Consider the following 56,307-nt stretch of genomic DNA (forward strand, 5'->3'; position numbering starts at 1 on the left):
AACCCTGATGCAACTGGCTGTCGCCGCCACCCTGTTGAGCGCCTTGCCCGCCTGGGCCTGTACCCCGGAAGAAGCCACGCAAAAACGCGAACAACTGGCCAAGGAGGTCAGCACCCTCACCCAGCAGAACCCGACCAAGGCCAAGGAAATCAACGACGAACTGCAGCAGATGGACCTGGACACCGAAAGCGCGAAGTTTCCGGACAAGTGCCAGTTGATCGAGGCGCGGCTCAAGGAGTTGAAGGAAGCGGCGGCCAAGGCGAAAAACTGAGGGCATAAAAAAACCGGACATTGTCCGGTTTTTTAGTGCGCTGGCGTATTACTCGGCAGCCGGCGCTTCTGGCTTGCGGCGCTTGAGCGGCGCCATGCCGTCCTTGCTGACCAACGACAGGTTGTCGGTCTTCGGCCGGTTGGCGATCTTGCGCTTGGTCGGCGACTTGGCGCCGGTTTTCTTCTTGTCGCCCTTGGCGTCGACCTTTTTCTTCTTCACGCCCACGGCCTTGCCCGAAGCCTTGACCTTCTTCGGCCCGGTGTAGGTGCCTTTGACTTCCTTGATGGTGCGGCGCTCGAACGACTGCTTGAGGTAGCGCTCGATGCTCGACATCAGGTTCCAGTCGCCATGGCAGATCAGCGAGATGGCCAGGCCATCGTTGCCGGCACGCCCGGTACGGCCGATACGGTGCACATACTCGTCGCCGCTGCGTGGCATATCGAAGTTGATCACCATGTCCAGGCCTTCGACGTCCAGGCCGCGCGCGGCGACGTCGGTGGCCACCAGGATCTTCACGCCGCCCTGCTTGAGGCGGTCGATGGCGAGCTTGCGGTCCTTCTGGTCCTTCTCACCGTGCAACACAAACGCCTTGTACTCCTGAGCCACCAGGCGCCCGTAGATACGGTCAGCCATGGCCCGGGTGTTGGTGAACACGATGGCCTTCTGATAGGTCTCGTTGGCCAGCAGCCAGTTAAGGATCTGCTCTTTGTGCACATTGTGGTCAGCGGTGACGATCTGCTGACGGGTAGTCGAGTTCAGGTCGCTGACGTTATTGACCTGCAGGTGCTCGGGGTTGTTCAGGACCTTGGCGACCATCTCGCGCAGGGTCGAACCGCCAGTGGTGGCGGAGAACAGCATGGTCTGCTGGCGGTTGACGCATTCTTCGACCAGGCGCTGCACATCGTCGGCAAAGCCCATGTCGAGCATGCGGTCGGCTTCGTCGAGCACCAGCACTTCGACTTCCTTGAGGTCCAGGTTGCCGGCGTTCAATTGCTCGATCATCCGCCCTGGGGTGCCGATCAGGATATCCGGGACCTTGCGCAGCATGGCGGCCTGCACCTTGAAGTCTTCGCCACCGGTGATCAGGCCGGACTTGATGAAAGTGAACTGCGAGAAGCGCTCCACTTCCTTCAAGGTCTGCTGGGCCAGTTCGCGGGTAGGCAGCAGGATCAGGGTCTTGATGCTGACGCGGACCTTGGCCGGGCCGATCAGGCGATTGAGGATCGGCAGGACGAAAGCGGCGGTCTTGCCACTCCCGGTTTGAGCCGTCACCCGCAGGTCACGCCCTTGGAGCGCGAGCGGGATGGCCGCTGCTTGCACAGGCGTAGGCTCGACAAATTTAAGCTCGGCCACGGCTTTGAGCAGGCGTTCGTGCAGGGCGAATTGGGAAAACACGGGTGCTACCTCGAAGAAATACAAAAAATCAGCTGCATAGGGTAACGGTTTCGGGCGCTCAGGCCGAGTTTCTTTACGCGAAGTGGGCCAATCAGGTGGTTTTTTGTCAGGTGATTTGTCTGCCTGCACAACTTTGCAGCACTTAAATGCTCTAATCGCCCCGTCATGTCTTACAGAAGAATCGCGTTAAACCATGGATATCAAACAGCTCTGGCTCAACGTCCAAGACCTCTGGGGTGCCTTGGACCAACACCCGCTGCTGCATTCAAGCCTGGCTTTGCTGGTGCTGTTGGTGGTGGCCCTGCTGGTCGGACGGGTGGCACGCTACCTGATCCTGCATGCCGTCAAGTTGCTCGGCCGCCAACCTGCCCTGCATTGGCTCAATGACCTGCGCCACAACAAAGTCTTCCACCGCCTGGCACAGATGACGCCGTCGCTGGTGATCCAGTTCGGCCTGCACCTGGTGCCGGAATTGAGCAAGACCAGCGCGCTGTTCATCGGCAACGTGGCGCTGGCGTTCACCATCCTGTTCCAGGTATTGGCCATGAGCGCCCTGCTCAACGCCCTGCTGGATATCTACGCCCGCACCGAACATGCCCGCACGCGCTCGATCAAGGGCTATGTGCAACTGGCGAAAATGGTGTTGTTCGTGTTTGGCGCGATCATCATCGTCGCAACCTTGATCGACCGCTCGCCGCTGTTGCTGCTGTCGGGGTTGGGTGCGATGTCGGCGGTGATCCTGTTGGTGTACAAGGACACCTTGTTGTCGTTTGTCGCCAGCGTGCAATTGACCAGCAACGACATGCTGCGAGTCGGCGACTGGATCGAAATGCCCCAGGTCGGCGCCGATGGCGACGTGGTGGACATCACCTTGCATACGGTCAAGGTGCAGAACTTCGACAAGACCATCGTCTCGATCCCCACCTGGCGCTTGATGTCCGAGTCTTTCAAGAACTGGCGCGGCATGCAGGCCTCGGGCGGGCGGCGGATCAAGCGCAGCCTGTTTATCGACGCGGCCGGCGTGCGTTTCCTGCGTGACGATGAAGAAGTGCGGATGACCCAGGTCCACCTGCTGACCGACTACATCAGCCGCAAACAGGCAGAATTGAAAGCCTGGAACGAAGCCCAGGGCCACAGCGCGCAACTGTCGGCCAACCGCCGGCGCATGACCAACCTGGGCACCTTCCGTGCCTATGCCCTGGCTTATCTGAAGAGCCATCCGGATATCCAGCCGAACATGACCTGCATGGTGCGCCAGATGCAGACCACCTCCCAGGGCGTGCCGCTGGAAATCTACTGCTTCACCCGCACCACGGCGTGGGCGGATTACGAGCGGATCCAGGGGGATATTTTCGACTACCTGCTGGCGGTGCTGCCGGAGTTTGGCTTGAGCCTGTACCAGCAACCGAGTGGCAACGACCTGCGGGCCGGAGTACTGCCGGCGGTGTTGGGTGCCAGCCATTTGCCGGCGCCGGAGAAGGCTACGCTCTAACCAGGCGCGAAGCAGCGCCCCTGTGGGAGCGGGCTTGCCCGCGATAGTGGTGGGTCAGTCAACACATCTGTTACTGATCGTCCGCTATCGCGGGCAAGCCCGCTCCCACCTTGGGAACGATCATTGCCGGCAGAGTGGCGCCGGGCGAATCCCCAACCGGCTGATCCACACTGCCGCCACAATCACCGCCCCGCCCAGGAACAACCGCCCCAGCGGCTCATGCTGATTCCAGATCAGCAGATTCAGCAGCAACCCCACCGGCACATGCAGGTTGTTCATCACCGCCAGGGTGCCGCCATTGACCAGGCACGCGCCCTTGTTCCACCAGTACAAACCCAAGGCGGTGCTGACCAGGCCAAGAAACAGCAGCACACCCCATTGCAACGGCGCTTCGGGCAGGAAGTTGGCCTTGCCGAACAGCAGGAACGCCGGCAATACCACCGCCAACGCTCCCAAATAGAAGTAGCCAAAGCGCCGGTAGTGCGGCAGGTCGCTCGGGTGCCGCGCCACCAGGCGCCGATACAGCACTTGCCCAGCGGCGTAGGTGAAGTTGGCCAGTTGCAGCAGCAAAAAGCCCATGAAGAAGTCCGGGTTGATCTGGTCAAAACGGATCACCGCCGCCCCCGCTACCGCCACCAGCGCGGCGATCAGCGCCCAGGGGTTGAAGCGCCGGTTCAGCGCGTCTTCGATCAGGGTCACATGCAACGGCGTGAGGATGGTGAACAGCAGCACCTCCGGCACCGTCAACACGCGAAAGCTCAAATACAGGCACACGTAGGTCACGCCGAACTGCAACGCGCCGATCAGCAGCATGCCGCGCATGAACGCAGGCTCCACCGAGCGCCAGCGGGTCAGGGGGATAAACACCAACCCAGCCAGCAGCACACGCACCAGCACGGCGAAGTAGCTGTCGACATGACCGGCCAGGTATTCGCCGATCAAGCTGAAGGAAAACGCCTGGATCAGGGTGACAATCAGTAAGTAGCCCATGTGCGCCTCATATTTGAATGGGCGCGACATTAGCGTCTTTCACGGCGGGGCGAAACTCGGGGCAAAAAAAACCCGACCTCGCTAAAGCGCCAGTCGGGCAGGAGCACTCAGGAGCAACGAGCGCAAAGGGAGGTTCGATACGCGTACTTGAAGGGTTGCGTGGAGCTATAAAAACATCGCGCGATTATCTGGCGATTAACGCTTCAGGCAACTTGTGCCAGCAGGGCCTTGGCATGGTTCACGCCCTTTTCCTGGAAATCGCCACCCAGGTTCACCCCTTCGGCATGAATGAAGGTCACGTCATGGATGCCGATAAACCCCATGACCTGGCGCAGATACGGTTCCTGGTGATCGCTGCTCGCGCCGGTGTGGATGCCACCACGGGCGGTCAGCACAAAGGCGCGCTTGCCGGTCAACAGGCCCTGGGGGCCGGTGGCGGTGTACTTGAAGGTCACGCCGGCACGCAGCACATGGTCAAGCCAGGCCTTGAGGGTGCTGGGGATGGCGAAGTTGTACATCGGCGCGGCCATCACCAGCACATCGGCGGCCAGCAACTCGTCGGTCAGGTGGTTGGAACGATCCAGGGAAGCCTGCTCGTCGCTACTGCGCTGCTCGACCGGCTTCATCCAGCCACCCAGCAGGTTCGCGTCCAGGTGCGGCACCGGGTTGACAGCCAGGTCGCGCACGGTGATCTGATCGGCCGGGTGGGCCGCCTGCCATTGGCTGATGAACTGTTGGGTCAACTGGCGGGAGATAGAGTCCTGCTGGCGGGCGCTGCTTTCGATGATCAGAACGTTGGACATGGCTTTGTAAGCTCCATCGGTAATTGCTGTAAGTCGATGGAGTGAAGGTTAAACAGAGCCCGTTCGATAAAAAAGCGCAAAAAACTGCTATAACCCATCTATAAAGTTGTTTATAAGCGGAGCATCGTCAGTGCTCCGCAGCACCTTACTTGGGTTCGCAGGTCAGCTTGATCCGCATCTTGATAATCGCGCGGCTGAACTTGACCGTGGTGTTGGTGCTTTTGCCGGCGGGGACCGTGACCTTGCGCACCCGCGCTGGCTCCGGGCCATTGGTAAACGCGACCGTACACGCAGCGTCATTGCTGCCAAAGTTACTGAGCTGGATGGAGCTGATATCGCCGTCCACATCGGAGGCGTTGTAATCGATGCTGACCCCCTTGATCGACTTTGACACGTCGATCGGATAGGCAAACGCGCTCAACGGCAACAATGCCAGCACTACACAACAGAATTTTCTCATTCGGCAGTCTCCAATAAGGACCGCCAGCTTAGGACAAGAGGAGCTCATCTTGAAAGCGCCCCGCGTGACCCTTGATCAATGGCGCACGTTGCAAGCCGTGGTCGACCATGGCGGCTTCGCCCAGGCGGCCGAAGTGCTGCACCGCTCGCAATCCTCGGTGAGCTACACCGTGGCCCGCATGCAAGACCAACTGGGCGTGCCCCTGTTGCGCATCGATGGGCGCAAGGCCGTACTCACCGACGCCGGCGAAGTACTGTTGCGCCGCTCCCGGCAACTGGTGAAAAACGCCAGCCAACTGGAAGACCTGGCCCACCATATGGAACAAGGCTGGGAAGCCGAAGTACGCCTGGTAGTCGATGCCGCCTACCCCAACGCCCGCCTGGTACGCGCCCTCACCGCCTTTATGCCGCAAAGCCGTGGCTGCCGTGTGCGCCTGCGCGAAGAAGTGCTGTCGGGTGTCGAGGAACTGCTGATCGAAGGCGTGGCCGACCTGGCGATCAGCGGCTTCAGCATCCCCGGCTACCTGGGCACGGAAATGAGCGACGTGGAATTTGTCGCCGTGGCCCACCCCGAACATCCGTTGCACCGGCTCAACCGCGAATTGAGCTTCCAGGACCTGGAAAGCCAGATGCAAGTGGTGATCCGCGACTCCGGTCGCCAGCAACCGCGGGACGTCGGCTGGCTCGGCGCCGAACAGCGCTGGACCGTGGGCAGCCTGGCCACCGCCGCCACCTTCGTCGGCAGCGGCCTGGGGTTTGCCTGGCTGCCCCGGCACATGATCGAGCGCGAACTCAAGGAGGGTGTGCTCAAGCAACTGCCCCTGGAGCAAGGCGCCAGCCGCCACCCGACGTTCTACCTGTACTCGAACAAGGACAAGCCCCTGGGCCCGGCCACGCAGATTCTCGTCGAACTGCTGCGCACCTTCGACACCGCACCGCTGGACGCACCCTTTGCCGCTCCCCGGCAAGCCTGACACGGAGTTCACCGATGGCCTATTTCGAACATGAAGGCTGCACCCTGCATTACGAGGAATACGGCCACGGCGAGCCACTGATCCTGATCCACGGCCTGGGCTCCAGTTGCCAGGATTGGGAACTGCAAATCCCGGTATTGTCCCGGCATTACCGCCTGGTGGTGCTGGATGTGCGCGGTCACGGGCGCTCCGACAAGCCCCGGGAGCGCTACAGCATCGCCGGTTTTACCGCCGACCTGGTGGCGCTGATCGAACACCTGCAACTGCCCGCCGCCCATGTGGTGGGCCTGTCGATGGGCGGGATGATCGCCTTCCAACTGGCGGTCGACCAACCGCAGTTGCTCAAAAGCCTGTGCATCGTCAACAGCACGCCCGAGGTCAAGGTGCGCAGCGCCGATGATTATTGGCAATGGGCCAAGCGCTGGAGCCTGGCGCGCGTGCTGAGCTTGAATACCATCGGCAAGGCGCTTGGCGACCGGTTGTTCCCCAAGCCCTCACAGGCCGACCTGCGGCGCAAGATGACCGAACGCTGGGCAAAAAACGACAAACGTGCTTACCTCGCCAGCTTCGATGCGATTGTGGGCTGGGGGGTGCAGGAACGACTTTCGCGGATTACCTGTCCAACCCTGGTCATCAGCGCCGACCACGACTACACCCCGGTGGCGCAAAAACAAATCTATGTAAAACTGCTGCCTGATGCGCGGTTGGTAGTGATTGCGGACTCACGTCACGCGACACCGCTGGACCAACCCGAGACCTTCAATACAACCCTGCTCGATTTTCTCAAGACCGTCCAAACCACTTCCCAGGATCACTGACCCATGCTGAAAAAAATCGCCGTTTTTGCCGGTTCTGTTCTGTTTGCTGCCAACCTGATGGCGGCGGACGCCAAGGCACCGCATGTCTTGCTGGACACCAGCTTTGGCAAAATCGAAATCGAACTGGACCCGGTCAAGGCGCCGATCTCCAGCAAGAACTTCCTGGAATACGTGAAGAGTGGTTTTTATACCAACACCATTTTTCACCGTGTGATTCCAGGCTTCATGGTCCAGGGCGGTGGCTTCACCTCGCAAATGGTCCAGAAAGACACCAAGGACCCTATCCGCAACGAAGCCAGCAACGGCCTGCATAACGTGCGTGGCAGCTTGTCGATGGCCCGGACCTCCAACCCCAACTCGGCCACCAGCCAGTTCTTCATCAACGTTGCCGACAATGCCTTCCTCGACCCAGGTCGCGATGCCGGTTACGCAGTCTTCGCCAAAGTCGTCAGTGGCATGGACGTGGTGGACCAGATCGTCAACTCGCAGACCACCACCAAGCAAGGCATGCAAAACGTGCCCATCGATCCTGTGCTTATCAAGTCGGCCAAAATCATCGACTGATCGACAGGAGTTCCGCGCGCCGCCCACAAGGCCGCGCGCGTATTCAACAAGGAGAGCCCGCCCGGCGGGCGTCAGACCTAATGCTCTATCGTCGTTTTGAACAACTGATCGATATCTTCCGCGACGCTCCCAGCGCGGCACCTCCCGATAAAGTCCTGCCCTTCTACCTCTATTACCTGCGCCAGGTCTGGCCGTGCTTTGCCGCGCTGCTGGTGGTGGGCCTGATCGGCGCGCTGATCGAGGTGGCGCTGTTCAGCTACCTGAGCCGCATCATTGACCTGGCCCAGGGCACGCCGCCGGCCAATTTCTTCCAGATCCACGCCACCGAGTTGATCTGGATGGCCGTGGTCGCCCTGCTGCTGCGCCCGATCTTCGGCGCCCTGCACGACCTGCTGGTGCACCAGACCATCAGCCCCGGCATGACCAGCCTGATCCGCTGGCAGAACCACAGCTATGTGCTCAAGCAGAGCCTGAACTTCTTCCAGAACGATTTTGCCGGGCGCATTGCCCAGCGCATCATGCAGACCGGCAATTCGCTGCGTGATTCGGCCGTGGCCGCCGTCGATGCCATCTGGCACGTGGCGATCTATGCCATCAGTTCCCTGGTGCTGTTCGCCGAGGCCGACTGGCGCCTGATGATCCCGCTGGTCACCTGGATCATTGCCTACAGCCTGGCGCTGCGCTACTTCGTGCCACGGGTCAAGGAACGCTCGGTGATTTCCTCCGAGGCGCGCTCCAAATTGATGGGGCGCATCGTCGATGGCTACACCAATATCACCACCTTGAAGCTGTTCGCCCACACCCAGTCCGAGCAGGAGTACGCCAAGGAAGCGATCATCGAGCAGACCGAAAAAACCCAGCTGGCCAGCCGCGTGGTCACCAGCATGGACGTGGTCATCACGACCATGAACGGCCTGCTGATCGTCACCACCACCGGCCTGGCCCTGTGGCTGTGGACGCAATCGCTGATCTCGGTCGGCGCCATCGCCCTGGCGACCGGCCTGGTGATCCGCATCGTCAACATGTCGGGCTGGATCATGTGGGTGGTCAATGGCATTTTCGAGAACATCGGCATGGTCCAGGACGGCCTGAAAACCATCGCCCAGCCCCTGGCGGTAATCGACCGCGAGAACGCCCCGCGCCTGCGCGTGCCCCACGGCGAAGTGCGCTTCGAACAGGTGGATTTCCACTACGGCAAGAGCAGCGGCATCATCAGTGGCCTGAACCTGGTGATCAAGCCAGGGGAAAAGATCGGCCTGATCGGCCCGTCCGGTGCCGGCAAGTCGACCCTGGTCAACCTGCTGCTGCGCCTCTACGACCTGCAAGGCGGACGCATCCTGATCGACGGCCAGGACATCGCCGAAGTGGCCCAGGAAAGCCTGCGCGAACGCATCGGCATGATCACCCAGGACACCTCGCTGCTGCACCGCTCGATCCGCGACAACTTGCTGTACGGCAAACCCGATGCCACTGACCAAGAGCTCTGGGAAGCGATTCGCAAGGCGCGTGCCGATGAATTTATCCCGCTGCTGTCGGACGCCGAGGGCCGCATTGGCCTGGATGCCCATGTGGGTGAGCGCGGGGTGAAACTCTCCGGCGGGCAACGCCAGCGCATCGCAATCGCCCGGGTCCTGCTCAAGGATGCACCGATCCTGATCATGGACGAAGCCACTTCGGCCCTGGACTCGGAAGTGGAAGCGGCCATCCAGGAAAGCCTGGAAACCCTGATGCAAGGCAAGACGGTAATCGCCATCGCTCACCGCCTGTCCACGATTGCTCGAATGGACAGGTTGGTGGTCCTGGAAAAAGGCCAGATCGCCGAAAGTGGCAGCCATGCGCAATTGCTGGCACATGGCGGCCTGTACTCGCGATTGTGGCAGCACCAGACCGGAGGATTCGTGGGTATCGACTGATTCTGGACTACTAACCGCGCGATCAATTCCGAACAATTCTGACAGTTTTTTCGAACTCGCTGGCCGTGTATCACAATCCTGCTGTACTGCAATCAGGGCCCAGGGAGGGCCCTGACATCAGACTGCAGGGAAGCCTCACCGACCAGTTGATTTAGAAGGACGCGTTCATGTCTCTGTTCAAACGTTCCGTTACAGAAGGGTTAGGTACGTTTTGGCTGGTGTTGGGTGGTTGCGGGAGTGCGGTTCTGGCCGCAGCGTTCCCCGATGTCGGAATCGGCCTGCTGGGTGTCTCGCTGGCATTCGGGCTTACCGTACTGACCATGGCATTTGCCATTGGCCATATCAGCGGCTGCCACCTCAACCCGGCAGTCACCGTGGGCCTGGTGGTCGGCGGCAGGTTTTCGGCCAGGGAAATGCCAGCGTATATCGTCGCGCAAGTCATTGGCGGCGTAGTGGCAGCGGGCCTGCTGTACTTCATTGCCAGCGGCAAGCCGGGTTTTGAACTGGCTTCGGGCCTGGCATCCAATGGCTACGGTGAACACTCGCCGGGCGGGTATTCGATGGCGGCTGGGTTTGTCACCGAACTGGTGATGACCGCGATGTTCGTGCTGATCATCCTCGGCGCCACTGACCGTCGCGCACCGGCTGGCCTGGCACCCATCGCCATTGGCCTGGGGCTGACACTGATCCACCTGATCTCCATCCCGGTCACCAACACCTCGGTCAACCCGGCCCGCAGCACCGGCCCTGCGCTGATTGTCGGCGGTTGGGCGATCCAGCAGCTGTGGCTGTTCTGGCTGGCGCCGATCCTTGGCGCAGTGATCGGTGGCATCACCTACCGTTGGTTGGGCAAAGAAGAAACCGCCTGATCCAACCGCAATAACCCTTGTAGGCGCTGGCTTGCCAGCGATAACGGACTACCTGCCAGCACATCATGGGCAGACACACCGTCATCGCCGGCAAGCTGGCTCCTACATGGGTGCTATCAGCCTTGGTGAGCTTGCATGTACTGACGCAGCAGTTGGTTGATACGAGTCTGATAGCCCGCACCTTGCCCCTTGAACCACTCAAGGACGTCAGCATCGAGCCGAATAGTGACGGCCTGTTTCACAGGCACGCGCAACTCTGCACGACGGAAGAAGTCTTCACCCAACTCGGGAATATCGCTGGTATCAACCTCCTGATCGCTCATCTTGGCCAGTCGCTCCCAGTCAGTTTTCGATGTTTTCGACATAGTATTTGGCCTCCTGCTTGGTTGCTTTTCGGGCTGAGATGATGCGGATCACATCACCTCGACGCTCGGTATATACAACTACACCAATCAAAATCTTGATCCATCCGATACCGACCCAACGTTCTTCACCGTAATCCGCCCGCTCATCAAGCAAGGCTAGCATCGGGTGTTGGAAGATATCCGGCACATCGTTGAAATCAATACCGTGTTTAAGAATATTGGCTTGGTTCTTGGACTCATCCCACTCGAAATTCATGGCCCACCCTGTATTTACTTTTGTAAATACAAAGTAGTTCACCCAACAATATCTCAACAGGGCTTGCCAACCAAGGGTTACAAAACAAACCTGTATTCAGGCCTGTCGATACGGCAACGCCGACCGCGCCTCCTCGGCATACGCCAGAATCCCCACCCGCTCGCGCTCCAGGAAATCCGCCACGGCGCTTTTCAAGCCTGGATGGCGCAAGTAGTGCCAGGAGTGGGTAATCACCGGCTCAAATCCACGGATCAACTTGTGCTCGCCCTGGGCCCCGGCGTCGAAACGTTGCAGGCCATTGGCAATCGCGTGGTCCATGCCTTGATAGAAGCAGGTCTCGAAATGCAGCCGGTCGAATTCGCCCAGGCAGCCCCAATAGCGGCCATATAGGCTGTCGCCGCCGACCAGGCTGAACGCCATGGCCACCGGGCGCGGCCCTTGCTTGGCCAGCACCACCCGTATTGCCTGCGGCATGCGTTCGGCCAGCAGGCTGAAAAACGCTCGCGTCAGGTACGGTGACTGCCGGCGCACCGCATAGGTGTTGGCGTAGCAGGCGTAGACAAAATCCCACTGGGCCTCGCTCAGCTCATGGCCGTGCAGCCACTCGAACTCGATGCCCTGCCCCGCCACTTGTTCGCGCTCCTTGCGCATCTGCTTGCGCTTGCGCGAGCTCAAGGCGTCGAGGAAGTCCTGGAAGTCGCGATAACCACGGTTCTGCCAATGAAACTGGCAACCCAGGCGCGCAAGCCAACCAGGTTGCTGGCCCAGCGCGGCATCGGCCATGGCATCGGTGAAGTTGATGTGGGCACTGGAAAGCCCTTCGATCTCCAGGTAGCCAGGCAGGCTCTGGAGCAGCTCCAGGCCATCCGTGCCACTGGCCGTCAACAGGCGCGGCCCGCTGACCGGGCTGAAAGGCACCGCTGTCAGCAGCTTGGGGTAATAGTCGATGCCCGCGCGCGCGCAGGCGTCAGCCCAGCCATGGTCGAATACGTATTCGCCATAGGAGTGCCATTTGCGATAGCTGGGCAGCGCCGCCACCAACCGCTCGCCCTCGTAATGCAGCAAGTGCTCCGGCTGCCAGCCAGAATGCCGGCCAAGGCTGGCACTGTCTTCCAGCGCACTGAGGAAAGCATGGCGCAGAAACGGCTGATCCTCGGGAACCAATGCGTTCCATTCATCAGGCGATACTTCGGACAGGCTATTCAAACGTTTCAACGGCATGCCATTCCCCGACGGTAAACGCTCGCTCACGATATTCAGGCCATTCTGACAGAACCTGCCACCCGCGCGGTCAGCAAAAAAAAACCCCGCCAGTTGGCGGGGTGAAAAAGAGGATCGCGCTTTAACGGATGAAGAAAGAGCGCGTTGGAGCGGTATTGCAGTTGCTTAGAACACGTACTGCACACGACCGACGATGGAGTCACCGCTGTCATCGCCATTGGCGTTGGTGATTTTGTCGGTGCTGACCTTGCTGTAGTTCACGGACAGCTTGACCGCTTCGTTGGCGTACCAGTTCACACCCAGGGTGTTCACGTTGGCCTTGGCGTCGCCGGTTTCGCGGGTAGCGCTGCTGACGACGATGTTCTTGTCGTCAACCTTGATGCTGTCGTAGCGGTAGAACACTTCCCAGGCGCCGTACTGCTTGTTCTCAGGCTTGATGGCGTCGAACTTGCCGCCGTCGAGCTTGTAGGCACGGGATTCGCCGGTTAGGGTGTAGGCCAGTTGGCCGTAGAAACCGCTGGTTTTCACGTCCTGGTAGGCATTGCTGTCAGCCTTCATCTTGCGGCTCAGGGCTTCAGCCTGTACCGAGAATGGGCCAGTGGCGAAGGCAAACTCACCACCAAACACGGTGTCGGTGTCATAGGCGCCGACTGCGGTCAGGTTGCTGGCGTTCAGGCCCACACCGCCGCCGAAGGTAGCGCGGTTGCCGTTGGAGCCAGCATCGTTGCCACCGGTCGTCGCCACGCCACGGGCGCCAAGACGCGGACGGATCCGCGAGTCGAAGGCCGCGTCGTTGAGGTCACGTGCCGCCACGTTCAAGCCGAAGTGCAGGACGTCGCCGCCTTTGTTCATCGGCGCCAACACGATACGGCCGTTGAATTGCTTCACGCCCTTACCGTCTTCGTCGTTGATGTCTTTGGAAGCCAGGCTGGCGGAGCCGTAGAACATCTCAGCCGCAGTGCCGCTGACCTGGATGCCCATGCCGTTTTCGTGGGTGTTGACCCAGTCTGCAACCTCGTAGGCCGAGTTACGCTCCATGGCGGTGATCCACTTGGAGCTGGTAGCTTTTTCCAGGCCGAAATCCGGGTCAAAACGACCAACGCGGATAGTCACCGGCTTGAAGCCCACATAGGACATGGACGCTTCGTCGAAGTAACCGTCGTCGGAGTTACCCGAGTTGTGGGAGAAGTCGTAGTTGAGCTGGTATTTGAAATCCTTGTAGACGGTGCCACCCAGCTCCAGGAAGGCGCGACGGAAGTAAGCGGCGTCGCCCGAATCACCGTTCTTGGTGTAGAAGCCGTCAAATGTGCCGTAATCGGCTTGCAAGCGACCACCCAGCTTGAAGCTGAAGTTCTGGTCGGTAGTAGCAACCTCAAGGCCGCCCTTGGTTTTGACAACGATATCGGCGCCGTCAGTAGTGACAGTACCAGCGAAAGCCTGGGCGGTAACGGCCAGGGCCAGGGCGCTGGCCGCGAAACCGGCGAAGTGCTTACGGATCATCGAAGAATTCCCCTAATTGGTGGTCTTTTGCGTTGGAAAACACACGGGTTCTGCCCCGCTGGTGTTGGGAGGGGATCTTGGCGAGGGGATATTTCAGCCAAGTTGCTGCAAGATAAATATTTTATTACAGGGGAACTTTCTTACAACCACTTGGAATAAGCGCAACGCTACGGCCGGCGTGGGCTTGAGCGAAAAAAGTACGAGAAATGCCAAGTGAAAAAAAGGTGAAAAAAAATGACAAACCTGCAAGGTTTTTCAGCGCATAGCTTTTCGCCGACACAAAAAAGCCCGCGACGGGGACGTCGCAGGCCTTGGCAACCGCAGACAGCGTTGGGTCAGGAGTTGCGCTTGAGCTCCGAGGCCAGGCGCTCGGCCAACCCTTGCGCATCGGCCACTTCGGGTTCGGGCAGGATGCGCAACGTGGCTTGCATCAGGCGCATCTGGCGAATGAAGCGCCGGCAATTGGCGCAGAACATCAGGTGATGGCGCATACGCAGGCGATCACCAAAGGTCAGTTGCCCATCGAGAAAATCGCTGGAACGCGCCACTTGTTCTTTGCAGGTCAACATTCGCCGGTCTCCTCGAAATGCTCCACCGTAGCGAAGACTTTAAGCCGCGCCCGGTGCAGCAGCACTCGCACATTGGAGAGCGAGATCTCCAGAAGATTACAAATCTCTTCCAGTTCCAGCCCCTGGCGCTCGCGCAGCAGCAGCACACTGCTTTGCAGCTCGGACAGACTTAGCAACGTGTGCTCCAGACATTCACGCAGCTCGTTTTCGGTGAGCAGCGCCTCGGGGGTGTCCTGGTGCCAGGCAAATGGCGCGATCAGCCAATGCTCATCGCCGGCGGCAAAACGCTCATCGCCGATGGTGCCGTGGGGCGACGGCAGGTCGTCCAGCAGCACTTCCCGTCGATTCTGCTTGTAGCGCCCCTTGGCCGAGTTGGCGGTGATGGTCAGCAGCCAGGTCTTGAGGCTGGAACGCCCTTCAAACCGGGCGAGGCTGCGCACCACCGAAAGCCATGCGTCCTGGACCACTTCGTCGGCATGGCGCTGGCCTACGATGGCGTAGGCCACCGCACGCATCGCGCTCTGGTAGGTGGTGACCAATTCCTTGTAGGCCCGCTGCTCGCCCTTGAGCAGGCGTTCAAGCAGGTGCGCGTCGTCGGCTGCTGCCATTCAAAACCTCATTGTGCAAGACGTGGCCGCAATCGCCTGGTTCCTAGCGCTTGCGCAGGATCACGCTGCCAATCGAATACCCGGCGCCAAACGAGCTGAGTACCGCCAGCGCGCCCTTGGGCAGGTCGTCCTGATAGGTGTGGAACGCGATCACCGAACCCGCCGAACTGGTGTTGGCGTAGGTATCGAGGATCACCGGTGCTTCTTCGATCTCGGCTTCACGGCCCAGCAGCTTCTTGACGATCAGGTGGTTCATGCTCAGGTTGGCCTGGTGCAACCAGAAACGCTTCACATCGGTGACGCTCAACTGGTTTTCCGAAAGGTGCTGGCCGATCAACTCGGCAACCATCGGGCAGACATCACGGAAGACTTTGCGGCCTTCCTGCACGAAAAGTTTATCTGGCGCACCAACGCCCTCTTCCGCCGCGCGGTTGAGAAAGCCAAAGTTGTTGCGGATGTTATTGGAGAACTTGGTCAGCAACTTGGTGCTGACAACGTCGAACTGGTGTTCGGAAGTGGCCAGGTCGGCACGCTCCAGAATCACCGCGGTCGCCGCATCGCCGAAGATGAAGTGGCTGTCACGGTCGCGGAAGTTCAGGTGGCCGGTGCAGATCTCCGGGTTGACCATCAGGATCGCCCGGGCCTGGCCCAGCTGAATGCTGTTGCAAGCGTTCTGGATACCGAAAGTCGCCGAAGAACACGCCACGTTCATGTCAAAACCAAAACCCTGGATGCCCAGGGCTTCCTGGACTTCGATGGCAATGGCCGGATAGGCGCGTTGCAGGTTGGAGCAGGCGACGATCACCCCATCGATATCGGCGGCAGTCTTGCCGGCACGCTGCAGGGCTTGCTCGGCGGCGCCCACGGCCATCTGGCAGAGAATCGACCACTCGTCGTTGGAGCGCTCGGGCAAACGCGGGGTCATGCGCTGGGGGTCAAGAATGCCTGCCTTGTCCATGACAAAGCGGCTCTTGATACCTGAGGCCTTTTCGATAAAGGCGGCGCTGGATTCGGTCAACGCCTGAACGTCGCCCTGCTCGATGGCCACGGCGTTGTCGGCATTGAACTGTTGAACGTAAGCATTGAAAGACTGCACCAGCTCTTCGTTGGAGATGCTGTTGGCCGGGGTGTACAGGCCTGTGCCGCTGATGACGACGTTATGCACGGTCGTTCCTCTAAATCTGTTCAGGCAGAAGGGATTGGTACCTTCGTACCAAACCGTAAATCGCTCTAGTCCGCCGCGCGGACATCAAACGGGGAAACGCTTTGTCCCGGCGCGTCGAGGCTGATACAGCCAATCTAGACGATCCTGGCATTTATAGCGGCGAAGTTTGCCATAAACCGGGGGGTTTGGCGCCTGTCGCGCGCGCACCCGCCCCCGGTACGCCAGGTCAAGGCTCGACCTGGCTCCACTGTTTGCTCAAGCGCTTGTCGGAAATCGGCGCCTTGGTGCCCAACTGCTGGGCAAACAACGACACCCGGTATTCCTCCAGCCACCAGCGGTAAAGCTCCAGTTGCGGGTCGCGCTTGCCTTCCTGGGTGTGCTTGTTCAGGCGCGTCTGGTACTGGCTCCACAGGCCGCTCAACTCACCGCTCCAGACCCGGTCCTTCTGCACCTGGCTGGGCAGTTTTTCCAGGCGTAGCTCGATGGCCTTGAGATAGCGCGGCAGTTCCTTGAACCACTGCGCCGGGGTTTCGCGCACAAACCCTGGATACACCAGGTTGCTCAGTTGCTGCTTGATATCGTTGAGTGCCACGGCCTGGGCCAGGTCGATCTTGCCTTTGAAGCGCTTTTGCAGACCATGCCACAGTTTCAGCACTTCCAGGGTCAGGCGCGCGAGGCGTTCGGCATGTTCGGTCCAACTGCCGCGCTTGCGCTCGGCCAGGGCGGCCAGGCCCGCGCCATCCCTGGGCAGGCTGGCCTCGCCTTCCAGCACGCAGCTGTCGAGGCTGGCCAGCAGAATGTCCTCCACCAGGGCCTCGATACGTCCCAACTCGCGGTACATCAGCCCCAGCTCTGTCAGGCCCGGCAATTTGCCGCGCAGGAATTTTGCCGGTTCGGCCAATTGCTGCATCAACAGGCGCTGCAAGGCGCGGCGATGCTGGAACTCGGCTTCGGCAGCCGTAGAGAAACGTCCTTCCTTGACCGTGCCGTTTTCTTCTACCAGCGCCGGATACACCGTCATCGACAGGCCAGCAATCTTCTGCTGGGTAGTCTCGGCAACCGCAGCGAAGACCTTGGCCTCCACCGGCTGCTGGCTTTTGGCAGTCTGCGGCACTGCCAGGGCAGCCTGGCTGGCTTCGACAAACCGCGCAGTCAACGCTGCCAGGTCGCGGCCTTCGCCGAGGAACTTACCCTGGGCATCGACCACTTCCAGGTTCATCTTCAGGTGGTTTTCCACCTGCTGCGCCGCTTCGCTCCAGGCTTCATCGCTGACCCGTACACCGGTCATGCGCAACAGTTCGCGCCCCAGCGCCTGGGGCAGCGAGCCCTGGGCAAATTCGATACGTTGCAGCGCGGCCTTGACGAAGTCCGGCACCGGCACGAAGTTCTTGCGCAGGGCCTTGGGCAGGTTGCGCACCAGGGCAATGCACTTGGCTTCGATCAGCCCGGGCACCAGCCATTCCAGACGCTCGGCGGGCAAGGCCGGCAACAGCGGCGCCGGCACGCGCAAGGTCACGCCGTCGCGCGGGTGGTTGGGTTCAAAGTGGTAACTCAAGGCCAGGGCCAGGTCGCCCAGGTGCAAGGTGTCGGGGTAATGGGCGGCGGTGACCTCGCTGGCCTCGCGGGCCAGCACGTCTTCTTCGCGCATGATCAGCAGTTGCGGGTCTTTCTGGCTGGTGATCTTGTACCAACTGTCGAAGGTCGCCGTCTGATGAATCTCCGCCGGCAGGCGCGCGTCGTAGAAGGCGTAAAGGGTTTCCTCGTCGGCCAGGATATCGCGGCGCCGGGCCTTGGCTTCCAGCTCGTCCAATTGCTCCAGCAACTGCTGGTTTGCGGCCAGGCACTTGGCCCGGGATTGGATCTCGCCACGCACCAGGCCTTCGCGGATAAACAGCTCGCGGGACACCACCGGGTCCACCGGCCCGTAATGCACGGGCCTACGCCCCACCACAATCAAACCGAACAACGTGATCTGCTCAAAGGCCACGACCTGGCCGCGCTTCTTCTCCCAACGGGGTTCGAAGTGGTTTTTCTTGATCAGGTGCCCGGCCAACGGTTCGATCCAATCGGCATCGATCTTGGCCACCATGCGCGCATACAGCTTGGTGGTTTCCACCAGTTCGGCGGTCATCAACCATTGCGGACGCTTCTTGCCGATCCCCGAGGAGGGATGAATCCAGAAGCGCCGCTGACGGGCCCCCAGGTAATCGCCGTCTTCGGTTTTCTGGCCGATCTGGCTCAACAGGCCGGACAGCACCGCCTTGTGCAGTTTCGGGAAGTCCGCCGGTTCCTTGTTGACCGTCAACTGCATATCGCGGCAGATCAGGCTCAACTGGCGATGGGAATCGCGCCACTCGCGCAGGCGCAGGTAGTTGAGGAAGTTCTTGCGACACCAGTTGCGCAGCGGGCTGGCGGTCAGTTCCTGGCGCTGCTCTTCAAAGCCGCGCCACAAATTGACCAGCCCGGCGAAGTCCGAATCGGGATCCTTCCATTGCGCGTGGGCCTGGTCGGCCGCTTGCTGGCGCTCCGGCGGGCGCTCGCGCGGGTCCTGGATCGACATGGCGCTGGCGACGATCAGCACTTCCTGCAAACTGCCAAGCTTGGCCGCTTCCAGCAACATGCGACCCATGCGCGGGTCCACCGGCAGGCGCGCCAGTTGCCGGCCCAGGGGTGTCAGTTGGCTATTGCGGTCTACTGCCGAGAGTTCCTGCAGCAGGTTGAAACCATCGCTGATGGCCTTGCCATCCGGCGGCTCGATAAACGGGAAGTCGGTGATTTCGCCCAGGCGCAGGTGCAGCATCTGCAGGATCACGGCCGCAAGGTTGGTACGCAGGATCTCCGGGTCGGTAAATTCCGGGCGCCCGATAAAATCTTCTTCGCTGAACAGGCGCACGCAAATGCCCGGTTCGACCCGGCCGCAACGGCCTTTACGCTGGTTGGCGCTGGCCTGGGAAATCGCCTCGATCGGCAGGCGCTGGACCTTGGCGCGGTAGCTGTAGCGGCTGATGCGTGCGGTGCCGCTGTCGATCACGTAGCGGATGCCAGGCACGGTCAGCGAGGTTTCCGCAACGTTGGTCGCCAGCACCACGCGCCGCCCCGGATGGGACTGAAAAATGCGCTGCTGTTCGGCCGGTGACAGGCGCGCGTACAACGGCAGGATTTCGGTGTGCTTGAGCTGGGCCTTGCGCAGCATATCGGCGGCATCGCGGATCTCGCGCTCACCGGGCAGGAACACCAGCACATCACCAGGGCTCTTGCGCTCGCTGCGCTCAAAGGCGGCGATTTCATCGAGGGTGGCGAGGATCGCCTGGTCCACGGTCAAGTCGTCTTCGACGCGGTTGCCCTCTTCGTCCTGTTCCAGGGTCAGCGGGCGGTACCAGGTTTCCACCGGGAACGTACGCCCCGAGACCTCGACAATCGGCGCATCGTCGAAGTGCTTGGAAAAGCGCTCCAGGTCGATGGTGGCCGAGGTGATGATGACTTTGAGGTCGGGACGGCGCGGCAGCAGGGTCTTCAGGTAGCCGAGCAGGAAATCGATGTTCAGGCTGCGCTCGTGGGCTTCGTCGACGATGATCGTGTCGTAGCGTTCGAGGTAGCGATCGTTCTGGGTCTCGGCGAGCAGGATGCCGTCGGTCATCAACTTGATCAGGGTGTTGGAATCGCTCTGGTCCTCGAACCGCACCTGATAACCCACCAGCGCCCCCAGCGGCGTGGCCAACTCGTCCGCGACCCGGCTCGCCACACTGCGCGCGGCGATACGCCGGGGCTGGGTATGACCGATCAAGCCGTACTGGCCGCGACCGATTTCCAGGCAGATCTTCGGCAACTGCGTAGTTTTACCCGAGCCGGTCTCGCCCGCGATGATCAGCACCTGGTGCTTTTGCAGCGCGGCCTTGATCTCGTCGCGCTTGGCGGCGATGGGCAGGCTGTCGTCATAGCGAACCTGCGGCACGCTGGCCGCGCGCGCCGTGACCTGGGCACACGATGCCTGCATGCGCGCCACCCACTGCGCCAGCTTCTCCTCATCGGGTTTCTTGCGCAGCTCAAGCAACTGCCGACGCAAGCGGTGGCGGTCGGCGAGCATGGCGTGATCGAGGTTTTTCAGGAGTTGGTCGATAGCGGGCGCTTGGTCAGTCATCAGGTACTTTGAAGGTCGTCTATTTATGCACGGCCGGCAATTGTGGCAGAAAAGCGCACACAACGTTAAAGGCCGCGTAAATCACCTGAAGGGGCTGGCCCGGTCGGCATCGCTGTTGGCTGGCCCACCGCTATCGCAGCCTCGCCGGGGCTCGACAGCTCCCACAGGGTCTGGCGGTATTGATGCCCTTATTCGTTATCCAGGCCCTTGCGCCGATACGGGAACACATCAATCACCTTCCCCGCCCGAATCGCCTCTTGCAGGCCTTTCCAGTAGTCGGCGTTGTACAACTCGCCGTGCAGTTCATCGAACAGGCGCCGCTGCCCGGCGTCGGCAAACAGGAACGGCGGGAATTCCTCGGGGAACACGTCCAGCGGGCCGATGGAATACCAGGGCTCGGAGGCCATTTCGTCTTCCGGGGTGCGCGGTGCCGGGATGTGGCGAAAGTTGGCTTCGGTAAGAAAGCAGATCTCGTCATAGTCGTAGAACACCACGCGACCATGACGGGTGACGCCAAAGTTTTTCAGCAGCATGTCGCCGGGAAAGATATTCGCCGCCGCCAGTTGCTTGATGGCCAGGCCGTAGTCTTCGAGGGCTTCGCGTACCTGGGCCTCGTTGGCGTTTTCCAGGTAGAGGTTGAGCGGGGTCATGCGGCGTTCGGTCCAGCAGTGGCGAATCAGTACCGTGTCGCCTTCGACTTCGACCGTGCCGGCAGCCACTTCCAGCAGTTCGGCCAGGCATTGCGGCTCGAATTTGCTCAAGGGAAAACGGAAATCGGCGAACTCCTGGGTATCGGCCATGCGCCCGACCCGGTCGACACTCTTCACCAGGCGGTACTTCTCGATCACCGTGGCACGGTTGACGTTTTTCGACGGCGAAAAACGGTCCTTGATGATTTTGAACACCGTGTTGAAGCCCGGCAGGGTAAACACGCTCATGACCATCCCACGCACGCCCGGGGCCATGATGAACTGATCGTCAGTGCTGGCCAGGTGGTTGATCAGCGCCCGGTAGAACTCCGACTTGCCGTGTTTGTAGAAGCCGATGGAGGTGTACAGCTCGGCGATGTGCTTGCCCGGCAGGATGCGCTTGAGAAAGCCGATGAACTCTGCCGGCACCGGCACATCCACCATGAAATAGGAGCGGGTGAACGAGAAGATGATCGACACATCGGCTTCATCGGTGATCAGCGCGTCGATGCGGATGCCCTGCCCTTCGCGGTGCAGCAGCGGGATGACCAGCGGCCATTGTTCATCGCGGGTGTAGAGGCGGCCCACCAGGTACGCGCCCTTGTTGCGGTAAAGCACCGAGGAAAACAGCTCGACGTTGAGGTCCGGGTCCTTGCATACCCAGTCCGGCAGGTTCTCGCGCAGTTGTGCTTCGAGACGCTGCAGGTCGCCGGCCAGGTCGGCGTAGGGTTCGCTGAAGCGGTAGTCGCTGAAAATTTGCTCGAGCATCCCGGCCAACTGGCCCTGGGGCTTGTAGGTGCGGGTTTGCGCGGCACGGGCGCGGCGCAGGCTCGGGCGGGTGGTGTGGATGAACATGCAGCCGTCGCTGATCAGGTCGTGGCTGAACAGCCCGCAAAAGATCGAGTTGTACCAGGTCTCGGACAGTTCATCGTCAAACCGCAGGTCGATCAGGCTGATATAGGCGCTCTTGACCAGGGGCCAGGACTGGATATCCAGCAGCGCGCCCGCATCGAAAGTGGCCCGCAGGCGCGTGGTGACTTCGCCGACCTTCTCTTCATAGAGGTTGATCCGCGCCGCCGAGGCGGCTTGCGCCTCTTGCCACTGGGCCTTTTCAAAACGCTCGCGGGCGCCGTCGGTGATCTGGCGAAAGTGCTCGCGGTAATCGTCGAAGCCATCGAGGATCATCTTGGCGATGGACTGCGCGGTGTCGATGGCAGGCGTTTGCTGCGGCATGTCGTAGACCTCTGCGGGCATTCGGAAGACCTGAGATTAGCCAGAGTCCTCATGCAGGAGAAGTACATTTTTTACCGGGCGCTGGCTCCTCACGGGGGGCGCCTCAAACAATTGTTTACGATTTTTTAGTTCGACCACAGGGTCAATAAAACACCCATAAAGTCACCTCGCGCTGATTAATCGATTCATCTGAAGGCCACAAAACACGGGCGCTGGCACCACGAACAGGAAGAACCCCAGGCCGGGTGGGGTTTGGCGACCTTATACGGACATGGATCCAACGTAAGGGAAACCCCGATTACCTCAATGATGGCACTTTGCTATATAGCCCAGCGTTTTCCCTGATAACAAGGTCCTAAGACCGGCTCGGGAACCGATTTAAATCGCCCAAGGAGCATTGATATGTCATTGAGGAACATGGGAATCGGCCTGCGTGCCAGTCTGAGTTTTGCGGTATTGGCCGGCCTGCTGGTACTGGTCGGGTTGTTTGGCCTGGGGCAGATGGCCAAGCTGCGCGAAAGCGCCGCCATCATTGAAACGGCCTGGATGCCGAGTATCGAGAACATCCACAACAGCGCCGCCAACGTCGCGGCTATCCGCCTGGAGGCGTTGCGCTTGCTGACCACCGATGAATCGGCGGTGCGCGAGCGCAGCAAAGAGGTGATCACCAAGGAGCGCGGCTATTTGCAGGAACGCCTGGACAATCACCAGGCCCTGCTGAGCAATGACCAGGAGCGCCAGCTACTGGAGCAGCTCAAGGCCACCGCGTCGGCCTATATGACCATCGTCGACCAATTGATCCAACTGGTGGACCAGGATAACCAGATGCAGGCCCTGACCCTGCTCACCGATACGTTGACGCCCCAGGGCGTGATCCTCAACCGGAGCCTGGGCGCCTTGATCGACTTCAACCAGCAAGGCGCCCAGGATGCGGCGCAATCGGCGGCGCAGATGTACCAGAGCGCACAGTGGATCGTCGGCCTCATCATCGCGGTCGCCCTGATCGCGACGTTGCTGCTGGCCTGGCTGTTGACCCGCAGTATCACCACGCCCCTGGCGCAGGCATTGCACGCGGCACGCACGATTGCCGCCGGCGACCTGAGCCAGCCGATCCACGTGCACGGCAAGGACGAACCGGCACAGTTGCTGGGCGCCCTGGCCACCATGCAGGAACAGTTGCAGGCGACTATTCGCGGCATCAGCGAGTCCGCCCAGCAACTGGCCTCGGCAGCCGAAGAGATGAGTTCGGTGATGGAGCAAAGCACTCGCGGCCTGCAAGCACAGAACGATGAAATCGAACAGGCCGCCACCGCCGTCACACAGATGAGCGCAGCGGTGGATGAAGTGGCGGGGAATGCGGTCTCCAGCGCCGAGGCATCCCAGGCGTCCGATGAGGACAGCAAGCACGGCCATTTCCAGATCAGCGAAACCATCAGCTCGATCCAGAGCCTGGTCAACGAGGTGCTCGACGCCTCGGGCAAGGCCGAGGGCCTGGCGCTACAGGCGCAAGACATCAGCAAGGTGCTGGAAGTGATACGCGGGATTGCCGGGCAGACCAACCTGCTGGCGCTCAATGCGGCCATTGAAGCCGCCCGCGCCGGCGAGGCCGGGCGGGGGTTTGCGGTGGTGGCCGACGAGGTTCGCTCGCTGGCGCAGCGGACCCAGGATTCCACCGAGGAAATCGAGCAGATGATCACCGGTATCCAGCAAGGCACCCAGGCCACGGTCGGCGCCCTCACCAGCAGCGCCGAGCACGCCAGCCAGACCCTGCAACGGGCCAACAGCGCCGGCAATGCCCTGGAAAAAATCACCGCCGCCATCTCGCAGATCAGCCAACGCAACCTGGTGATCGCCAGTGCCGCCGAGCAACAGGCATCGGTGGCCCGGGAGGTGGATCGCAGCCTGGTGAATATCCGCGACCTGTCGACGCAAACCGCCGCCGGTGCGACCCAGACCTCGGCCGCCAGCCAGGAGCTGTCGCGCCTGGCGGTGGACCTCAACGGCCTGGTGACGCGCTTTATTGTGTAGTTGATACGTAAAAGATTGTGTCAGGCAGGCCCCTGGGCAACACTCTCGCCCTTGTTGAAAAGGAGCTGTCCGTGAGACCTGTCGACACCCTCTACCTGCTGCTACTGGCCGCCATCTGGGGCGCGAGCTTTCTGTTCATGCGGATTATCGCGCCGCAGATCGGCACCTTGCCTACGGCGTTTTTCCGCGTTTCGATTGCCGCCGCCGGCCTGCTGGTGATCCTCGCGATGCTACGGGTGCGCTGGGATTTCCAGGGCAAGTTCAAGATCGTGTTGTTGCTGGGGGTAATCAACTCGGGGATTCCCGCGACCATGTATTCGGTGGCGGCCCAGGTCTTGCCAGCGGGTTACTCGGCGATTTTCAACGCCACCACGCCGTTGATGGGGGTGTTGATTGGCGGGCTGTTTTTCCATGAGCGGCTGACACCCTCGAAAATTGCCGGGGTGTGCCTGGGCCTGTTCGGCGTGGGCATCCTCACGCGCGCCGGGCCGGTGGCGTTTGACCTGGAATTGCTGATGGGCGCCCTCGCCTGCCTGCTGGCAACAACCTGCTACGGCTTCGCCGGTTTCCTGGCACGCCGTTGGCTGGATCAACAGGGTGGCCTGGACAGCCGACTTTCGGCACTGGGCAGCATGCTCGGCGCCACATTGTTTCTATTGCCGTGGTTTGGCTGGAGCGCCATCAGCCACCCGCCCGCCAGTTGGGGCGACTGGAATGTGTGGCTGTCCCTACTGGGCCTGGGGCTGCTATGCACGGCATTCGCCTACATCCTGTACTTCCGTTTGCTGACCTCCATCGGGCCGGTGAAGTCGATGACCGTCACCTTCATGATTCCGCCATTCGGCGTGTTGTGGGGCGCATTGCTGCTGGACGAGCCGTTGTCCATGGCCCATCTGTATGGCGGGTTGTTGATCGCGGGGGCGCTGTGGCTGGTGCTACGGCGAGGGAAATTGATCAAAGCTGTGTAGGAGCCGGCTTTTCGGCTCCTACACAGGGATATCAAGCTTTACGGAAGACGAATACCAACCCGATGATGATCAACCCCATCCCCAGCACGCTCAGCACTGCCAGCCGATTACCGAAGATCAAGTAGTCCATCACCGCAGTGACTGCCGGCACCAGGTAGAACAGGCTGGTGACATTCACCAGGTTGCCCCGGGCAATCAGGCGGTACAGCAGCAGCGTCGCCAACAGTGACACCACCAGCCCCATCCACAGCACCGGCAGGTAAAAGCCACTGTTGTGCTCGAAAGCAAAGGGCTGGAACGGCACGAACACCGCGCACAACAACAAACCCGCCAGGTACTGCACCGGCAAGGTACCCAATGGGTTATCGGTGATGCGCTTTTGCATGATCGAGCCCAGGGTCATGCTCGCCAGCGCCAGCAAACCAAACAGCATGCCGGCCAGGGACATGCCAGCCAGACCGATGCCCTGGTACACCACCATGATCAGGCCCGCCAACCCCAACGCCAGGCCGAACACCCGGCGCCATGAACGCTGGCGCTCCATCAGCACCACGGTGAGGATCGGTTGCACGCCCATGATGGTCGCCATCACGCCGGGGGTGACCTTCAGGTCCAGGGCCAGCAGATAAAAAATCTGATAGGCCCCCAGCAACACCAGCCCGGTGGCCGCCGCATACCACAGCGGTTTGCCCGGGCGCGGCAACCTCAGTTTGAGAATCGGCACCAGCAGCACCAAGCCCGCCAGGGCAATGGCAAAGCGGATCAACAGGAAGGCAAAGGGGGACGCATGGGCCAGGCCCAGCTTGGAGAAAATCGCCCCGCTGCTCCACAGCAGCACAAACAGGCTCGTCGAGGCCGCCGCGGCCACGGATTGTTTCGAAAGAACAGACATGATGAACACCTGTAGTCAGGCAAAAAGCCAACTCAGCCAAGGCTGAAATTCAGTAGGTTCGGTACAGGCAGGCAACGGGGAACAGCGGTCTGCTGATCAGCCCGAAATGCCAACGCCCGGCGGTGATACGAGTGCGTACACCGGGGTGCTACTGACAGGTGGGGGGTAATGACTGATCTGCACAGGCTGCTGATTCCCGCACGGCACGACCGCAGCGTTGACCGCTGAATCGACTACCGCTATGCGTGGGGAAGCAGGCATGGGCTGATCTTTTATGAAGGGATGAAAAAATGCGGTGAAGCATCAGGTCCGACTATAACCAGCCGCTGACACGCTTTGCAATGGCTTTGCCAAAAGGCCAGTAAGGACATGTTGAAAAACCACCTCTAGCCTTGGGAAAACCCAACGCCCTCCGCTTCAGGAGGCTTTCGACTCATGACCGCCAATGCCAAAAAAACGCGCCCCCTTGCGATACCAGCTCTACCGATCAAAAGCCATACGCCTTGTGAATGCATCGACTCAACAGTGGTACAAAAACCTGAAACACACCGCCGCCCAAGGCACAGAGATCGACTTAACCCATGTCCGTTTTGAATTGATCGACAGCCATGCATTGGCTGCCTATCAGGACTGGGCAGCAGACTCTCACTTCTCATGGGACGAGGTTGCGACGTGGAAAGGCCGTGAACCGATGGCGTTCGATTTGTCCCTCTGGTACGAAGAGGAACTCTGTGGGCTGTGCTTTGCCAATCCCAATCAAAGCCGATTGCGGATCAAGGTCATCCGCCTGGAGGGAAGACCTGGAAAATCCCACCCGTTGAAAAGCCGCATAGCTTCACTGACGATGATTGCCATCGACCATTACGCGAGAATCATTGGCAGCCAATGGATAGAGATTCAGGAGCCCGCACCCGGTGCTATTGCCCTCTATCAAAACCTGGGCTTTGACTTCGATTCACGGGGCAGGCTTGTGATAGCGGTAGAGAACGAATAGCATCGAAAAAATGTTCAATTAATGATCAATTGTGGAGGCTGCATGGGAGAACTTATTAAAAAACCCGGCGCCCGAAAAGCGTCGTCCAAGGCCCGCCAGGAACTTAAAAGCACTGTACTGACTGCCAATCAGCGCCGCTTTCTAAACGCGGCCATGGCCGGCAACGTTGAAGAACCAAGCCTTTTGGCGGGTCACCCGGAAAAATAAAAGTCATAAAAAAACCGCTCATACGAGCGGTTTTTTTTGAACCCATCAGCCAAATAACCAATACACCAACGCCACAACCACCACCGCCGCCAGCACCGGCCGCATGATGCGATAGGCTTTGGGGTGCTTGCGCTTCCACTGCTTGACCACCCCACTGAAGCGATCGCTGAAGCTCTTGCTCCAGGCATAGGCCTGGTTGATCCCGCCCACGCGCTCGTCATCCAGGTTCTGCGGCGCGGTTGCGCGGCCCAATTGGGCACTGACCCAGCGATTGACGCGAGTCATCAACCGGTTGCTCAGTGGCCGCTCGATGTCACAGAACAAAATCACCCGGGTCTTCTCGGTTTCGTTCTTCACCCAGTGCACGTAGGTTTCGTCGAACATCACGTCTTCGCCATCGCGCCAGGCGTAGACCTGGCCATCGACGAAAATGCGGCAGTCGTCGGAGTTGGGCGTCGACAACCCCAAGTGATACCGCAGGGAGCCGGCAAACGGGTCGCGATGGGGGTTGAGGTGGCTACCGCCCGGCAACAGCGCGAACATGGCGCCCTTGACGTTGGGAATGCTGCTGACCAGGGCCACGGTCTTGGGGCACAGCAACTCGGCCGATGGCAGCGGTTTGTCGTACCACTTGAGGTAGAAGCGCTTCCAGCCCTTCTTGAAGAACGAGCCAAACCCGGCATCGTTGTTCTTCTCGGCAGCGCGGATATAGCCTTCGTCGAACAGGTGCATGGCCTCCTCGCGGATCACCTCCCAGTTGTCCTTGAGCACATCCAGTTCCGGGAACTTGCTGCGATCCAGGTAGGGCTTGGACGGTACAGCCGAGAAGATGTACATCAACGCGTTGTACGGGGCGAACAGCGCCGAATGGTTGACGAACTGGCGCAGCACCGGCAAACGCGCCTTGCCGCGCAAATGCACGTAGAGCGTACTGCCGATAAACAGCAACAGCACCGACAGCTTGGCGGCCAAAGAAAAGGTCATGCAGCAACTCCTGGAAATAGCCTCCCGGCAGCGGGAAACCAGACATAGCAGCCGGCCATGATAAACACTCCGGGCCGGAGGAAAAACCCGCGTCATCCAACAATCCGTTTTAAGGGGCGCGCGGCGAGCAATCAATTATGCATAAGGGGCATAAAACCGGGCTGATATGGATCAACCCGATTTCCCTGGAACGGCACCTACCAGGGTCAGGCCTGGTTTTCCTGGTCGGTGAACAGATCGCTGAACAACATGCTCGACAAGTAACGCTCGCCGGAGTCCGGCAGGATCACCACGATAGTCTTGCCCTGCATTTCCGGTTTCTCGGCCAGGCGCACCGCAACGGCCATCGCCGCGCCACAGGAGATCCCGCACAGGATGCCCTCTTCCTGCATCAAGCGCAGGGCCATGGCCTTGGATTCCTCGTCACTGGCCAACTCCACCCGGTCGACCATCGACAGGTCGAGGTTCTTCGGTACAAAACCGGCACCAATGCCCTGGATCTTATGGGGGCTGGGCTTGATTTCTTCACCGGCCAGCGCCTGGGTAATCACCGGCGAGCTGATGGGCTCCACCGCCACCGAGAGGATCGGCTTGCCCGCCGTGTTCTTGATATAGCGCGACACGCCTGTGATCGTCCCACCCGTGCCGACGCCCGCCACCAGTACATCCACCGCGCCATCGGTGTCGTTCCAGATTTCCGGGCCAGTGGTTTTCTCATGGATAGCCGGGTTGGCCGGGTTGTCGAACTGCGCCGGCATGAAATAGGTCGCCGGGTCGCTGGCGAGGATTTCGCCGGCTTTCTCGATCGCGCCTTTCATGCCCTTGGCCGGCTCGGTCAGCACCAGTTCGGCGCCCAGGGCCTTGAGCACCTTGCGCCGCTCGATACTCATGGACGCAGGCATGGTCAGCAACAATTTGTAGCCACGGGCGGCGGCGACAAAGGCCAGGCCAATCCCCGTGTTGCCCGAGGTCGGTTCGACGATGGTCATGCCTGGCTTGAGTTTGCCGCTGCTTTCCGCATCCCAGATCATGCTCGCGCCAATCCGGCACTTCACCGAATACCCAGGGTTACGCCCTTCGATCTTGGCCAGGATGGTCACGCCACGGGGCGCGATACGGTTGATCTGAACCAAGGGCGTGTTACCGATGGAGTGCGCGTTGTCTGCAAAAATGCGGCTCATGGCGGGGTCCTTTAGGCAGTTTTCATGAAGGCAACAAGGGTATGCCTCGTACTCCAAGGCGTCCAGTCGAGGAACGTTGCCGCTGCCGGCGTAGTCAACCGCCTATACACAGGGAGGAAAAACCTATGAAGCGTCGCTACAGTTGGCCGATATGGACGGTCGCCGGGCTGGTGGTCGTGCTGGTGGCACTGGACATCGCACTGCCCTACCTGGTGCGCAACTACCTCAATGAAAAACTCGCCGACATGGGCGACTACCGTGGCCAAGTGACGGACGTAGACCTGGCCCTGTGGCGCGGCGCGTACCGGATCAATGGCCTGCAGATCGTCAAGGTCGACGGCAAGGTGCCCGTACCGTTCGTCAAGGCGCCGGTCATTGATCTGTCAGTGAGCTGGCATTCCTTGTGGTATGACCATGCGGTGGTGGCCCAAGTGCAATTCGTCAAGCCAGAGCTCAACTTCGTCGACGGTGGCGCCAACAAACAGGCATCCCAGACCGGTCGTGGCACCGACTGGCGGGCGCAACTGGGCAAACTGCTGCCCATCACCCTCAACGAAGTGCGCATCGACGACGGCAAGATTGCCTTCCATAACTTCAACTCCAAACCGCCGGTTAACATCGGGGCCACCCAGGTCAACGCCAGTTTCTACAACCTGACCAATGTGGTGGACGTCGAAGGCAAGCGCGATGCGCGCTTTGACGGCAAGGCCCTGTTGCTGGGGCATGCGCCGCTGGAAGCCAGCGCGACTTTCGACCCGCTGAGCAACTTTGAAGACTTCGAGTTCCGCTTTCGCGCCCGCGACATCCAGCTCAAGCGCATGAACGACTTCGCTTCGGCCTACGGCAAGTTCGACTTCAATGCCGGCACCGGCGACGTGGTAATCGAGGCCCAGGCCGAGAAAGCCCAACTGACCGGCTATATCAAGCCACTGTTGCGGGATGTGGAAGTCTTCGACTGGCAACAGGATGTGGAGAACAAGGACAAGGGGATTTTCCGCTCGATCTGGGAGGCCGTGGTCGGCGCCAGCGAAACCGTGCTGAAGAACCAGAGCAAAAACCAGTTCGCCACCCGGGTCGAGCTCAGTGGCAGCGTTCACCAGCAAGATATCAGCGCGTTCCAGGCGTTTTTGCAGATTTTGCGCAATGGCTTCGTCCAGGCGTTCAACGCCCGCTACGAACAACCCAAACCCAGCGCCGATTGAACCTGGCGTGACTGGTCATTCAGAGACTGAATAACCCGTCTGCGTTCACAGTCACCGGGGCTGCGCGCTATAGTCGCAGGCATGCTGACTACCGGCGTCATGTTCGAGGATTGAGAAATGAAGTTCGAAGGCACCCAGGCCTACGTTGCCACCGATGACCTGAAATTGGCCGTCAACGCTGCCATCACGCTGGAGCGCCCGCTGCTGGTCAAGGGCGAACCGGGTACCGGCAAGACCATGCTCGCCGAACAACTGGCCGAATCGTTCGGCGCGCGGTTGATTACCTGGCACATCAAGTCCACCACCAAGGCGCACCAGGGCCTGTATGAATACGATGCGGTCAGCCGCCTGCGCGACTCGCAGTTGGGCGTGGACAAGGTCCATGACGTGCGCAACTACCTGAAAAAAGGCAAGTTGTGGGAGGCTTTCGAGTCCGAAGAGCGGGTGATCCTGCTGATCGACGAGATCGACAAGGCCGATATCGAGTTCCCCAACGACCTGCTGCAAGAACTCGACAAGATGGAGTTCTACGTCTACGAAATCGACGAGACCATCAAGGCCAAGAAACGCCCGATCATCATCATTACCTCCAACAACGAGAAAGAGCTGCCGGACGCGTTCCTGCGTCGCTGCTTCTTCCACTACATCGCCTTCCCCGACCGCACCACCCTGCAAAAAATCGTCGACGTGCACTACCCCGACATCAAGAAAGACCTGGTCAGCGAAGCGCTGGACGTGTTCTTCGACGTGCGCAAGGTGCCGGGCCTGAAGAAAAAGCCCTCCACCTCCGAACTGGTGGACTGGCTCAAGCTGCTGATGGCCGACAATATTGGCGAGGCGGTGCTGCGCGAGCGTGATCCGACCAAGGCCATCCCGCCACTGGCCGGCGCCCTGGTGAAAAACGAGCAGGATGTGCAACTGCTTGAGCGCCTGGCGTTCATGAGCCGTCGCGGCACTCGATAAGGGCTTTTGCCATGCTGCTCAACCTGTTCAATGAAATGCGTGCAGCCAAGGTGCCGGTCTCGGTGCGTGAGCTGTTGGACCTGATCAACGCCCTGAAACAACGGGTGACCTTCGCCGACATGGACGAGTTCTACTACTTGTCCCGGGCGATCCTGGTGAAGGACGAACGCCATTTCGACAAGTTCGACCGGGCCTTTGGGGCCTACTTCAACGGCCTGGAAAAACTCGACGATCACCTGCAGGCGCTGATCCCCGAAGACTGGCTGCGCAAGGAGTTCGAGCGTTCGCTGAGCGATGAAGAGCGCGCGCAGATCCAATCCCTGGGCGGCCTGGACAAGCTGATCGAAGAGTTCAAGAAACGCCTGGAAGAACAAAAGGAACGCCACGCCGGCGGCAACAAGTGGATCGGTACTGGCGGCACCAGCCCGTTCGGTTCCGGCGGTTTCAACCCCGAGGGCATTCGCGTGGGCGATGCCGGCAAGCGCCAGGGCAAGGCGGTCAAGGTCTGGGACCAGCGCGAGTACAAAAACCTCGATGACTCGGTGGAGCTGGGCACACGCAATATCAAGGTGGCCCTGCGCCGCCTGCGCAAATTTGCGCGCCAGGGGGCGGCCGAGGAGCTGGATATCGACGGCACTATCGACCACACCGCCCGCGACGCCGGCCTGCTGAATATTCAGATGCGTCCGGAGCGGCGCAATACGGTCAAGCTGCTGTTGCTGTTCGACATCGGCGGCTCGATGGATGCCCACGTCAAGACTTGTGAAGAGCTGTTCTCGGCCTGCAAGACCGAGTTCAAGCACCTGGAGTACTTCTACTTCCACAACTTTATTTATGAGTCGGTGTGGAAGAACAACATGCGCCGCACTTCCGAGCGCACCTCGACCCAGGACCTGCTGCACAAGTACGGCGCCGACTATAAGGTGATCTTTATCGGCGACGCGGCCATGGCACCTTACGAAATCACCCAGGCCGGTGGCAGCGTGGAGCACTGGAACGAGGAGCCGGGGTATGTGTGGATGCAGCGGTTCATGGAGAAGTACAAGAAGCTGATCTGGATTAACCCTTACCCGAAAGACACCTGGGGCTATACCTCGTCGACCAACATCGTGCGGGATTTGATTGAGGACCAGATGTATCCGTTGACCTTGCGCGGGCTTGAAGAAGGGATGCGTTTTCTCTCCAAATAGGCGGTGAATTCACCGCCGCTATCGCAGGCAAGCCAGCTCCCACAGTTGAATTGCATTCACAAATCAAAAGATGTGAACGCCGCTCAACTGTGGGAGCTGGCTTGCCTGCGATGCCTTTAGCGATTCGTAAATCGCTGCAAATAGCTCAGATGCTCGCGATGCGCCGTCTCCTGCATCACCGGCGCCAGCCTCACCTTCTCCCCCGGCAGGCACTGCGCCAGGCGCGCCAACGCCAATGGCGTCAACGCCCCCAACCGCGGATAGCCGCCAATGGTCTGGCGATCATTGAGCAATACAATCGGCTGCCCATCCGGCGGTACCTGGATCGCACCCAAGGGGATGCCTTCGGAGATCAGCGACGGCCCCTGATACGCCAACGGCGTGCCCAGCAAGCGCATGCCCATGCGGTCGGCGCGGCTGTCCACGGCCCATTCGGTATTGAAGGCATCGAACAGGCTCTGGCCGCTGAACTGGCCGATCTGCGCGCCGAGGATCACGTCCAGGGGCGCGGTAGCTTGCAACCGCTCAACCGGCAACTCCCGCAACTGACTGCCGGTGCCGGAATACCCCAGGGCCGCACCTTCGGCCAGGGCCCGGCCAAAACCGTCCAGCCCGCCCAGGGCTTCGCGCCCGACGCTGGCACAACTGCCCAGCACCTTGGGCGCGTCAAACCCGCCCGGCGCCGCCAGGTAAGCCCGCGCACCACGGTGTGGCTGGGTGAAACGCAGACGCTGGCCTTTTTGCAGAATGAAACTGCGGCCAGGGCTGATGGCGCGTTCGTCGATATACGCCCCCAGGTCCGCACCGGCCAGGGCCAGCACGCACAGCGCCTCGGCCTGCACGGTAAAACCGCCCAGGGTGATTTCCACCACCGGCGCATCCAGCGGGTTGCCCAACAGCCAGTTGGCCCAGGACATCGACACCCAATCCAGCGCGCCGCCCTGGGTCACGCCCAGGTGCCGCACACCAAAACGCCCGGCATCCTGCAACAGGCACAGCGCGGTGCTGGCCTCGATCAACAAGCGGCTCATACCTGGGCCTCCAGGGGCGTGTCATCGCCACCCAGCTTGATAAATTCAGCGCGGCCAATAGCTTCGAAACGCACGCTGTCGCCTGGCTGCATCAGGCTGTAGCCGTCGCGCTCGCGGTCGAACAGTTTGGCCGGGGTGCGGCCGATCAGGTTCCAGCCACCAGGAGATTCCACCGGATAGGCTGCGGTCTGGCGCTCGGCAATGCCGACGCTGCCCGGCGCCACCCGTTTGCGCGGGGTGCCCAGGCGCGGCGCGGCAAGCTGTTCTTCCACCAGGCCCATAAACGCAAACCCAGGAGCAAACCCGAGGGCGAAGACCTGATAGTGATGCTGGCTGTGGCGGCGAATCACCTCGTTGACCGCAAGCCCGCTACGCTGGGCGAGCAAGGTCAGCTCAGGGCCGACGCTCAGGTCGTACCACACCGGCAATACATGACACTGCCCACTGCCCTGGGCCTGCGGCTGCAAGTCCGTCAGGGCGTGATCGATCAGTTCCCGGGCCTGTGCCGGGCTCAGTGCCAGCAGGTCGTAATGCACCATCAGCGTCGTGTAGGAAGGCACCAGGTCCACCAGCGCCGCGCCAAACCCCTCGCGCAGCCGGCGCGTGGCAGCAAGCATCCAGGGCATGTTGTCTTCGGCGATCACGTCAAACAGGCGCACCATCAGGCAGTCAATGGCGACTACTTCAATCCGTGGCTTCATGGTGGCGTCAACGCCTGGCGAATGCGCTGCACCGCCGCTACCGAGCTGGCGTTATCGCCATGCACGCAGAGGGTGTTGGCTTGCAGCAACAGCGGGCTGCCATCGCTGGCGACCAGGTTTTGGCCACGGGCAATGGTCAAGGCCTGCTCAAGGATGACCTGCGCATCGTGATGCACCGCGCCCGGTAACTGGCGCGAGACCAGGTGCCCGGCGTTGTCGTAGGCGCGGTCGGCGAAGGCTTCGAACCACAGGGTCACGCCATATTCATCCCCCAGGGCCTGGGCGGCGCTGTTGTCACGGGTGGCCATCAGCATCAACGGCAGGCTGGCGTCGTACGCCGCCACGGCCTGGATCACTGCGCGCAGTTGCGCAGGCTTGGCCATCATGTCGTTGTACATCGCGCCATGGGGTTTGACGTAGCTGACCCGGCCACCCTGGGCCCGGCAGATACCGTCGAGGGCACCGATCTGGTAATGCAACAGGTCCTGGAGTTCCTGGGGCGCATAGGCCATGGAGCGGCGGCCGAAGCCTGCCAGGTCCTGATATGCCGGGTGCGCACCTATCTGCACGCCATGCTGCAACGCCAGGGCGACGGTCTTGCGCATGATGCTCGGGTCGCCGGCGTGGAAACCGCAGGCGATATTGGCGCAATCAATGAATGGCATGACCTCGGCATCCAGACCCATGGTCCAGGCGCCAAAACTTTCGCCGATGTCGCAGTTCAGTAGCAGGCGGCTCACACTGAAGACTCCTGTAGGCTTTATTTTTTTGTAGTGTGGGATCTTTTACCAAGATCCCGCAACGATGTTGTCCTGAGCCCCGACGACGCTTATCGTGAGACAGCCCGATTTTTGGCGCGCAGCCCCTGCTGCGTCCAACTAATAAAAACCGATCCATGCATAAGAAAAAGTTGATCCCATGAATTTGAAGTTCCTCGAAACCTTCGTCTGGGTGGCCCGGCTCAAGAGCTTCCGGCTGACCGCAGAGAAACTGTTCACCACCCAGGCCTCGATCTCCAGCCGCATTGCAGTGCTGGAAAGCGAGCTGGGGGTGAAGCTGTTTTTGCGAGACTCGCGTGGCGTAAGCCTGACCCCGGACGGGATGAAGGTGCTCGATTATGCCGAACAGATGATGGTCACCATGCAGGGGCTCAAGCAATCGCTGGAAACCACCAGCAGCAAGGTCGGACGCATCCGCATCGGCGCAATGGACACGGTGATCCACACCTGGCTCAGCCCGTTGGTGACCGAGCTGATGGACCACTTCCCCCTGGTTGAGATCGAATTGGTCGCCGATACCGCGCTGAATCTCTGCGATCAGTTGCAAAAAGGCTTCCTCGACGTGATCCTGCAAACCGACCTGATGCGTCAGGAATCGGTGCGCAGCCTGGAACTGGCCAGCCACCCCATGGGCTGGATAGTCGCCAGCCACTCGATCTACAACCGCGACTACGCCTCCCTCGCCGAACTGGCCCAGGAACGGATTATTACCTACTCGAAAAACTCCCATCCCCACCAGGACGTGTTGAGCCTGATGCAGGCCCATGGCGTGGCGGCGCCGCGCATGAACTGCGTGAACTCGGTGTCGGCCATCACCCGCCTGCTACGCGACGGCTTCGGTATCGGCGCGTTGCCGCCGGTGCTGGTCAGCGAAGAATTGGCGCGGGGCGAGTTGCTCGTGCTGCCGATGGCGCAGCGCTTGCCGAACCTGCAGGTGGTGGTGTCGTGGCGGGTGGGGGTGGAGTTGGTGGAAGAGATTGTGGCGTTGTGCCAGAGCGTAGTGGCGCGGTATGCCGAGGAAGTGGGTGAGGAGCGCATGGTGCTCAACCAACCAAACCCGCTGAGGACACCCGATTAAACCTGTGGGAGCTGGCTTGCCTGCGATGCAAGCACCTCGCTACATCAGCTGCACCGGGGTGACGCCATCGCAGGCAAGACAGCTCCCACACAAACCCGCTGCAACCTTGGGATTTGTGGCGTAGTTACAGGCCCTTGAGGTCCCGCTCTTCAATCGGCCGGCTCTGGCGCAAGCGCTTGCCGCCCAGCACCACCCAGTCGATCAGGCGGAACAGGCACTCCAGGCCGAACGACAGCAGCATCGCCCCACCCAGGCCCCAGCCAATGGCTTCGGGGGTCAGGAGGATCTGGTAGCTGTAGCCATTCCAGGTTTCCCGGCGGATATCCGGGTCGGCGGCCACCGCCACCTGCAAGGCGCGGATGTACCACGGCCCCTGCATGGCCTGAAATTGCTTGTCCAACGCCACCTGGCGATCGAGCAAAGTGCCGAGGCTGTTGGCATCGCTGCGGAACACCGGGTCATCGCTGGCACGATAATGCGCCACCAATGCTTGCAAATCGCCATTGAAGAACTGCTGGGCCGTGCTTTCAAAACCGCGCAAACCGGTCTGGGCTTCGATCAGGTGGGCCTCGACCCGCTTGGCGTAGTCGTTGATAAACCCCGGGACTTGCACCCCGACCAACAAACCGATGGCAAACAACACCAGGCGCAGATAGCTGAGCAACATAATCGACGTCCTTATGCGGTTGTGCCCTGGCGCACGCATTCGCCGCGCCGCCACAGGCTCCACTGGCCCGGTTCGTAGCGGGTCCAGGTCTCGTTTTCGGTCAAGGGTTCGGTGGCAATCACCGTCACGACATCGTTTGGCGTGGTTTCAGCCTGAAAATCGACGATCACGTCGACATCTTTCAACCGTGCAGGGCCAAACGGCGCACGGCGGGTGATCTGCGCCAGCTTGGTCGAGCAGTAGCAGAACAACCAATCACCATCACTGAGCAGGCAGTTGAACACGCCCTTGCTGCGGTATTCGGCGCAGGCCGCGATCAGGTCCGGCAGCACTTGCTCGATATCCACCGGTTCTGGAAACGCCTCGCGGATGCGGTTGAGCAGGTCGCAGAACGCCGCTTCGCTGTCGGTATCGCCCACCGGGCGGTAGAACGTGGCCTGGGGCGTGAAGTCGGCGAGTTGGCCGTTATGGGCGAAACACCAGTTGCGCCCCCACAGTTCGCGCACGAACGGATGGGTGTTGGACAGGCTCACCTTGCCGACGTTGGCTTGGCGGATATGACCAATCACCACTTCACTTTTGATCGGATAACGCTGCACCAGCAGGGCCACTTCCGATTCGCTGCTGGCCGCCGGGTCCTGGAACAGCCGCAGGCCACGGCCCTCATAGAAGGCAATGCCCCAGCCATCGCGGTGTGGCCCGGTGCGCCCACCGCGCTGCATCAGCCCGGTGAAGCTGAACACGATATCGGTCGGTACGTTGGCACTCATGCCCAATAATTCACACATGCCAGGACTCTCGATGCAGGGCTTACAACGTTAAAGACGCGGCTCGACCCGCATACCACTGACCGGGGCCGGCGCACGGCCATAGGGTTCGTCGTCCTCAGGCTCGGCCGCGACCGCTGCTGCAGCGGCGGCCTTCTGCTCACGCCGGGCCTTGGCGGCACGCTCGATGGGCCAGCGAATCAGCACAAAGACCAGGTACAGGCCAAAGGCGATCATGGCGTACATCAGCAAATCGGACACCGCCCGCCAGGCGTTATTGCCCACTTTGAGCAACAGATCCAGGGCGGTGATGGCCACGGCCGGAGCGAATTGCTCCTTGACCGGGTCGACAATGGTCGGGCTCAACAGCAGCACCGCCATCAGCAACCGCAGCGGTTCGCGCAGCCAGCGCCAGATCCAGCGGGTCAGGCGAAACCACACCAGCAGGCAGCCCAAAGCGGCGAAGGCGTAGAGGCCCCAAGCGGTCAGATAGTCGTTCTCGGTCATGGTGTCCATGGCAAGGTAGGCAAACAGGCCCGTATGATAACGGCTTTTGAGTGCCACGGCTGCAATGCCGTCGGCCCGCCACCAGACAGAGAGTGATCCATGCCTTCATCGACCCACGCCGCTGCCGCCCCGATTGCCCGCCAGGACTCAGGCCAGGACCCGTATGCCTGGTTGCAGGAACGCGACAACAGCGAGGTGCTCGACTACCTCAAGGCCGAAAATGCCTGGCAAGAGGCGCAGCTTGAGGACCAGAAAGCGTTGCGCGAAAGCCTGTTCCAGGAGATCAAGGGCCGTATCCTCGAGACCGACCTGTCACTGCCCTCGCCCTGGGGCCCGTACCTGTATTACACGCGCACCACCGCCGGTGACGAATACGCGCGCCATTACCGCTGCCCGCGCCCGGCCGACGACAGCCAGCAGATCGATGAAAACGCCGAAGAACTGCTGCTGGACCCAAATGTGCTGGCCAATGGCGGCTTTTTCTCCCTCGGCGCCTTCAGCATCAGCCCGGACCACAAGCGCCTGGCCTACAGCCTGGATACCAATGGCGAAGAGATCTACACCCTGTACGTGAAGGAATTGTCTTCGGGCAAGGTCAGTGAACTGGCCTTCGAAGGCTGCGATGGCAGCATGACCTGGGCCAACGACAGCCTGACGCTGTTCTTCGGTGAACTGGACGACACCCATCGCCCGCACAAGCTGTATCGCTACCGCCTGGACGGTACCGCTGCCGAAGAAGTGTTCCACGAGCCCGACGGCCGCTTCTTCCTGCATTGCTACCGCTCCAGTTCCGAGCGCCAATTGCTGCTGTCCCTGGGCAGCAAGACCACCAGTGAAATCTGGGCCCTGGACGCCGAGCAGCCGCAACAGGCGTTTGCCTGCCTGGCGCCACGGGTTGAAGGCCATGAATACGATGTCGATCACGGCAAGCTGGACGACCAATGGACCTGGTTTATCCGCAGCAACCGCGATGGCATCAACTTTGCGCTATTCCAGGCGGCCGACACCGGCGGCGTGCCCACCGAAGACCAGTGGCACAACCTGATTGCCCACGATGACGCGGTGATGCTCGATGGCGTGACGCTCAATGCCCGGGCCATGACCCTGAGCCTGCGCATTGGCGGCCTGCCGGTGATCGACGTGCACCCACAAGGCCTGCCGGCTTATCGCGTGGAACTGCCGGACGCGGCCTACAGCCTGTATGTGCAAAACAGCCTGGAATTCGACAGCGACAAAATCCGCCTGCGCTATGAAGCACTCAATCGTCCGGCCCAGGTCCGCCAATTGGAGCTGGCCAGCGGCGCGCAGCACGTGCTCAAGCAAACCCCGGTACTGGGCGTGTTCAATGCCGACGATTATGTCAGCCAGCGGCTGTGGGCTACCTCTGCCGATGGCACCCAGGTGCCGATCAGCCTGGTGGTCAAGCGTGACCAGGTGGGCCAGCCGACGCCACTGTACCTGTACGGCTACGGCGCCTACGGCTCGAGCCTCGACCCGTGGTTTTCCCATGCGCGCCTGAGCCTGCTGGACCGCGGCGTGGCGTTTGCCATTGCCCATGTGCGCGGGGGCGGCGAATTGGGCGAAGCCTGGTACCGCGCCGGCAAGCAGGAGCACAAGCAAAACACTTTCAGCGATTTTATTGCCTGCGCCGAACACTTGATCGCCGAGGGCCTGACCACCTCCAAGCAGCTGGCCATCAGCGGCGGCAGCGCCGGCGGGCTGTTGATCGGTGCCGTGCTCAACCAGCGCCCGGATCTGTTCCAGGCAGCCATTGCCGAAGTGCCCTTTGTCGATGTGCTCAACACCATGCTCGACCCCGACCTGCCACTGACCGTCACCGAATATGACGAATGGGGCAACCCTCAGGAACCCGAAGTGTACGAGCGGATCAAGGCCTATGCGCCGTACGAAAATGTCAGCGCCCAGGCCTACCCGGCGATGCTGGTGATCGCCGGCTATAACGACAGCCGCGTGCAGTACTGGGAAGCCGCCAAGTGGGTGGCCAAGCTGCGCGCCACCAAGACCGACGACAACCTGCTGCTGCTCAAGACCGAACTGGGCGCCGGCCATGGCGGCATGAGCGGGCGTTACCAGGGCTTGCGTGACGTGGCCCTGGAATACGCCTTTGTGTTCAAGGCCCTGGGGCTGGTTTAAGAACCCGCCGCCTTGGGCTTGCTGTCGTTTTGCTGCAAGCCGGGCAAGGTCTGGTCCTTGGGCGGCTTGGGCATTTCAATCGGCGGCAACAACGGCGCCCCGCTACCTTGTGGCTTGGGCGCCGTTGGCGGCGTGACTTGCGGATAGGGGGTCGGCGTGGCAGTGCCCGGCGCCCCCGTGGTGGTCGCCGGCGTGTTCGGCACGGGTTGCAACTGCTGGGCATGTGCGGCACCCAATGTGAGCACACTCCCTACAATGACCGCTAGAATGCTGCACTTCATCGATGGCTCCATGGCCTGACTGTTAACCAGTCCCAAGGCTACTCCCAACCGCGCAAGAATGCCCTTCCCAATGAGATTTCCATGAAACGTTTCGTGCTGCTCGACACCACCCCGATCCCCGATAACGGCGGCGCCCTGTGCCTGTTCGAGTACGGCGAGGATTTTGTGATCAAGATCCAGGGCGGTGACGGCGGGCAATTGATGAACACGCGCATGCACGGCTCCGAAGATGCCCTGGCCGAAATCCCCTGTCGCAAGGTCGCCGGCCGCCCTGGTTCACGGGTATTGATTGGCGGCCTGGGCATGGGGTTCACCCTGGCCTCGGCGCTCAAGCACCTGGGCAAGACGGCCGAAGTGGTGGTGGCTGAATTGGTACCGGGCGTCGTGGAGTGGAATCGCGGCCCGCTCGGGGAAAAATCCGGCAACCCGCTGCTGGACCCGCGCACGGTAATCCGCCTGGAAGACGTGGCCAAGGTGCTGCAAGCCGAGCCCCAGGGCTTTGATGCAATCATGCTCGACGTCGACAACGGCCCCGAAGGCCTGACGCAGAAAGCCAACAGCTGGCTGTACTCCGCCGGTGGCCTCAGCGCCTGCGCCAAGGCCCTGCGCCCCAAGGGCGTGCTGGCCGTGTGGTCGGCCAGCGCCGACAAGCAGTTCAGCGACAAACTGCGCAAGGCCGGCTTCAAGGCCGAGGAAGTGCAAGTGTTTGCCCATGGCAACAAGGGCACCCGGCATACCATCTGGATTGCCGAGAAACTCAAGGGCTGAACGGCGCGCCGCTCAGATCGAGCGACGCAGTCGACTCAGGTGCCGCAAGCCTTCCAGTACCAACACCACCACCGCCAGCCAGATGGGCAGGTAGGTCATCCACTGGCCCGGCTTGAGGCTGTCGCCCAGCATCAACGACACCGCCACCAGCAACACCGGCTCAGCGTAACTGAGCAGGCCGAACAGGCTGAAGGGCAACAGGCGGCTGGCCAGGATGTAGCAATAGCCTGCCGCCGCGCTGACCAGGCCCATCACTGGCACCAGCCAGTACAACGCCGGGCGCTGCGCCAGCGTTTCGCCAATGGGTTGGCCGCCGAGGATGAACCACAGCGCCACGGGGATCATCAGCATCATGTCCAGCCACAATCCGCCCAGGTTGTCGGTGCCACAGCGCCGGCGCAGGACGAAATACAGCGGGTAACCAACACACACCACCAGGGTGGTCCAGGAAAACCCGCCCGTGCGGTACAACTCATTGCCCACGCCCACTGCGGCCAACACGGCGGCAATCTTTTGCAGATGGGAAAGGCGTTCGCCATAGACGATACGCCCGGTGATAACCATGGTCAGCGGCAACAGGAAGTAACCCAGGGAAACGTCCAGGCCATGGCCGTTGAGCGGCGCCCACATGAAGATCCACAACTGCACACCCACCAACGCGCTGGTCAGCACCACGCAAGGCAACAACCCCGGCTTGTCGCGCAAGCGCTGGTAGATCAGCGGCACCCATTTCCAATCCCCGGACAGGCACAGCAGCAGCGTCATGAAGGGCAACGAAATAAGGATTCGCCAGCCAAATATCTGCTGGCCGTCCAAAGGCTCAAGAAGAGAAGTAAAGAAATACAGCACACCAAACAGCAAGGACGCGGAAACCGCCAGAACAACACCTTTAGACACAACAGCCTCTACAACAAATTGCATGTATTGAATTGAAGCTGGCAGTTGAATGTAAGCGAGACGAACATCAAAACTTATTAACGCGCACCACAAACTTACAACTCACACAGAATAGAATTCCAGAGTCATGAATTTATAAGCACAGGGTAACTCGTCGATTTTTTATTATTGGCAAGACGCTGATCAAACTCTTCAACCAACCCGACTTCGGTGATTGGCAGCAGTACGCTCTACACGAGCGCCTCTGATTTGAAACGCCACAACGCCAGCCGCGGGGGCTGATATCGTGATGGGAAAACCCGATTGCACGGGAAACTAACGGTCGCCAGGCAAGACCTGGCTTATTGAGAACCTGACACCACCACACAACAGCGGCAGTGGGCCAAGAGACGCCACATTAAAGAACTTGGTAAAGTTAGTCCAACACTTTCTCAGCTAAAACTAACGTTGGCCTTATTTAACTTCCCAACGGTATTCAAACACAGCGCTGGCCAGCCATTGTTAGTGCGCCCCAAGCCGCCCAATCGCCGCCCGGCGCCCGGACTGAAAAAGCCAAGGGCTTATTGCTCCGCGAGCAGCTAGAATCAACGCCATCCGTGATCCACTAAAAACAGGAGCCAAGATGAGCTCAAGCAACCCGCCCTCCCACACCGCCAAGCTGGACCGTATCCTCGCCGATGCCCAGCGCGACCGGGAAATGGGCTACCGCGACAAAGCCCTGAAAATGTACCCCCACGTATGTGGCCGCTGCGCCCGTGAATTTGCCGGCAAGCGCCTCAGCGAACTGACCGTGCACCACCGCAACCACAACCATGACGACAATCCCCAGGACGGTTCCAACTGGGAATTGCTGTGCCTGTACTGCCACGACAATGAACACTCGCGCTACACCGACCAGCAGTATTTCGGCGAAGGCTCCACCAGCAGCCCGACCATTGCCAAGGCCACGCACAACCCGTTTGCGGCGTTGGCGGGGTTGATGAAGAAGGACGACTGACGGTCGTCGCTGAACGTTACGACGTCATCGCGGCGATGCGGCGCGATGACAATCACCCAAACACGCCATTTCTATAGCGACCGCTGCTCGAGCAATCCCCGTATAATTGCGGTTTTTCTCGAAGGCACCCTCTCCCGTGGGCAATAAACGCTACAGCTGCATCGGTCTGTACAACCCCAAATCCCCCGAAAACGTCGGTTCGGTCATGCGCGCCGCCGGCTGCTATGGCGTGGCTTCGGTGTTCTACACCGGTAAACGCTATGAGCGGGCCCGGGACTTTATTACCGATACCAAGAAGGTCCACCACGATATCCCGCTGATCGGTATCGACGACCTGAAAAAGATCCTGCCCCTGGGCTGCATCCCGGTCGCCGTCGAGCTGGTGGACGGCGCCCGCCCGCTGCCCGAATACACCCACCCGGATCGCGCGCTGTATATCTTCGGCCCCGAAGACGGCTCCCTCGACAAAGAGATCCGCGACTGGTGCGAAGACGTGATCTACATCCCGACCACCGGTTGCATGAACCTCGCGGCCACGGTCAACGTGGTGCTCTACGATCGCCTGGCCAAGGGCAATAACACCCGTTCGGGCCCCAAGTACTGATTTGGCGGGAACATCCACGAACTGCCGGCAGTCAGTTGCATATCAATGGCCCTTTGTTGGAGACAGACCATGAGCGACAGCAAAACCCTCAACCCTGTAATTGAATCGACGCCGTTCCAAACCCAGCCGACCCAGAATGTCCAAGGCTGGGAGCGCATTGGCTCCTTGGCCGGTGGCGTGGTGATGATGGGCAAGGGCATTCGCCGGGGCGGCTTCTTTGGCCTGATCCAAGTGGCGATTGGCGGTGTGGCCTTGGCACGCGGGATCAGCGGGCATAGCTCGGCCAAGTCGCTGCTGGAAAAAAGCCGCCAGGATATGAACAGCGTACGCACAAAAATCGAACGCGCCGGCGAAGAACTGAAAAACCTCAAGACCCGCGCGCAAGTGGCTGCCGAAAAAACCACCCCGTGACGCAACTTGTGTGGGAGCTGGCTTGCCTGCGATGCGGGCGGCTCGGTCTTTTAGTCAGACCGAGGTGATGCTATCGCAGGCAAGCCAGCTCCCACACAAACCCAGTGCCTACACAAGCTGTGTTTGCACCATTGAGTTTCAGCGCAGCAGTTTGCTGTCGAGCACCACCGAGGATTCGCCAATCACGCTTTCGGCCAACTGCACAAACTCCCTGGTCGTGATGCTGTCCAGGCGCATCAGCGCCTGCGTCAGGTCATCCAGGGAACGCTTGTTGTGGGTTTTCAGGCGGATTTCGCGATCCAGTTCCTGCAACACCACCACCGCCCGCGCCACCGTGGCGCCGCTGACGTGCTCGCCGCGCAAGGTCGTCACACCCTTGCCGTCCTTGCTCAAGCGCGCCTGTATTGCCTCATAACGCTCGTCGCTGATGCCACCCGCGCGGCGTAGCAGTTCAATGGAGTAATACTCGGCAAGCCCTTCGCTGATCCAATCGCTGCCCTGATGGTCGTTGAACCGGCCGATGGCCTGCACCACTTCGCGAATCAACGGGCTACTGCCGTTTTCGCTGACCAGCGGCGTGCGGCTATTGAGGTACACCGAATCGCGCCCGGAAAACGCGCCACGGCGCATCGGATCACTGGCCCCCACGACCAGCAGTTTGGCCGGATGCCGGGGAAACGCTGCTTGCACCTGGGGCCAAACGAATGTCAGCAACGTCAACACGTCCATGCGGCGCATGGCCTGGCCCTTGGGCGAGGTCACGGTGATTTCAGTTTCGCCAAGGCGTACCCGGCGGCTGCCCAGGTTACCGGCGAGCATCCAGCCCGTAGGCCGGTCGAACAGACGGGACACGTTGTCGATACGGAACTTGTGCTTGCCGATCCGCGGCCAGGGGGTCTCGACGCTTTTCCAGCCTGGCGGCAGCTCGAAGGTCAGCCGCGACACCAACTCCACGCCGTCCTGCTGGTCAAGCCGGGCCGCAGGCACCAAGTCTTCACCACGAAACAGCGCCCAGCTGGGGGTCATGCGCGATTCGTAGATGCCGGGCTTGCGCGCATGGCTCAGGCGCACGCGGTAGGTCAGGCTGGCCTTGTCGGCGCCCGGCTGCCACAGGCCACGCCGGGCCCCCGTATCGGGCGTGACCTGCCACTGGCCGTCGGCCTTGAAGTCGCTGTAGTCACCTTCGCGCCCCAGGTCGAAGTTCAGGCTGCGCACCGCCGAGCCCTCGGACAGGCTCAGGCGCACCTCGGCCTGATCGCTCTGGGGTAATAGTTTGACGTGATAGTCGAGGTCGACTTTTTTCGCCGACCATGCCGACGTGCTCAACCCCAGCAACAGCAGGCTTGCCGCCAGCCTGGCTTGGACCGTCATACGCTCTCCTTTTCAGCCTGCGCGAAAAATCAGGTAATCCTCCCAATCGTCCTCGGGCACGCTGCCTTCGCTGAGCATGCGGCCGGACTGGGAAATGCGTTCGTGGTGCACGGCGTCGCGATCACCGCAGACCAGGTGGTGCCATAGCGGCAAGTCCTTGCGCTCACTGACCAGGCGATAGCCACAGGTCGGCGGCAGCCATTTGAACTGATCGGCCTGGCCCGGCGTGAGCTGGATGCAATCGGGCACCGAGTCCCGACGGTTAGGGTAGTCGGTGCACTGGCAGGTTTTCAGGTCCAGCAATTTGCAGGCGATGCGCGTGTAATAGACGCTGTTGTCGTCTTCATCTTCAAGCTTTTGCAGGCAGCACAGGCCACAGCCGTCGCACAGCGACTCCCATTCCTCCTGGTCGAGGTGCTCAAGGGTTTTGCGTATCCAGAAAGGTTCGACTTTGGCGGCCATGGCTCTACATCAGTATCGGTAGGTGAAAAGGCCGCCAGTCTAGTGCCCAAGCCCCCTGGGGCCAAGCGCTTACGACTGCCGGTAGGGCAAGACTTGTCAGGCGCGCGGCGGCGCAGTAGTTTTGAGAGCCGTTTTTTCATCAGGATCCGCTTATGAGCACTGAGCCACGCGTTGCCGATTACCCGATCCACCCGCAGTTCACCGAGCGTTGGTCGCCGCGTGCGTTTACCGGGGAAAGCATTCCGGAGGAAACCCTGCTGAGCTTCTTCGAAGCCGCGCGCTGGGCGCCTTCGGCCTACAACTCGCAGCCTTGGCGGTTTCTCTATGCCCGTCGCGATACGCCGCACTGGCAGCGTTACCTGGGCCTGCTCAATGAATTCAACCGTGGCTGGGCGCAACATGCCTCCGCACTGGTGATCGTGGTGTCGAAAACCACTTTCGCAGTGCCCGGCGCCAGCGAAGAAACCCCGGCGCTGTGGCACACCTTTGACACCGGCTCGGCCTGGGGCCACCTGGCGCTGCAAGCCAGCATCAGCGGCTGGCATACCCACGGCATGGCCGGCTTCGACCAAGAGCTGACCCGCAAGGAACTGAAGATCCCCGAGGGTTATGCGCTGCATGCGGCAGTTGCGGTGGGCAAGCTGGGGGACAAGGCGACCCTGGCCGACTACCTACAGGCCCGGGAAGCCCCAAGCCCCCGCCGGCCGTTGAGCGAGTTGGTATCTGCTGGTGACTTCAAGCTCTAAGCCCCCGGCTGCATAGGCCATCGCCTGGCGTATGCAGCTTGTTGAAAGCGCCAAGGTGCAGATCAAGACGCTCAGGCAAGCAGGCGCGCAAAGGCCTGGCGCAGCGCCTCTCTTTGACGTACATACGCGGCCATCACCACCGGCACCATGAACTCCAACGGCTGGGAATCCATATCCACCGGGTAGATTTTCTGGTCTTTCGCCGAGTACATAAAGTTCTTCAGCTGCAAATCATTGTGATAGATATCCTTCGCTTCCATTTGCGCCAGGGCATCATCCAGCAAGGACCGTGCTTGCGGCGGCAAACTCCCTCTCTCAAAATGACTGAGCGCCACCCCATCAAGCTTGCGCATCTTTATGTATTTAAAGCCGTCCTCAATGATCCCTCTTGCAAAACCATCGCCATAATATTTATTCAGCGATATCAACTCCATGTTGAGGTAATTGGCCGAAGGTTGCAGTGAAGTAGGCCCAAGATCCTTGTAGACACTTTTGCCATCGCGGCTGGCGTAAATCACACCCTCGCCACCGGCCGCGATTTCCGGCCCCAGATCGTCCGCGACTGACACAGGCCCCGCCCCGCGCAGCGTCAGCCGCCGCCATTGATCGCCCTGGACGTGCTCGACCAGCAACGGCGTTTGCCGGCCATTGTGATAGATCCGTGCCTGGACAGTGCCGTCCTCGGCACGACTGACTTGCCGGACTTCATACACCGCCGTCTGACCGGCACTGTCGATGTGGCGGATATGAGACAGATGGCCATCAGCGGCGAGATAAACCCCCTGGCTGTTGCGCGAAAGCCCGGCGATTCGCGAGGGCGCAACGCTGTACTCGGCAAACAGCCGGTTGCCCAGCTCGCTACCCGGGGCAATACGCGCCATGGCCAGTGCGCCGTCCACGGCCTTGGTTTGGGCAACAAACCCTTCAAGGGGGCTCCCATAGGGGCGTATCCTGTCAACATCGAAGGCATACCATTTACCGTTGCGCAGCACCGCGCCGCCTTCGATACGCCTTCCTGCAACTATGTAGGTGCCTGTTGCCGCAACACCAGACTCCTTACTGACCGCCTTCAATAGGTCATAGCTGCCGCTGCTCCCCCTGAGCTTGTTAACCGCCTGGATACCTTTGGACAATCCTTTACCGGCCAGTTGCGCACCGCCCACGGCCAAGTCCCCCAATCCTCCCAGGGGGTTAAACGCGCCAATCGTGGCCACACCGATTATCTTCGTCCCCCGTAATACCTTGGTCACCCCGGAGACAGCAGCGCCGCCCAACCGCCCCAGTTTCCCCGCCACTGCCGCGCCGGCAGTCAGGAAGCCAAAGATGTCCAGCGCCAGGTCCACAGCCCCCTCGCCGTAGTTGCCCTGCTGAAAATTGACAATCGCCGAGCGCAACGGAATAAGGTTGAGCACAAACTCTTTAACCGCCCTGGCTGTGCCCTTCTGCTCGTCCAGCGTGGTCTGCCCCCTGGCATGTTCCTTTATCTGCGGGTCATCCAGATCAAGATGCTCAACGAATACATCGGCAATGTATTGGGTACGCGGCGTCGCAAAGCTATCAAGCAACCCGTTATCCCGTGGGGTTCTTTCATTTCTCTGCTGAGGGGCACCCTCAGGGCTGAACACTTTGGTCTCGTACACGACATTGGCATTTCTTGAACTACGCTGCGCCGCCCGCCAGAGATCCACGGGCCGAATAACCCCTTGGGCAAAGTTGATTTCATAGGCTGCTGGAGGCTTTCCCTCGCGCTCAACTTTCAGCAGCAGTTCCTGGCCTTTGGGGTGCTGGGTTCTGTCGGTAAAGCCTAGGCCCAAGGTGTGGGATAGATTCTGATAGAAGGTCAGCTTTCCATACTCAAGGTTCTCCCGATCGACCACCGGCAACTGCGCGACCAGATGCTTGATGGTGATGCCGATAGCTGCCTTTTTATTTTTTATCGTGTCATCGAACGGCTGGTTGAACGCCTCGGTGGTGCCAAATCGGTGATTGGCGTTCAACTCGGCCAGGGGGATGCGGCTGTCTGCGCAATCAAATACGGCGGGCGAAGGTAGGTCCATCATGGCGATATCCAGCAGCGAATGGCGCCCAAGCAAGTAGGTTGCTGGCGTTCCAGGACCACCTCGCGGATGGCCTGTAGTACTGATCAGTTTCTCTTCAAACAACCCGCCCAGGTCGCCAAATCGTCGCTTGAGTTCGGCCAGCGCCAACTCTTTTCGACTGGGAATAGCCTTATCCAATGCCTGGCTGGCGCTGATCATTTGCCGCTGGCGGCTGTTGAAGGTGTCTTTGAGTATGTTCAGTTCCTGGTCGCTGTAGCCCTCATCATCCCGGCGCTCCAGCAGTCCATTGGCAACCCCCCAGTCCAGCAGGGCGGCCTTCTGCGCCCGCCAGGTGACGCCCGGATCAGCCAGGCCCGCACTCTCGGCCTGTTGCATGACCTGCACAAAGGTCATGTTCGGTACCTTGCCCGGCGATTGAGCTTCTATCGTGCGCGCCGCAACCGCCAGGTTTACCCAGGCCGAGCTGCCATAGGTGACACTGGCGGGGATGTCCTTGATCAGGAACTCGGGGGCCATCCTGGCCAACAACAGATAGGCGCCTACCCCTGCCATCTCCGGGCGGGTTCTGCCACTGGCGCTCAGGTGCGTGCGCAACCCGTCGACCACCACTGAAGCGGGTTTACCCCAGTGCCGAGCGCTTGCCAGGTCAAAACCCGCCACCTTGGTGCGATGTGGCGCGGTGATGGATTCGGGATCCATCTGCACAGCAATGGCAGCCAGCAAATAGTCGTTGATACTGCGGTCGGTAGCGACTGCATCCATTTGCTCTTGCAGGTACTGTCCCAGCCGCTGCCCTGGCGCGCAACTGATCAGCGATTGCAGGGCCTCGATGGGGTTGCTGCGTACCTGCAGGTCGACGGGCTGCTGATCGTTCAGGTAATCCAGCACCCCCTTATTACCGAGCCGGTCCAGAGCCAGCGCACCCAGCCTGCGTTGCTCATCAGGACTGATAGGCACCGGCCACGATAAGCCGCCGCCAAGATCGCCAAGTGGGTGCTCCAGGGCTTTTTGAGTGACCGCATCGGCGAGGCTGGCAAGGTGAAAATGGCTGGTGGGCTGGAAAAATCCAAGGTGCCGGATAAAGGTCGTCAGGGTGATGCTGCTGCCGGCATCCAGCGGATAGGACGACCCAGGGTCTATGCCCATCGGGGTACTGCCCAGCGCCGCCAGCACAGCTTGCGGAGTGGCATCTACGCCCAGGCGCGTGGCGACCTCGAAGAGCTTTTGCCCCAGGACCTTCAGGTTTTCTCTGTCGGCCAGGGCAGCCTGCAGGCCAGACTTGGGTTTGGCCTGTGTCGGGATGACCGGGCCACCAGCGGCGCCAGTTGCCGGCAAAGGGTCAGGCTGCGCAAGCCTGGCGCCTTCAGCGACACGGTCAGTCAAAGACGCGGGAAACGGAGGTGTTTGCGGGGGGATAGCACGCAGATCGAACATTGAGAGGCCTCCCTGATTAAGGTCAGCGAGCCTCCCACGATACCGTCAGCGATAAAATCAGATGCGGGCTACGCAGCCTGTGGGGGAGTTCAATATCCGCGCTCGAAAATCACCTCGCCACGCAGCGAATCCTTGGCCTGGTACGCCCCAAGGTTCTCGACAAACAGCGCCACCATGCGTCGCGGGCAGGTCGGCGCCGAGCTGTGGCCCGTCAGCAACAAGCCCCAGGCAGTCCAGAACGGATGGCGCTGGGGCAAAGGCTCCTGGCGACACACGTCGATGACCGCACCGGCCAGGTGCCCTTCTTTCAGGGCCTCGACCAGATCGGCATCCACCACCGCCACGCCCCGGCCGACGTTGATGAACAAGCCGGTCGGCTTGAACTGCTTGAACAGCGCCGCATCGTACAGGTCGTGGGTGTTCGGCGTGTTGGGCAGCAGGTTGACCACATAGTCCACCTCGCCCACCAGCCGGCCCAGTTGATCCGGCCCGGCCACCTCGAGAAACGGGGCCTGCTCCCGGGCTTGGCTGGCAACGCCGTATAACTCCACGCCAAAGGGCAGCAGGAACTGCGCGACGCTCTGGCCGATATCGCCGGTGCCGACGATCAGTACCTTGCGCCCCGCCAGGCTCTGGCCCATGCGGTTGTCCCACTTGCGCTCGACCTGGCTGACCAGGCGCGCCAGCACCTCGCGCTCGTGGCCGAGCATGTAGGTGAGCACGTACTCGGCCATCACCTGGCCAAAAATGCCGACGGCACGGGTCAGTCGATAATCCCGTGGCAAGCCATCGGCCAGCAGCGGCGTGATACCGGCCCAGGTCGATTGCAGCCATTGCGGGTGATGGCCCTGGCGCAGCAGGGTTGCCAGCAGGTCCGGCTGGCCCAGCCACACCGGGCAATCGGCGGCCAGGCGTGACAGTTCAGCCGAGTCGCCGCTGGTCAGGACTTCAATATCCGGCGCCGCTTCGCGCAGCAGTCGGGCGTACAGCGGGTGGTCCTGTTCTGCTATCAGAACGCGCATGGTTCAAACCTTTCAAAAACAGTGCAGGCGACCACCGGCAGCAGACTGACTGCTGGGCTCGGGGCTCGCCAGGTCATTCGATTCAAACGTGTCCCGAGCGGGACACGGGTCGATCACATCGGGTCGTTACGGCGCAGCAGTTCTTCGGGCAGGTGTTCGATGTACTCATCGTCCGGCGGTGGCATCTGCAGGTGGTAGCCCTGCTTTTGCAGGTTGGCCAGGACTGCCACGATATCTTCCTGTTGCAGCTTGCGTTCCGCCGTCAGCACCAGGTTGAAAGCGTGTACCGGCTTGCCGAACACGGTCAGCAGGCCTTCGGGCACGCGCTCCAGGGCATCGCTCTTGAGCACGTAGAGGTACATGCCGGCGCGTTTCGGGCTGCGGTAGATGGAACAAATATGTTTCAAGGCTGTTCTCCGGCAGTGGCCAGGCTGTCCAGCAGCGCCTGGCCCATCAACTCGCGGCGCCAGCCACGCAGCGAGTCAGGCAATTGGTAAGGCCCATCGGGGTAGCCACTCTTGACCAGCGCCTCGAGGGTTTTCTTGCGCAGCATCAGCTCCGGGGCCATGTCCAGGCGTTCGGCGAAGGTTTGGCCCAGGGCGCGCAGTTGCTTGATCAGCACCGCGGCATCCACCGGCAACGGCTCAGGCACGGCCGGCGGCCATTGGTCCATCGGCACACTGGCGGCACGTTTGATCAGGCCCAGCAGAAACTCGCCGTCCTGGCGCACGGTGCGCGGGTGCATGTCTTCGATTTTGCCCAGGACCGCGAGGTTATCCGGCTGCGACTTGGCCAGGGGCCATAGCGAGTGTTCACGCAGGATACGGTTGCGTGGCAGGTCGCGGGCGCGGGCTTGCTGTTCGCGCCAGGCGCACAGCTCGCGCAGCACAGCGAGCTGGGCACGGGACAGTTTCCAGGCCAGCTTGGCGTCGCGGTAGACCTCATAGGGATCGATTTCCCGACGCAGGTTGGCCACCAGTTCCGCGCCATCTTCTAGGATCCAGGCGTATTTTTCGTCGGACAGGCGCGGGCGCAGCCGTGTGTAGACTTGCGCCAGGTGCACCGCGTCTTCAGCGGCGTAGCTGACCTGGGTCTCGGACAATGGCCGCTGCAGCCAGTCCGAACGGGTCTCGCCCTTGGGCAGTTCGATGTCGAGCACAGCTTGCACCAGGCGCGAGTAGCCCATGGAGAAGCCGAGGTTCAGGTAGGCAGCTGCCAGTTGGGTGTCGAACAGCGGCGCCGGCAGGCTGCCGGTCAGGCGCAGCAACACTTCCAGGTCTTCACTGCAGGCGTGTACCACCTTGATCACCGCTGGGTTTTCCAGCAGCGCGGCCAGGGGTTGCCAATTATCGATGGTCAGGGGATCGATCAGATAAGCGCGTACACCATCGCCGATCTGGATCAGCCCGGCGATGGGATAGAAGGTATCGACCCGCATGAATTCGGTGTCGAGGGCGACGAATGGCAACTGCTGCCATTCGGCGCAATGCTGGCCGAGGCTATCGTTGTCGCAGATCCAGTGAATATCGATGGCCACACGGCTCTCCCTTGAAGAATGGCGCGCAGTATATATCGCCAGAGGGACTTTCGAGCACCCGCAGTGTGCCAGCCATCATGAAAACTCTGACAGGAGACGAAGAATTGCCCGACAGCTGAGGGTTATCCTCGTTTGCGCAGCACATAAACCCGCCACAAGGTCGAGCCGGGCATGAACTCTTGCTGATTGAGCACCGTGAACCCCGCCTGGCGGAACTCCGCTTCCACCTCGACACGATGGGACAGCAAGGCTTGCCCCGTGCCTGGCGGGTGGAGCTCACGATGGCGGCTGTCGCTGTCCACCGAGACAATCACCGTGTCGCGGCTGACCCGGTGAAACTCGCGCAACAGCGCCAGGCGCGCGTCGGCCGTGGGGACGTGGCGAAACAGTTCCAGGCAGAAAATGCAGTCCACCGCGTTGGCCGACAGGCCGATGGAAAAGGCCGAGCCCTGGAACGTCTTGATCCGGCGCAAAAATGCCGCGCCGTGATGGCTCTGGGCATGATCGAGCATGGCCTGGGATGGGTCCGAGGCGAGGATCACACGGTTGCTGTGTTCGGCCAGCACCGGCCAGAAGCGCCCCGCCCCACAGGCCAGGTCCAGCAGCAGCCCGGGCTCCCCCGCGACTTTCAGGGCCTGGCGCACCAGGCGCTCATCGCGCCATAACCATAGGCGCCGCCGTAAAGTCGGGGGGCGCGGGTCGCCGCAGACCCGAGCGTGGTCACGATCACAGCGCGCGGCGAATTCAGCCTCGATGGACGATGGGGGTTGCGACGACATCACGGGACTCATGTAGATGAACCGGTCTCTACGGACACTGGACCCTCAGCTTATCCACCCGCTCGTGAAAAAAAGGTCGAAAGCGTCGCGCTTCATCATCACGCCTGGTGCAGGTACCAGCGCCAGTCCTGCTCGCCCACCTCGCCCATGAACTGCCGATACTCAGCCCGCTTGACCGCCAGGTACACGCCGAGAAACTCCTGGCCGAATGCTTCACGTGCCCAGGTCGAGCCTTCCAATGCACGCAAGGTGGTCAGCCAGTCGGTGGGCAGCAGCTCCTTGGCCTGGGCATAACCATTGCCCGTGACCGGCGCGCCGGGATCGCGCTGCTCACGAATGCCACGGTGGATCCCCGCGAGGATTGCCGCCGCCGCCAGGTACGGGTTGGCATCGGCGCCGCAGATGCGGTGTTCGATATGCCGCGAAAACGCCGGGCCGCCGGGCACACGCAGGCTCACGGTGCGGTTGTCGACCCCCCAGGTGGCCGCCAGCGGCGCATAGCTGTTGCTCTGGAAGCGTCGGTACGAGTTGGCGTTGGGGCAGAACAACAGCAAGGAGTCGAGCAAAGTACTGAGCATCCCGCCAACCGCCTGGCGCAGCAGCGGCGTACCGTCGGCTGCCTCGCTGGCAAACAGGTTGTTACCGTCGGCGTCCGCCAGGCTGACGTGCATGTGCATGCCGGTGCCGGCCAGGTCGTCGAACGGCTTGGCCATGAAACAGGCCGTCATCCCGTGCTTGTGGGCCACGCCCTTGACCAGGCGCTTGTAACGCACCGCCTCGTCCATCGCTTGCAACGCATCGCTGCGGTGTTCGAGGGTGATCTCCACCTGGCCCGGCGCGTATTCGGAGATCGCCGTGCGCGCGGGAATGCCTTGCAGCTTGCAAGCGCTATACAAGTCGGCCAGAAACGGCTCGATCTGCTCCAGCTCGCGCAAGCCATAGACCTGGGTCGAGCGCGGGCGACCGCCGTCCATATCCCGCGCCGGTTGCGGGCGGCCATTGCTGTCGGGCTTCTGGTCCAGCAGGTAGAACTCCAGCTCCGCCGCCATCACCGGGTAATAACCATCGGCCTTGAGCCCGTCGATGACCTTGGCCAGCAAGTGCCGGGGATCAGCCACCGTCGCCGGCAAGCCCTCCACCGGGTGCATGCTGACCTGCACCGCCGCAGTGGGAATCAACCGCCACGGCATGCGCTGCAAACTGCCGCTGATCGGGTAGGCGCGGCAGTCGATATCCCCTACCTCCCACACCAGGCCGGAGTTTTCCACGTCGTCGCCATTGAGGGTCAGGCCCAGGATGGTACTGGGCAGCGGGCGGCCACTGGCGTAGACCGCCAGCAGTTCATCACGGTGCAGCAACTTGCCGCGAGGCACGCCGTTGCTGTCGAGGATGAACAGTTCGAACATCTCGATATCGGGATTTTGGTCAAGAAACGATTGGGCTTCGTGCAGGCTGGCAAAGACGGTACTCATGGCAACTCTCTTACGTATGCGTCAGGCAGGCGCGCACGACGGCGCACCCGTGAGGGGGCAATCAGCGTAAGGGAGCGGTATCCGGCGGGCGGGCGTGGCGGCAGTGCCACAGCGCCCAAAAGGCCAGTTCAGAAGGCAATGCATCAACGCCCAGCCGACACACCGGGCGGCTGGGCGTTGATGCGCCAGGCGAGGCCTCGGGGTGAGTGTCGGGGGAACCGTCCATGCAGGGATCACAGTGAAGAGATAAGCGCCAGCGTCACACGCCGGGTTAAGCCATTAAATTCAGTCTTGATGGAGTTTGCATGGGACTTCACTAAACATTTAGAAGAGACTTACAGCGTTTGCTGAATATTCATGCATAGCTCACAGCCGTCTACGCTGTGGGGACATTTACAAGAACGAGGGATGGGTCAATGAAGGGAATGCTCCGCGCCACCTGGCTGCTGCTGTTGCTGGGTTTCAGCCAGGCCCAGGCCGCAACCGCCCATGAACAGGACGCCCAGGCCGCCAAGGCGCTGCTGGAGAAGGCCCTGGCTTATTACCACGACAACGGTGACAAGGCCTTCGCCGCCTTCAGCCGCCAGGGCGAGTTTGTCGACAAGGACCGCTATGTGTTCGTGGTCGATACCAAGGGCGTGCTGCTGGCCAGTGGTGGCCCATCTTCGGCGCTGATCGGTCGCGACGTGTCCGAAGTGCTCGGGCCGGACCTGCGCCAGTCGTTCAAGGACGCGCTGAAGATCCCGGAAGGCAATGGCATCCAACAGACCGAATACCGCTGGCAGAACTGGAACGACGGCAAGGTGGAACGCAAGCATGTGTTCTACCAGCGTATCGGCCAGCGCATCCTGGCCGTCGGCTATTACCTGCCCCGGGCTACG

General features: G+C 61.0%; 54 protein-coding genes (2 of these 54 running past the window's edge). 22 read left to right on the plus strand and 32 right to left on the minus strand.

Annotation, left to right across the window (positions count from 1 at the left end; all coding sequences use genetic code 11):
• On the plus strand, positions 1–271 hold the 3' portion of the coding sequence (locus tag AC19YY_RS25015; protein ID WP_170043270.1) for a hypothetical protein. Its footprint begins 5 nt before the window's first position; 271 of the gene's 276 nt are visible here — the last part of the coding sequence; its start codon lies beyond the left edge, outside the window; its stop codon occupies positions 269–271.
• Between the two features lie 48 nt (positions 272–319).
• Here the strand turns inward: AC19YY_RS25015 and AC19YY_RS25020 are convergent, their stop codons facing one another.
• Entirely contained in the window at positions 320–1,666 is a 1,347-nt protein-coding gene (locus AC19YY_RS25020; protein ID WP_500605041.1) for a DEAD/DEAH box helicase, read from the minus strand.
• A gap of 193 nt (positions 1,667–1,859) precedes the next feature.
• Between AC19YY_RS25020 and AC19YY_RS25025 the strand changes: the two genes are divergently transcribed.
• The gene (locus tag AC19YY_RS25025; protein ID WP_169955604.1) at positions 1,860–3,158 is read left to right on the plus strand and encodes a mechanosensitive ion channel family protein; all 1,299 of its coding nucleotides are present in this window, start codon (positions 1,860–1,862) and stop codon (positions 3,156–3,158) included.
• Between the two features lie 120 nt (positions 3,159–3,278).
• On the opposite strand, the gene AC19YY_RS25030 is transcribed toward AC19YY_RS25025, so the two are convergent.
• The 3 genes from AC19YY_RS25030 to AC19YY_RS25040 all read right to left on the minus strand — a co-directional run bounded on the left by AC19YY_RS25030 (position 3,279) and on the right by AC19YY_RS25040 (position 5,411).
• Entirely contained in the window at positions 3,279–4,148 is an 870-nt protein-coding gene (locus AC19YY_RS25030; protein WP_128593759.1) for a carboxylate/amino acid/amine transporter, read from the minus strand.
• A 203-nt stretch (positions 4,149–4,351) separates the two neighbouring features.
• Positions 4,352–4,951 carry an FMN-dependent NADH-azoreductase gene (locus AC19YY_RS25035; RefSeq protein WP_169955603.1) on the minus strand — a complete coding sequence of 200 codons (600 nt, stop codon included), beginning with the start codon at positions 4,949–4,951 and terminating at the stop codon, positions 4,352–4,354.
• Positions 4,952–5,096: 145 nt separating this feature from the next.
• Positions 5,097–5,411, minus strand: a complete 315-nt coding sequence (locus AC19YY_RS25040; protein ID WP_169955602.1) for a 3-phosphoglycerate kinase — start codon at positions 5,409–5,411, stop codon at positions 5,097–5,099.
• A gap of 49 nt (positions 5,412–5,460) precedes the next feature.
• On the opposite strand from AC19YY_RS25040, the gene AC19YY_RS25045 reads away from it, so the two are divergent.
• The 5 genes from AC19YY_RS25045 (at position 5,461) to aqpZ (ending at position 10,548) form a co-directional block, all read left to right on the plus strand.
• Positions 5,461–6,384, plus strand: coding sequence for a PA3225 family LysR-type transcriptional regulator (locus tag AC19YY_RS25045; protein ID WP_169955601.1), 924 nt, complete (start codon positions 5,461–5,463; stop codon positions 6,382–6,384).
• 14 nt (positions 6,385–6,398) lie between these two features.
• Positions 6,399–7,202, plus strand: coding sequence for an alpha/beta fold hydrolase (locus AC19YY_RS25050; protein ID WP_170043269.1), 804 nt, complete (start codon positions 6,399–6,401; stop codon positions 7,200–7,202).
• 3 nt (positions 7,203–7,205) lie between these two features.
• On the plus strand, positions 7,206–7,766 hold the full coding sequence (locus tag AC19YY_RS25055; RefSeq protein WP_500605042.1) for a peptidylprolyl isomerase: 561 nt from the start codon (positions 7,206–7,208) through the stop codon (positions 7,764–7,766).
• 80 nt (positions 7,767–7,846) lie between these two features.
• Positions 7,847–9,679 (plus strand): ABC transporter ATP-binding protein, encoded by a 1,833-nt coding sequence (locus AC19YY_RS25060; protein WP_169955598.1) that lies wholly within the window; start codon positions 7,847–7,849, stop codon positions 9,677–9,679.
• A gap of 167 nt (positions 9,680–9,846) precedes the next feature.
• The gene (gene aqpZ, locus AC19YY_RS25065; protein ID WP_500605043.1) at positions 9,847–10,548 is read left to right on the plus strand and encodes an aquaporin Z; all 702 of its coding nucleotides are present in this window, start codon (positions 9,847–9,849) and stop codon (positions 10,546–10,548) included.
• 116 nt (positions 10,549–10,664) lie between these two features.
• Here aqpZ and AC19YY_RS25070 read toward each other — a convergent pair whose 3' ends face one another.
• The 9 genes from AC19YY_RS25070 to aceK all read right to left on the minus strand — a co-directional run bounded on the left by AC19YY_RS25070 (position 10,665) and on the right by aceK (position 22,292).
• Positions 10,665–10,913, minus strand: coding sequence for a BrnA antitoxin family protein (locus AC19YY_RS25070; protein WP_170043267.1), 249 nt, complete (start codon positions 10,911–10,913; stop codon positions 10,665–10,667).
• Positions 10,891–11,169, minus strand: a complete 279-nt coding sequence (locus tag AC19YY_RS25075; RefSeq protein WP_170043266.1) for a BrnT family toxin — start codon at positions 11,167–11,169, stop codon at positions 10,891–10,893. Before AC19YY_RS25075 ends, AC19YY_RS25070 begins: the two co-directional genes overlap by 23 nt.
• A gap of 96 nt (positions 11,170–11,265) precedes the next feature.
• Positions 11,266–12,390, minus strand: coding sequence for a GNAT family N-acetyltransferase (locus AC19YY_RS25080; protein WP_500605044.1), 1,125 nt, complete (start codon positions 12,388–12,390; stop codon positions 11,266–11,268).
• A 165-nt stretch (positions 12,391–12,555) separates the two neighbouring features.
• A complete protein-coding gene (locus tag AC19YY_RS25085) occupies positions 12,556–13,890 on the minus strand; it encodes an OprO/OprP family phosphate-selective porin (protein ID WP_169955595.1) in 1,335 nt (444 codons plus the stop codon).
• A 335-nt stretch (positions 13,891–14,225) separates the two neighbouring features.
• On the minus strand, positions 14,226–14,459 hold the full coding sequence (locus AC19YY_RS25090; RefSeq protein ID WP_172313372.1) for an anti-sigma factor family protein: 234 nt from the start codon (positions 14,457–14,459) through the stop codon (positions 14,226–14,228).
• The gene (locus AC19YY_RS25095; protein WP_169955593.1) at positions 14,453–15,067 is read right to left on the minus strand and encodes an RNA polymerase sigma factor; all 615 of its coding nucleotides are present in this window, start codon (positions 15,065–15,067) and stop codon (positions 14,453–14,455) included. Before AC19YY_RS25095 ends, AC19YY_RS25090 begins: the two co-directional genes overlap by 7 nt.
• 43 nt (positions 15,068–15,110) lie before the next feature.
• Positions 15,111–16,232, minus strand: a complete 1,122-nt coding sequence (locus AC19YY_RS25100; protein ID WP_492634258.1) for a beta-ketoacyl-ACP synthase III — start codon at positions 16,230–16,232, stop codon at positions 15,111–15,113.
• Between the two features lie 226 nt (positions 16,233–16,458).
• Complete coding sequence (gene hrpA / locus AC19YY_RS25105) at positions 16,459–20,370, minus strand: ATP-dependent RNA helicase HrpA (RefSeq protein WP_500605045.1); 3,912 nt, start codon at positions 20,368–20,370, stop codon at positions 16,459–16,461.
• Positions 20,371–20,558: 188 nt separating this feature from the next.
• Positions 20,559–22,292, minus strand: a complete 1,734-nt coding sequence (gene aceK, locus AC19YY_RS25110) for a bifunctional isocitrate dehydrogenase kinase/phosphatase (protein WP_169955625.1) — start codon at positions 22,290–22,292, stop codon at positions 20,559–20,561.
• A 417-nt stretch (positions 22,293–22,709) separates the two neighbouring features.
• Here aceK and AC19YY_RS25115 point away from each other — a divergent pair, with 417 nt between their 5' ends.
• Positions 22,710–24,320, plus strand: a complete 1,611-nt coding sequence (locus tag AC19YY_RS25115; RefSeq protein WP_500605059.1) for a methyl-accepting chemotaxis protein — start codon at positions 22,710–22,712, stop codon at positions 24,318–24,320.
• A 71-nt stretch (positions 24,321–24,391) separates the two neighbouring features.
• On the plus strand, positions 24,392–25,288 hold the full coding sequence (locus AC19YY_RS25120) for a DMT family transporter (RefSeq protein WP_500605046.1): 897 nt from the start codon (positions 24,392–24,394) through the stop codon (positions 25,286–25,288).
• A 31-nt stretch (positions 25,289–25,319) separates the two neighbouring features.
• On the opposite strand, the gene AC19YY_RS25125 is transcribed toward AC19YY_RS25120, so the two are convergent.
• Positions 25,320–26,180, minus strand: a complete 861-nt coding sequence (locus AC19YY_RS25125; RefSeq protein WP_169955577.1) for a DMT family transporter — start codon at positions 26,178–26,180, stop codon at positions 25,320–25,322.
• A gap of 445 nt (positions 26,181–26,625) precedes the next feature.
• On the opposite strand from AC19YY_RS25125, the gene AC19YY_RS25130 reads away from it, so the two are divergent.
• Both AC19YY_RS25130 and AC19YY_RS25135 read left to right on the plus strand, forming a co-directional pair.
• Entirely contained in the window at positions 26,626–27,174 is a 549-nt protein-coding gene (locus tag AC19YY_RS25130) for a hypothetical protein (RefSeq protein ID WP_500605047.1), read from the plus strand.
• A gap of 42 nt (positions 27,175–27,216) precedes the next feature.
• Positions 27,217–27,381 carry a hypothetical protein gene (locus tag AC19YY_RS25135; RefSeq protein ID WP_170043256.1) on the plus strand — a complete coding sequence of 55 codons (165 nt, stop codon included), beginning with the start codon at positions 27,217–27,219 and terminating at the stop codon, positions 27,379–27,381.
• 45 nt (positions 27,382–27,426) lie between these two features.
• Here AC19YY_RS25135 and AC19YY_RS25140 read toward each other — a convergent pair whose 3' ends face one another.
• Positions 27,427–28,365, minus strand: coding sequence for an aspartyl/asparaginyl beta-hydroxylase domain-containing protein (locus tag AC19YY_RS25140; RefSeq protein ID WP_169955575.1), 939 nt, complete (start codon positions 28,363–28,365; stop codon positions 27,427–27,429).
• A 206-nt stretch (positions 28,366–28,571) separates the two neighbouring features.
• Complete coding sequence (cysK, locus tag AC19YY_RS25145) at positions 28,572–29,546, minus strand: cysteine synthase A (RefSeq protein ID WP_169955574.1); 975 nt, start codon at positions 29,544–29,546, stop codon at positions 28,572–28,574.
• A gap of 125 nt (positions 29,547–29,671) precedes the next feature.
• Here cysK and AC19YY_RS25150 point away from each other — a divergent pair, with 125 nt between their 5' ends.
• The 3 genes from AC19YY_RS25150 (at position 29,672) to AC19YY_RS25160 (ending at position 32,901) form a co-directional block, all read left to right on the plus strand.
• Positions 29,672–30,748, plus strand: coding sequence for a DUF748 domain-containing protein (locus AC19YY_RS25150; RefSeq protein ID WP_170043254.1), 1,077 nt, complete (start codon positions 29,672–29,674; stop codon positions 30,746–30,748).
• A gap of 117 nt (positions 30,749–30,865) precedes the next feature.
• Complete coding sequence (locus AC19YY_RS25155) at positions 30,866–31,711, plus strand: AAA family ATPase (RefSeq protein WP_029292347.1); 846 nt, start codon at positions 30,866–30,868, stop codon at positions 31,709–31,711.
• A gap of 11 nt (positions 31,712–31,722) precedes the next feature.
• Positions 31,723–32,901 (plus strand): vWA domain-containing protein, encoded by a 1,179-nt coding sequence (locus AC19YY_RS25160; RefSeq protein WP_057441266.1) that lies wholly within the window; start codon positions 31,723–31,725, stop codon positions 32,899–32,901.
• A 116-nt stretch (positions 32,902–33,017) separates the two neighbouring features.
• On the opposite strand, the gene AC19YY_RS25165 is transcribed toward AC19YY_RS25160, so the two are convergent.
• From AC19YY_RS25165 to AC19YY_RS25175, 3 genes are read right to left on the minus strand one after another with little or no spacing between them, the layout of a single operon-like run.
• A complete protein-coding gene (locus tag AC19YY_RS25165; RefSeq protein WP_172313384.1) occupies positions 33,018–33,932 on the minus strand; it encodes a 5-oxoprolinase subunit C family protein in 915 nt (304 codons plus the stop codon).
• The gene (locus AC19YY_RS25170; RefSeq protein ID WP_500605048.1) at positions 33,929–34,633 is read right to left on the minus strand and encodes a 5-oxoprolinase subunit B family protein; all 705 of its coding nucleotides are present in this window, start codon (positions 34,631–34,633) and stop codon (positions 33,929–33,931) included. Before AC19YY_RS25170 ends, AC19YY_RS25165 begins: the two co-directional genes overlap by 4 nt.
• Positions 34,630–35,373 carry a 5-oxoprolinase subunit PxpA gene (locus tag AC19YY_RS25175; protein ID WP_492634252.1) on the minus strand — a complete coding sequence of 248 codons (744 nt, stop codon included), beginning with the start codon at positions 35,371–35,373 and terminating at the stop codon, positions 34,630–34,632. The genes AC19YY_RS25170 and AC19YY_RS25175 overlap by 4 nt, the downstream gene beginning before the upstream one ends.
• A gap of 178 nt (positions 35,374–35,551) precedes the next feature.
• Here AC19YY_RS25175 and AC19YY_RS25180 point away from each other — a divergent pair, with 178 nt between their 5' ends.
• Positions 35,552–36,490: a LysR family transcriptional regulator gene (locus tag AC19YY_RS25180; RefSeq protein WP_170043252.1), complete on the plus strand. Its 939-nt coding sequence runs from the start codon at positions 35,552–35,554 to the stop codon at positions 36,488–36,490.
• A gap of 124 nt (positions 36,491–36,614) precedes the next feature.
• On the opposite strand, the gene AC19YY_RS25185 is transcribed toward AC19YY_RS25180, so the two are convergent.
• The 3 genes from AC19YY_RS25185 to AC19YY_RS25195 are packed head-to-tail and all read right to left on the minus strand — an operon-like array spanning position 36,615 to position 38,440.
• Complete coding sequence (locus AC19YY_RS25185) at positions 36,615–37,157, minus strand: DUF2937 family protein (RefSeq protein ID WP_500605049.1); 543 nt, start codon at positions 37,155–37,157, stop codon at positions 36,615–36,617.
• Between the two features lie 11 nt (positions 37,158–37,168).
• The gene (locus tag AC19YY_RS25190; protein ID WP_029292340.1) at positions 37,169–37,945 is read right to left on the minus strand and encodes a class II glutamine amidotransferase; all 777 of its coding nucleotides are present in this window, start codon (positions 37,943–37,945) and stop codon (positions 37,169–37,171) included.
• A 30-nt stretch (positions 37,946–37,975) separates the two neighbouring features.
• On the minus strand, positions 37,976–38,440 hold the full coding sequence (locus AC19YY_RS25195; protein ID WP_225923868.1) for an MFS transporter: 465 nt from the start codon (positions 38,438–38,440) through the stop codon (positions 37,976–37,978).
• Between the two features lie 90 nt (positions 38,441–38,530).
• Here AC19YY_RS25195 and AC19YY_RS25200 point away from each other — a divergent pair, with 90 nt between their 5' ends.
• A complete protein-coding gene (locus AC19YY_RS25200) occupies positions 38,531–40,585 on the plus strand; it encodes a S9 family peptidase (RefSeq protein WP_500605050.1) in 2,055 nt (684 codons plus the stop codon).
• Here AC19YY_RS25200 and AC19YY_RS25205 read toward each other — a convergent pair.
• On the minus strand, positions 40,582–40,866 hold the full coding sequence (locus AC19YY_RS25205) for a hypothetical protein (RefSeq protein ID WP_169955567.1): 285 nt from the start codon (positions 40,864–40,866) through the stop codon (positions 40,582–40,584). The genes AC19YY_RS25200 and AC19YY_RS25205 overlap by 4 nt on opposite strands.
• Positions 40,867–40,947: 81 nt before the next feature.
• On the opposite strand from AC19YY_RS25205, the gene AC19YY_RS25210 reads away from it, so the two are divergent.
• Positions 40,948–41,634 carry a spermidine synthase gene (locus AC19YY_RS25210; RefSeq protein ID WP_169955566.1) on the plus strand — a complete coding sequence of 229 codons (687 nt, stop codon included), beginning with the start codon at positions 40,948–40,950 and terminating at the stop codon, positions 41,632–41,634.
• 12 nt (positions 41,635–41,646) lie between these two features.
• Here AC19YY_RS25210 and rarD read toward each other — a convergent pair whose 3' ends face one another.
• Complete coding sequence (gene rarD / locus AC19YY_RS25215) at positions 41,647–42,531, minus strand: EamA family transporter RarD (RefSeq protein WP_170043250.1); 885 nt, start codon at positions 42,529–42,531, stop codon at positions 41,647–41,649.
• Positions 42,532–43,153: 622 nt separating this feature from the next.
• Here rarD and AC19YY_RS25220 point away from each other — a divergent pair.
• The 3 genes from AC19YY_RS25220 (at position 43,154) to AC19YY_RS25230 (ending at position 44,543) form a co-directional block, all read left to right on the plus strand.
• The gene (locus AC19YY_RS25220; protein ID WP_038448187.1) at positions 43,154–43,528 is read left to right on the plus strand and encodes a YajD family HNH nuclease; all 375 of its coding nucleotides are present in this window, start codon (positions 43,154–43,156) and stop codon (positions 43,526–43,528) included.
• A 136-nt stretch (positions 43,529–43,664) separates the two neighbouring features.
• Positions 43,665–44,132 (plus strand): RNA methyltransferase, encoded by a 468-nt coding sequence (locus AC19YY_RS25225; RefSeq protein WP_032863501.1) that lies wholly within the window; start codon positions 43,665–43,667, stop codon positions 44,130–44,132.
• 69 nt (positions 44,133–44,201) lie between these two features.
• Complete coding sequence (locus AC19YY_RS25230) at positions 44,202–44,543, plus strand: YgaP family membrane protein (RefSeq protein WP_169955564.1); 342 nt, start codon at positions 44,202–44,204, stop codon at positions 44,541–44,543.
• A gap of 138 nt (positions 44,544–44,681) precedes the next feature.
• Here AC19YY_RS25230 and AC19YY_RS25235 read toward each other — a convergent pair whose 3' ends face one another.
• Both AC19YY_RS25235 and AC19YY_RS25240 read right to left on the minus strand, forming a co-directional pair.
• Positions 44,682–45,914 carry a hypothetical protein gene (locus AC19YY_RS25235; protein ID WP_169955563.1) on the minus strand — a complete coding sequence of 411 codons (1,233 nt, stop codon included), beginning with the start codon at positions 45,912–45,914 and terminating at the stop codon, positions 44,682–44,684.
• Positions 45,915–45,926: 12 nt separating this feature from the next.
• A complete protein-coding gene (locus AC19YY_RS25240) occupies positions 45,927–46,376 on the minus strand; it encodes a YcgN family cysteine cluster protein (RefSeq protein ID WP_029292333.1) in 450 nt (149 codons plus the stop codon).
• Between the two features lie 152 nt (positions 46,377–46,528).
• Between AC19YY_RS25240 and AC19YY_RS25245 the strand changes: the two genes are divergently transcribed.
• Entirely contained in the window at positions 46,529–47,122 is a 594-nt protein-coding gene (locus AC19YY_RS25245; RefSeq protein ID WP_169955562.1) for a nitroreductase family protein, read from the plus strand.
• Positions 47,123–47,193: 71 nt separating this feature from the next.
• On the opposite strand, the gene AC19YY_RS25250 is transcribed toward AC19YY_RS25245, so the two are convergent.
• The 6 genes from AC19YY_RS25250 to AC19YY_RS25275 form a co-directional block, all read right to left on the minus strand.
• Positions 47,194–50,616: an OspG family effector kinase gene (locus AC19YY_RS25250; protein WP_500605051.1), complete on the minus strand. Its 3,423-nt coding sequence runs from the start codon at positions 50,614–50,616 to the stop codon at positions 47,194–47,196.
• An 89-nt stretch (positions 50,617–50,705) separates the two neighbouring features.
• Entirely contained in the window at positions 50,706–51,638 is a 933-nt protein-coding gene (locus tag AC19YY_RS25255) for a D-2-hydroxyacid dehydrogenase (RefSeq protein WP_500605052.1), read from the minus strand.
• Positions 51,639–51,751: 113 nt separating this feature from the next.
• The gene (locus AC19YY_RS25260) at positions 51,752–52,045 is read right to left on the minus strand and encodes a YcgL domain-containing protein (protein WP_169955559.1); all 294 of its coding nucleotides are present in this window, start codon (positions 52,043–52,045) and stop codon (positions 51,752–51,754) included.
• Complete coding sequence (rnd, locus tag AC19YY_RS25265) at positions 52,042–53,175, minus strand: ribonuclease D (RefSeq protein WP_500605053.1); 1,134 nt, start codon at positions 53,173–53,175, stop codon at positions 52,042–52,044. Before rnd ends, AC19YY_RS25260 begins: the two co-directional genes overlap by 4 nt.
• A 122-nt stretch (positions 53,176–53,297) precedes the next feature.
• Positions 53,298–53,954 (minus strand): class I SAM-dependent methyltransferase, encoded by a 657-nt coding sequence (locus tag AC19YY_RS25270; RefSeq protein ID WP_169955557.1) that lies wholly within the window; start codon positions 53,952–53,954, stop codon positions 53,298–53,300.
• Positions 53,955–54,052: 98 nt separating this feature from the next.
• The gene (locus AC19YY_RS25275; protein WP_500605054.1) at positions 54,053–55,426 is read right to left on the minus strand and encodes a glutamine synthetase family protein; all 1,374 of its coding nucleotides are present in this window, start codon (positions 55,424–55,426) and stop codon (positions 54,053–54,055) included.
• Positions 55,427–55,842: 416 nt separating this feature from the next.
• On the opposite strand from AC19YY_RS25275, the gene AC19YY_RS25280 reads away from it, so the two are divergent.
• A protein-coding gene (locus tag AC19YY_RS25280) for a cache domain-containing protein (RefSeq protein ID WP_500605055.1) crosses the window boundary here: on the plus strand, positions 55,843–56,307 show its 5' portion. The gene runs 378 nt beyond the window's last position; the window shows 465 of its 843 coding nt (coding positions 1–465); the start codon lies at positions 55,843–55,845; its stop codon lies off the right edge, out of view.

The sequence above is a fragment of the Pseudomonas sp. MF09156 genome, assembly GCF_059862305.1.

What these genes read in the sequence shown, in the direction of transcription:
- AC19YY_RS25055 (WP_500605042.1), top strand. Translation starts at nt 7,206, where the DNA reads ATGCTGAAAAAAATCGCCGTTTTTGCCGGTTCTGTTCTGTTTGCTGCC.
- AC19YY_RS25150 (WP_170043254.1), top strand. Translation starts at nt 29,672, where the DNA reads ATGAAGCGTCGCTACAGTTGGCCGATATGGACGGTCGCCGGGCTGGTG.
- AC19YY_RS25115 (WP_500605059.1), top strand. Translation starts at nt 22,710, where the DNA reads ATGGGAATCGGCCTGCGTGCCAGTCTGAGTTTTGCGGTATTGGCCGGC.
- AC19YY_RS25025 (WP_169955604.1), top strand. Translation starts at nt 1,860, where the DNA reads ATGGATATCAAACAGCTCTGGCTCAACGTCCAAGACCTCTGGGGTGCC.
- AC19YY_RS25200 (WP_500605050.1), top strand. Translation starts at nt 38,531, where the DNA reads ATGCCTTCATCGACCCACGCCGCTGCCGCCCCGATTGCCCGCCAGGAC.
- AC19YY_RS25170 (WP_500605048.1), bottom strand. Translation starts at nt 34,633, where the DNA reads ATGAAGCCACGGATTGAAGTAGTCGCCATTGACTGCCTGATGGTGCGC.
- hrpA (WP_500605045.1), bottom strand. Translation starts at nt 20,370, where the DNA reads ATGACTGACCAAGCGCCCGCTATCGACCAACTCCTGAAAAACCTCGAT.
- AC19YY_RS25180 (WP_170043252.1), top strand. Translation starts at nt 35,552, where the DNA reads ATGAATTTGAAGTTCCTCGAAACCTTCGTCTGGGTGGCCCGGCTCAAG.
- cysK (WP_169955574.1), bottom strand. Translation starts at nt 29,546, where the DNA reads ATGAGCCGCATTTTTGCAGACAACGCGCACTCCATCGGTAACACGCCC.
- AC19YY_RS25205 (WP_169955567.1), bottom strand. Translation starts at nt 40,866, where the DNA reads ATGAAGTGCAGCATTCTAGCGGTCATTGTAGGGAGTGTGCTCACATTG.
- AC19YY_RS25125 (WP_169955577.1), bottom strand. Translation starts at nt 26,180, where the DNA reads ATGTCTGTTCTTTCGAAACAATCCGTGGCCGCGGCGGCCTCGACGAGC.
- aceK (WP_169955625.1), bottom strand. Translation starts at nt 22,292, where the DNA reads ATGCCGCAGCAAACGCCTGCCATCGACACCGCGCAGTCCATCGCCAAG.
- AC19YY_RS25135 (WP_170043256.1), top strand. Translation starts at nt 27,217, where the DNA reads ATGGGAGAACTTATTAAAAAACCCGGCGCCCGAAAAGCGTCGTCCAAG.
- AC19YY_RS25035 (WP_169955603.1), bottom strand. Translation starts at nt 4,951, where the DNA reads ATGTCCAACGTTCTGATCATCGAAAGCAGCGCCCGCCAGCAGGACTCT.
- AC19YY_RS25195 (WP_225923868.1), bottom strand. Translation starts at nt 38,440, where the DNA reads ATGGACACCATGACCGAGAACGACTATCTGACCGCTTGGGGCCTCTAC.
- AC19YY_RS25140 (WP_169955575.1), bottom strand. Translation starts at nt 28,365, where the DNA reads ATGACCTTTTCTTTGGCCGCCAAGCTGTCGGTGCTGTTGCTGTTTATC.
- AC19YY_RS25040 (WP_169955602.1), bottom strand. Translation starts at nt 5,411, where the DNA reads ATGAGAAAATTCTGTTGTGTAGTGCTGGCATTGTTGCCGTTGAGCGCG.
- AC19YY_RS25090 (WP_172313372.1), bottom strand. Translation starts at nt 14,459, where the DNA reads ATGTTGACCTGCAAAGAACAAGTGGCGCGTTCCAGCGATTTTCTCGAT.
- AC19YY_RS25250 (WP_500605051.1), bottom strand. Translation starts at nt 50,616, where the DNA reads ATGTTCGATCTGCGTGCTATCCCCCCGCAAACACCTCCGTTTCCCGCG.
- AC19YY_RS25160 (WP_057441266.1), top strand. Translation starts at nt 31,723, where the DNA reads ATGCTGCTCAACCTGTTCAATGAAATGCGTGCAGCCAAGGTGCCGGTC.
- AC19YY_RS25220 (WP_038448187.1), top strand. Translation starts at nt 43,154, where the DNA reads ATGAGCTCAAGCAACCCGCCCTCCCACACCGCCAAGCTGGACCGTATC.
- AC19YY_RS25210 (WP_169955566.1), top strand. Translation starts at nt 40,948, where the DNA reads ATGAAACGTTTCGTGCTGCTCGACACCACCCCGATCCCCGATAACGGC.
- AC19YY_RS25030 (WP_128593759.1), bottom strand. Translation starts at nt 4,148, where the DNA reads ATGGGCTACTTACTGATTGTCACCCTGATCCAGGCGTTTTCCTTCAGC.
- AC19YY_RS25165 (WP_172313384.1), bottom strand. Translation starts at nt 33,932, where the DNA reads ATGAGCCGCTTGTTGATCGAGGCCAGCACCGCGCTGTGCCTGTTGCAG.
- AC19YY_RS25230 (WP_169955564.1), top strand. Translation starts at nt 44,202, where the DNA reads ATGAGCGACAGCAAAACCCTCAACCCTGTAATTGAATCGACGCCGTTC.
- AC19YY_RS25050 (WP_170043269.1), top strand. Translation starts at nt 6,399, where the DNA reads ATGGCCTATTTCGAACATGAAGGCTGCACCCTGCATTACGAGGAATAC.
- AC19YY_RS25270 (WP_169955557.1), bottom strand. Translation starts at nt 53,954, where the DNA reads ATGTCGTCGCAACCCCCATCGTCCATCGAGGCTGAATTCGCCGCGCGC.
- AC19YY_RS25070 (WP_170043267.1), bottom strand. Translation starts at nt 10,913, where the DNA reads ATGTCGAAAACATCGAAAACTGACTGGGAGCGACTGGCCAAGATGAGC.
- AC19YY_RS25245 (WP_169955562.1), top strand. Translation starts at nt 46,529, where the DNA reads ATGAGCACTGAGCCACGCGTTGCCGATTACCCGATCCACCCGCAGTTC.
- AC19YY_RS25130 (WP_500605047.1), top strand. Translation starts at nt 26,626, where the DNA reads ATGCCAAAAAAACGCGCCCCCTTGCGATACCAGCTCTACCGATCAAAA.
- aqpZ (WP_500605043.1), top strand. Translation starts at nt 9,847, where the DNA reads ATGTCTCTGTTCAAACGTTCCGTTACAGAAGGGTTAGGTACGTTTTGG.
- AC19YY_RS25095 (WP_169955593.1), bottom strand. Translation starts at nt 15,067, where the DNA reads ATGGCAGCAGCCGACGACGCGCACCTGCTTGAACGCCTGCTCAAGGGC.
- AC19YY_RS25155 (WP_029292347.1), top strand. Translation starts at nt 30,866, where the DNA reads ATGAAGTTCGAAGGCACCCAGGCCTACGTTGCCACCGATGACCTGAAA.
- AC19YY_RS25185 (WP_500605049.1), bottom strand. Translation starts at nt 37,157, where the DNA reads ATGTTGCTCAGCTATCTGCGCCTGGTGTTGTTTGCCATCGGTTTGTTG.
- AC19YY_RS25190 (WP_029292340.1), bottom strand. Translation starts at nt 37,945, where the DNA reads ATGTGTGAATTATTGGGCATGAGTGCCAACGTACCGACCGATATCGTG.
- AC19YY_RS25255 (WP_500605052.1), bottom strand. Translation starts at nt 51,638, where the DNA reads ATGCGCGTTCTGATAGCAGAACAGGACCACCCGCTGTACGCCCGACTG.
- AC19YY_RS25240 (WP_029292333.1), bottom strand. Translation starts at nt 46,376, where the DNA reads ATGGCCGCCAAAGTCGAACCTTTCTGGATACGCAAAACCCTTGAGCAC.
- AC19YY_RS25275 (WP_500605054.1), bottom strand. Translation starts at nt 55,426, where the DNA reads ATGAGTACCGTCTTTGCCAGCCTGCACGAAGCCCAATCGTTTCTTGAC.
- AC19YY_RS25060 (WP_169955598.1), top strand. Translation starts at nt 7,847, where the DNA reads ATGCTCTATCGTCGTTTTGAACAACTGATCGATATCTTCCGCGACGCT.
- AC19YY_RS25235 (WP_169955563.1), bottom strand. Translation starts at nt 45,914, where the DNA reads ATGACGGTCCAAGCCAGGCTGGCGGCAAGCCTGCTGTTGCTGGGGTTG.
- AC19YY_RS25075 (WP_170043266.1), bottom strand. Translation starts at nt 11,169, where the DNA reads ATGAATTTCGAGTGGGATGAGTCCAAGAACCAAGCCAATATTCTTAAA.
- AC19YY_RS25085 (WP_169955595.1), bottom strand. Translation starts at nt 13,890, where the DNA reads ATGATCCGTAAGCACTTCGCCGGTTTCGCGGCCAGCGCCCTGGCCCTG.
- AC19YY_RS25080 (WP_500605044.1), bottom strand. Translation starts at nt 12,390, where the DNA reads ATGCCGTTGAAACGTTTGAATAGCCTGTCCGAAGTATCGCCTGATGAA.